This window comes from Amycolatopsis granulosa, assembly GCF_011758745.1.
GTDB classification, from domain to species: domain Bacteria; phylum Actinomycetota; class Actinomycetes; order Mycobacteriales; family Pseudonocardiaceae; genus Amycolatopsis_E; species Amycolatopsis_E granulosa.
The window spans coordinates 4833736-4889607 of the sequence record NZ_JAANOV010000001.1; the positions used below are offsets into that span (position 1 = coordinate 4833736).

A 55872-nucleotide genomic window follows, 5' to 3' on the forward strand; every position below is an offset into this window, starting at 1 on the left:
GGACGCTCTGCGCGAGGAGCAGGTCGCCGAGGGCGGTGACCCCGCCCATGACGGCCCGGACCACCGTGTTGCCCTGGGCCTTCGACATGGTCGAGCTGAGGTTGGTGGCGGTGTACCCGGGGTGGGCCGCGACGCTGAGCACGGCGTCACCGGCCGCGCGCAGCCGCCGGTCCAGTTCCAGCGCGAAGATCTGGTTGGCGAGCTTCGACTGCGCGTACGCCGCGGCCGGGTTGTAGCGGCGGTGCTCGAAGTTGGGGTCGTCGAAGTCGACCCGCCCGCCGGTGGCCGCCAGGCTGGACAGCGTCACCACGCGGGCGTGCGTGCCGCGCCGCAGGGCCGGCATGAGCAGCCACGTCAGTGCCGCGTGGCCGAGGTGGTTGGTGCCGAACTGCAGCTCGAAACCGTCCTTGGTGCGGGCCTTCGGCGCCGCCATCAACCCGGCGTTGTTGATCAGGACGTCGAGGACGCCGCCGGTCAGCTCGCGCACCCGGGCCACCGCGGCCCGGACCGACGTCAGGTCGGCCAGGTCGAGCGCGACCAGCTCGGGCGGGGCCGTCGCGGCCGCGGCGACCGTGTGCAGCGCCTGTTCGCCGCGTTCGGTGTTGCGGCAGGCGAGCAGTACGCGCGCGCCCTTGCCGGCGAGCACGAGCGCGGTGTGCAGACCCAGACCGGAGTTCGCGCCGGTGACCAGCACCGTGCGGCCCGTCTGGTCGGGGATGTCGGCCGCGGTCCACGTTTTCATGTCCGAGATGGTAAGGCGACGGCGCGTGTTCCGGGCCCTGACGAAGATCACGCGCTCGGGGCCAGCATCCGCCACAGGCGGTCGAACGGCCGCGCCGGCCGGACGCCGGGCCCCTCGGTCAGCAGTGCCTCGAACGCGGCGCCGACCTTGACGATGTCCGCCACCGGTTCGTCCGGCTCGGCCAGCCCGGCGGCCACCGCGAGCATCGCCTGCTCGGCGCGGTGCGCGGATTCGAGAGCGGGGTAGTCGTCGCGGTGCGCGGCGACGACCTGGTGGAGCGTGTGGTTGCGGCGGACCGTGGCGGTCCAGGCGCGCCGGACCGCGGCCACGTGGTCGTCGTCCTCCGCCTCCTCGGCGCGCAGGTGCCCGCTGAGCAGCTGGGTCCACTTGTGGTGGAGCGCGAGCATCAGGTTCTCGCGGCTGCCGAAGGTTTCCGCGGCCCCGGGGATCTCGTCGAAGGGCAGCGGGCCCCGCGGGTCGCGGGCCGCTGCGGTCAGGACGGCGTCCAGGATGTCGCGCCGCCGGTAGAAGTCGTTCCAGCTCATCGCAGACCGCCTACTGAGAGTTTGAAGCATACCGTCGGTATGGTGCCGACACGGTGAACATACCACGGGTATGGAAAGCGAAACCGGCGTAAGCTTGTGAGCGTGGTGACAATGCGGTCCAGGCGCCTCGACTATTCCGAGTCCACGCGGTCGGCCCTGGTGAGCAGTGCGGTCGAGCTGTTCACCAAACGGGGATACGCGAACACTTCACTCGACGAGGTCGCCAAGCGCGCGCGGGTCACCAAAGGGGCGCTGTACCACCATTTCAGCGGAAAGCAGGCGCTCTTCGAGGCCGCGTTCGCGAAGGTCGAGAGCCAGGTCCTCGGGCGGCTGGAAGAGATCATGGCCGGCGGCGGCGCCCCGTGGGAGCGGGCCCTGGCCGGGCTGCGCGGGTTCATCGCCAGCTGCCTCGACCCGTCCTACCAGCGCATCGCGATCCACGAGGCGCCGGTGGTGATGGGCTGGGAGCGCTGGCGTGAGGCCGAGGACAGGGCGAGCTTCGGGCTGATCCGGTCGAGCCTGGAGGACCTGATCGAGGCGGGCGAGGTCGACGACGTGCCGGTCGAGGTCACCGCACGGCTGCTGTTCGGCGCCCTGCACAGCGCGGCCACCGAGATCGCGAGCTCGCCGGACCCGAAGAAGGTCGGCGCACAGGTCGAGCAGGTGATCATGCAGTTGCTGCACCGGGTTCGCCGCACCAGCTGAGTCGTTAGGCTGACGGGGTGGACCTGAGGATCTTCACCGAACCGCAGCAGGGCGCGAGCTACGACGACCTCCTGCGCATCGCCAAGGCGACCGAGGACAACGGCTTCGACGCCTTCTTCCGTTCCGACCACTTCCTGAAGATGGGCTCGGCCTCCGGGCTGCCCGGACCGACCGACGCGTGGGTGACCCTGGGCGCGCTGGCCCGCGAGACCTCCCGCATCCGGCTGGGCACGCTCGTGACCGCCGCGACGTTCCGGCACCCGTCGGTGCTGGCGATCTCCGTCGCGCAGGTGGACCAGATGTCCGGCGGCCGCGTCGACTTCGGGCTGGGCTCGGGCTGGTACGACGCCGAGCACCACGCGTACGGCATTCCCATGCCGGAGATCAAGGAGCGCTTCGACCTCTACGCCGAGCAGCTGGAGATCATCACCGGGCTGTGGGAAACCCCGGAAGGTGAGACGTTCTCCTTCGCCGGCAAGCACTACCAGCTCACCGACGCGCCCGCGCTGCCGAAGCCGGCGCAGTCGCCGCGACCGCCGGTGATCATCGGCGGTGGCGGCAAGAAGCGCACCCCGGCGCTCGCCGCGCGCTTCGCGAACGAGTTCAACGTGGCGTTCGTGGACGCCGCCACCGGTGCCGCCCAGTTCGAGCGGGTCGACGCGGCCTGCCGCGAGATCGGCCGCGCCCCGGAGGACATCATCCGGTCGGCCGCGCAGGTGGTGGCCGTCGGCAAGGACGACGCCGAGTTCGCCCGCCGGGCCGCGGCGATCGGGCGGGAGACCGGCGAGATCAGGCAGAACGGTCTCGCCGGCACCGTCGCCGAGGTGGTGGACAGCATCGGCCGGTACCGGGAGGCCACCGGCATCACCCGGCTGTACCTGCAGGTGCTGGATCTGTCCGATCTGGACCACCTGGAGCTGATCGCGTCCGAGGTGGCTCCGCAGCTCTGATCGCCCCCGTCCTCCGGCCCGCGCTCAGGGCCGGAGGGCGAAGGTGACCCCGGGCGCGGACGGCGCGGTGTCCTCGCGGCGCAGCCACCGGTCCTCGGACACGGCGAGCTCCCCGTCCAGGGCGGCGAGCACGGCGTCGCGGGCCAGGGGGAGTGCCTCGGCGACCGGGACGTCGCGCTCCAGCTCCTGCGACAGCGACGTGGTGCCCGCGTCGCGGATCCCGCAGGGGATGATCTTGTCGAACGCCGACAGGTCGGCGTTGCAGTTGAGCTCGAACCCGTGCATCGTCACGCCGCGCTGCACGCGGATGCCGATCGCGGCGATCTTGCGCTCCGGGCCGCGCTCGTCGGCCGGTACCCACACGCCGCTGCGGCCCTCGACCCGTCCGGTGTACACGCCGAACTGGTCGCACACCCGGATCAGCGCCTCCTCCAGCCGCCGCACGTAGTGCACGACGTCGATCGGGTCGCCCAGCTTCACGATCGGGTACCCGACCAGCTGCCCCGGCCCGTGCCAGGTGATCTTCCCGCCGCGGTCGACGTCGATCACCGGCGTCCCGTCGGTGGGCCGGTCGGCCTCCTCGGTGCGCTTGCCCGCGGTGTAGACCGACGGGTGCTCCAGCAGCAGGAGCGTGTCCGGGGCGTCCGCGGAATCCGCCCGGGTGGTCACCAGCTCGCGCTGCAGGTCCCAGGCTTGCTGGTAGTCGATCAGCCCGATGTTCTTGACGCGGACGGGGGTGCTGGTGGCACGGCAGGACTGTGGACTCACGATGGGCACATTACGCCGACGGCGCAGCGGCCGGCACGGGCTGTGGCGGGAGCAACCGCACCGCCCACGCGGTGAGCAGCCCGACACCCAGCACGCCGAGCACCGCGCCCACCGTGTCGCTGAGCCAGTGCACCCCGAGCACCACCCGGCTCGCGGCGCACAGCACGGTCGCGACCGCGAAGAACGCCGCCACCCACCGGGTCAGCCTCGGCGCCAGCCACACGCACAGCAGCACCGCCGCGAGGCCGGTGCCGCAGATCGACACCACGTGCCCGCTCGGGTAGCTGAACTCCGGGTACGCGCGGGGCCGGGCGCGCACGAACAGCGGCTTGAACACCACGCTCACCAGCCGGGTCAGCGCGAGCACCCCCAGCACCCGCAGGCCGACGCCCGCGGGGCGGCGCAGCCCGCGCCACCAGCACAGCACGATCCCGAGGGCCAGCGCGACCGCGAACACCGCGGGCACCACCGGTCCGAACACGTCGCTGACCACCTGCGCGATCCGGCCCGGCGTTCCCCGCCACCAGCCCTGCACCCACCCGGCGACGGTCAGGTCGACCGCGGTCGGCGGCCCGGCGACGGCCACGCCCAGCCCGAGGAACAGGACGAGGAACACCCCGCCGAGTGCCGGCCACCTCCTCACAGGGCGACCGCCAGTGCGCCGACGAGATCGGTGTGCACGAACGTGAACCCGGCCTTCTCCAGCACCGCCGGCACCGCGCGCTGCGAGACCAGCGCCATCTCGTCGGCCACCTCACCGAGCGCCGCGCGCAACGCGAACCCCGGCACCCACCACGGTGCGGGACGCCGCAGCACGTGCGCGAGCGCCCGCGTGAACTCCGCGTTGGTGGCCGGTTCCGGCGCGCACAGGTTCACCGGGCCGGACACCGTTTCGTGCTCGAGGAGGAACCGGACCGCCGACACGTGGTCGCGCAGGCTGATCCAGGCCATGTACTGGCCGCCGTCGCCGAGCCGCCCGCCGAGCCCGAGCCAGAACAACGGCTTGAGGGGCCCGAGCAGGCCGCCCGGGCCGAGCACCAGGCCGGTGCGCAGGTTCACCACGCGCGATCCGGCCTCGGCCGCCGGGGCGGTCGCCGACTCCCACGCCTCGCACAGCTCGGCCAGGAAACCCTCGCCCCGGGGCGCGGACTCGGTCACCACCGTGTCCCCGGTGTCGCCGTAGAAGCCGATCGCCGAGGCGTTGACCAGGGCTGGGATGCGGTACTCGGCCACCGCCTCGGCGAGCACCTCGGTCGGCTCGATCCGGCTGTCCCGGATCATCTGCTTGCGTGCCGCGCTCCACCGCAGGCCCATCGGCGCGCCGCACAGGTTCACCACGGCGGTGACGTCCTCGAACGCGCGGTCGTCGATCCGGCCCGCCGGCGGATCCCACGAGTGCTCGTCCGCGGCCCGGGCCGTCCGCCGCACCAGCCGCCGCACGTCGTGGCCCGAGTCGCGCAGCGCGGCGACGAGCGCCGAGCCGAGGAGCCCGCTGGAACCGGCGATCAGTACACGCATACCCCGATCGTTGCTCACGCCGCCGGATCCCGCACGTCCCCCCGCCGCGGGCGGGCAACGAAAAACCCTCCTCCGCGGCGGGCGGAGGAGGGTTTTTCGCGGGTGGTGGTGTTACCGGCCCAGCTCGTCCTCGAAGTGGCCTTCTTCCAGGCGGTTCTTGACCGTCGTCAGGAACCGGCCGGCGTCGGCACCGTCGATCAGGCGGTGGTCGTAGGTCAGCGCCAGGTAGGCCATCGACCGGATGGCGATGGTGTCCTGCCCGTCGGCGTCGGTGACCACGACCGGACGCTTCACCACCGCGCCGACGCCCAGGATCCCGGACTGCGGCTGGTTGATGATCGGCGTGTCGAACAGGGCACCGTTGCTGCCCAGGTTCGTGATCGTGAAGGTGCCGCCCGACAGCTCGTCCGGCTTGATCTTGTTCGCGCGGGTGCGGGCCGCGACGTCCGCGATCGCCCGGGCGAGGCCGGCCAGGTTCAGCTCGCCCGCCTTGTGGATGACCGGGGAGAGCAGGCCGCGCTCGGTGTCCACCGCGACGGCGAGGTGCTCCTCGCCAAAGTAGGTGATCTCCTTGGTCTCCTCGTTGAGGTAGGCGTTGATGTTCGGGTGCTGCTTGAGCGCCTCGACCGTCGCCTTGGCGAAGAACGGCAGGAACGTGAGCTTCACGCCCTCGCGCTCCTGGAACGACGCCTTCGCCTGCTGGCGCAGCCGGGCGATCTTGGTGACGTCCACCTCGAACACCTGGGTGAGCTGTGCCGAGGTCTGCAGCGACTCGCGGGTGCGCTGCGCGATGACCTGGCGGATCCGGCTCGCCTTCTGCACGGTGCCGCGCAGTGCGGCCACCTCCGGCGAGGCCGCGGCCGGCGCCTTGGCGGCGGGTGCGCTCGGCGCCGCGGCCGGGGCCTGCGCGGCGGGTGCGCTCTGCTTCTGCTTGGCCTCGGCCGCCGCCAGCACGTCCTGCTTGCGGATGCGGCCGCCGACACCGCTGCCGGTCACGGTCGACAGGTCGATGCCGTGCTCGGAGGCCAGCTTGCGGACCAGCGGGGTGACGTACGGGCCGCTGCCGTCGCCGTCGCTGGCGGCCGGGGCGGCCTGCGGCTGCGGGGCAGGCTGCTGGGCCTGCGGCTGCGGGGCCTGCGGTTGCGGGGCGGCCTGCTGCGGAGCCGGGGCCTGCGCGGCCGGTTCCGGCTTGGGCTCGGGCCGCGGTTCCGGCTTGGGCTCGGCCTTGGGCTCCGGCGCCTTCTGCTGCTCCTGCTGCGGCGCGGGCGCGGCGTTCGCGTCACCGATGATCGCCAGCGTGCCGCCGACCTCGACGGTCTCGTCCTCGCCCACGCTGATCTCCAGCAGGGTGCCGGCGATCGGCGAGGGGACCTCGGTGTCGACCTTGTCGGTGGAGATCTCCAGCAGCGGCTCGTCCACCGCGACCTGGTCGCCGACCGACTTCAGCCAGCGGGTGACGGTGCCCTCGGTGACGCTCTCGCCGAGTTCCGGCAGGGTCACCGGGGTGCCCTGGGCGGACCCGCTCGGCGCCGGCTGCGCCTGCGGCGCCGCCTGCTCCTGCTGCGGCTCGGGCTGCTGCTCCGGCTCCGGCTGGGCCTGCTGCGCGGGCTCCTGCTCCTGGGCCGGGGCGGAGTCGCCGCCGGAACCGTCGTCGATCACCGCGAGCGTGCCGCCGACCTCGACGGTCTCGTCCTCCTGAGCGACGATCTTCTGCAGCGTGCCGGCGACCGGGGAGGGGACCTCGGTGTCGACCTTGTCGGTGGAGATCTCCAGCAGCGGCTCGTCGACCGCGACCGTGTCGCCCTCCTGCTTCAGCCAGCGGGTGACGGTGCCCTCGGTGACGCTCTCGCCGAGCTCCGGCAGTGTGACGGAGAAGGCCATCGTGAATTGACTCCCTTGAATCTTGTCGGCTGCGGTCCGGCTCAGCTGTGCACGTGCAGTGGCTTGCCGGCCAGGGCAAGGTGTGCTTCGCCGAGGGCCTCGGTCTGGGTCGGGTGGGCGTGGATCAGCGGAGCGACGTCCTCCGGGAACGCCTCCCAGTTGTAGATCAGCTGGGCTTCGCCGATCAGTTCGCCGACCCGGTCCCCGACCAGGTGCAGGCCGACGACCGGCCCGTCCGGCGCCTTGATCACCTTGATCGCGCCGGAAGTCTTGAGGATCTGGCTCTTGCCGTTGCCCGCGAGGTCGTAGGTGAGGGTCTGCACGCCGGAGCCGTAGCGCTCCTTGGCCGCCGCCTCGGTCAGGCCCACCGAGGCGACCTCGGGGTGGCTGTAGGTCACGCGCGGGATGCCGGCCTCGTCGATCGGCTTCGGCTGCAGCCCGGCGATCTCCTCGGCCACGAAGATGCCCTGGGCGAAGCCGCGGTGCGCGAGCTGCAGGCCGGGCACGATGTCGCCGACCGCGTAGACGTTCGGCAGGTTGGTGCGCAGCCGCTCGTCGGTGACGACGAACCCGCGCTCCATCGCGACCCCGGCCTCCTCGTAACCGTGGCCCGCGGTGTTCGGGCCGCGGCCGACGGCGACCAGCAGCAGGTCCGCCTCCAGCGTCTCACCGGACTCCAGCGACACGCTCACGCCGTTCTCGTCCTGCTTGGCGCCGGTGAACTTCACCCCGGTCTTGAAGCCGATCTTGCGCCGGCGGAACGCGCGCTCCAGCTGCTTGCTGGCGAACTCGTCCTCCGCCGGGACCAGCCGCGGCAACGCCTCGACGATGGTCACGTCCACGCCGAAGGAGGCCCACACGCTCGCGAACTCGACGCCGATGACGCCGCCGCCGAGCACGACCACCTTCTCCGGGATCCAGTCCAGGGTCAGCGCCTCGTCGCTGGCGATGATGCGCCCGCCCAGTTCGAGCCCGGGCAGCGTCCTGGAGTACGAGCCGGTGGCCAGGATCAGGTTCTTGCCCGTGTAGCGGGTGCCGTCCACCTCGACCGTGGTGCCGCCGACGAACGTGCCGGTGCCCTCGACGACGGTGACCTGATGGGCCTTCGCCAGGCCCTGCAGCCCCTTGTACAGGCGGCTGATGACCCCGTCCTTGTACTTGTGGACGCCGGCGATGTCGACGCCCTCCAAAGTGGTCTTCACACCGAACTGCTCGCCCTCACGGGCGGTGTCGGCGACCTCGGCTGCATGGAGCAGGGCCTTGGTCGGGATGCAGCCGCGATGCAGGCACGTCCCGCCCAGCTTGTCCTTCTCGATCAGGATGACGGACTGTCCCAGCTCCGCGGCGCGGAAAGCCGCCGCGTAGCCGCCGGATCCGCCACCGAGGATCACCAGGTCGGCGCCAGCGTCGCTCACGTCGTTTACTCCTCGTTTTACGTCCAAACCCTCATCATCTTGTCACTACGGAGTCGGGGGCTGCGAGGTAGCCGGGGTGTGTTAATCGGCGCACTTTGGATCAACGGGATAATGGCCGGGGAGGGCAGGCGGAGATGAGGTGGTCGAGGTGGGTCTGTTCGACGGTCTGAAGCGCCGGCGTGGTGCCGGAAAGGCAGGCACGCTGCGCCGCGCCACCGACGCGGACCTGCGCCACCTGGCGGCCTGGGCGGCCGCGCGGCGCGGCGTCGAGGCCTACGTCGAGCCCCGCACCACGGTCACCGAGACCACGGTCGTCCTCATCGCGCACGACGGCGAATGGACCCGGCGGCGCATCGGCAGCCTCGATGCCGCGCAGCAGTTCGGCCGCAAGCACGCGATCCCGGTCTACGAAGTCGCCAAGGTCGGTTACCCCCGGCGCATGCGTGAATACACCCAGCGGCGAAAGCGCGCGCAGAGCTGACCCGGACCGGCCGGGTGGCCCCGCACGGACGGGAGCCACCCGGCCGGCCGGGGTGATCGTCAGCCCTGTCCGGCGATGTCGGCGAGCACCGCGGCGATGGTCCGGACCGGCACGCCGGTGCCGCCCTTGCCGGTGTAGCCCCACGGCGCGCCGGTGTTGAACGCCGGGCCGGCGATGTCGATGTGCGCCCACGGCAGGCCCTCCGCGACGAACTCGCGCAGGAAGATGCCGGCGGCGAGCATGCCGCCCCAGCGGTGCCCGGTCACGTTCGCCAGGTCGGCCAGCCGCGAGTCCAGGTCGCCGCGCAGCTCCTCGGGCAGCGGCATCGGCCAGCCGCCCTCACCGGTGGCCTGCGCGATCGCCGCCACCCGGTCGCGGAACTCGTCGGAGCCCATGATCCCGGCGGTGCGGTTGCCGAGCGCGACCATCTGCGCGCCGGTCAGCGTCGAGGTCTCGATCAGGTAGTCCGGGTCGTCCTCGGCGGCGCGCACCATCGCGTCGGCCAGCACCAGGCGGCCCTCGGCGTCGGTGTTGAGGACCTCCACGGTCTTGCCGCCGTACATGCGCAGCACGTCGCCGGGGCGGTAGGAGGTGCCCGAGGGCAGGTTCTCCGCGAGCGGGATGCTGGCGGTGACCTCCAGCGGGTACTTCAGCCGGGCCGCGAGCACGACCGAGGCGAGCACCGCGGCGGCCCCGGACATGTCCGAGGTCATGTGGTCCATGTTCGCGGCCGGCTTGATCGAGATGCCGCCGGAGTCGAACGTGATGCCCTTGCCGACGAGCGCGACCTTCCTGGCCGCCTTCGGGCCCCGGTAGGACACCCGCACCAGCCGCGGCGGCCGGGCGGAGCCGCCGCCGACGCCGAGGATTCCGCCGAAGCCCTTGCGCTTGAGCTGCTTTTCGTCGAGGACCTCGAACTCGAGGTCCTCGGCTTCGGCCAGCTTGCGGGCCCGCTCCGCGAAGGACGCGGGGTACAGGTCGTTCGGCGGGGTGTTGATCAGGTCCCGGGCGATGGTGACGGCTTCCGCGATCGCGGTCGCGGCCTTCAGCGTCGCCGTGTGCGCCCGCTTGGTGCCTGCCTGCGGCGTGGTGAAGTCGGCCGCGGCCAGCGGCGCCTCACCCGGCTCGGACTTGTACTCGGTGAACCGGTAGGCGCCCAGTGCGGTGCCTTCGACCGCGGCCTGCAGGTCCACAGCGGACAGTGTGACGACCGCGCGCGCCGTCCCGGCCAGCGCGCGGCCGGCGGCACCGGCGGCGCGGCGCACCTGCTCGGCGGTCACGGTGCCGTCCTCGGCGGCGCGGCCCAGGCCGACGGCCAGCACCACCGCGGCTGGCAGCTTGCCCAGCGTCGGCACCTTCACGATCTCCTCGGCCTTGCCGGTGGCGCCGACGGTGGCCAGCACCTCGGCCAGCGCCCCGTCGAAGGCCGCGTCGACGGCCTCGGCGCCCGGCGCCAGGGTCACCGCCTTGCCACCCTGGAGCGTCCCGACCACCACGACCTCGGCGCGGCTCTTGCCGAGCGCGGCGCCGGTGTTCTCGATCAGGGCAAACTTCGGCACGGTCACTTGTGGCTCCTCGCGCATCTGTCGACGGTCGTGCCGGGTCGGCTACCCGGCGAGGTCGTGAGCCATGCTAATGAGGACGGAGCCCGGCGGGAGAGGCAGGTGGTGGGCGTGCGGCTGGCGGCGGGACTGCTGATCGCGCTGGCCGTGGGCGCGCGGGCGGGCGGCTGGTGGCTGCTCGGCGGCGCCGTGGTCGCGGCCCTGCTGGCGTGGTGCGTGCCGGAGGTACCCGCGGTCAAGGCGAACCCGGCCCGGCTGCTGTCCGCGGCGGGTCTGGTGTCGCGGCTGGCGCTGGTGCCGGTGTGCGCCTCGGTGTTCGCCGCCTACCTCGCGCCGGGGCAGCGGTGGGCCGCCGCGGTCTGCGCGCTGGTCGTCACCGCCGCGGGCGCCGCCGGGCTGCGGCTCGCGCGGTACGCGCGGGCGTGGCTGCTCGGCATCCTCCTGGTGGCGGGTGCCGGGTTCGTGGCGTTGTGCTTCGCGATCGAGCCGGCCCAGCCGGTCACCGCGCCGCGGTTGGCGACCGGCGGGCTGGTGGCGTCCGCCGCGGTGCTGTTCCCGTTGCTGCCCCGGCGGAAACCGGCGTGGCTCGCGGGCTCGGTGATCGCCGTGCTGGCGGTCGCCGCGGGCGCGCTGTACCAGCTCGGGCCGGTGCGGCTGGCGTTGTCCGGGGTGCCGGTGCGCGACGCGCTCGCCGCGGTGGACGGTCAGGCACTCGATCCGCTGCTCGTCGGGGTGGTCGTGCTGTCCACTGTGCCCGCCGCGCTGCTCGCGATCGGCGGTGTGCGGGAGGAACTGCCGTGGCGGTGGGCATCCGTCCCGTGTGGACTGATCGCGGCGGCGGCCGCGGCTCTGCTGGATCCGGAGCAGGCGTTGCTGCTCGCCGCGGCGGCGGCCCTGGCCGAGGTTCTGGTGACCGCGGTGCTGTCGATGACCACCGGGATCACCGCGCGGGCGGTGATCACCGCGGTACTGGCCGTGACACTGCTGGCCTGGCTGCCGCCGTTCGCTCTGCTCGAGACGGTCGTGGCGGTCGTGGCCGCCACGGCGGTCACGCGACGGTCAGGAACGCCAGCAGGGTGATGACGGCGGTCACCACCGCGAGGATCACCACCGACTTGACCGGCAGGTCGCGCGGGAAGGCGCGCTTGTCGTGGATGGTGCGCCACCACAGCACGCCGAAGAACGCGGCGACCACGCCGATGATCCCGCCGAACACGCCGAGCAGGGCGTAGCCGAGCAGCATCAGCTCGCCGGCGGCGAACGTGAGCAGGACGGCCGCGATGAAGGTACGGACGTCGGAGGCGGGGCCCGCGGACACCGAATTGTCGGTCGCGCGTCGCGGCATGTTGGTGGTCACGTGGGCCATGGTAAGGGAGTCGGCGATTCTCGGAGGTCCAACTAACAGCTATTCTGGGCCGATGACGACCACGATGCCCTTCACCCGTACCCCGCACCCGTCTCCCGCCTCGGCGGAGCGTGTAGCCGAGGTACTGGCGAAGCCCGGCTTCGGAACCGTCTTCACCGACCACATGGTGTCGATCCGCTACAGCAAGGACCGTGGCTGGTACGACGCCGGTGTCGGCCCCTACGAGCCGATCACGCTGGACCCGGCCACCTCGGTGCTGCACTACGCGCAGGCGATCTTCGAGGGCCTGAAGGCCTACCGGCAGCCGGACGGGTCGATCGCGACCTTCCGCCCGGAGGCAAACGCGGCCCGCTTCCGCCGGTCGGCGGCGCGGTTGGCCATGCCGGAGCTGCCCGACGAGCTGTTCCTCGGCTCGCTGCAGGAGCTGCTCGCGGCCGACGGCCGCTGGGTGCCCAGCAGGCAGGGCGACGCGCTGTACGTTCGGCCGTTCATGATCTCCACCTCGGTGGGGCTGGGCGTGAACTCGCCGGCCGACGACTACCGGTACCTGGTGATCGCGTCGCCGGCCGGCTCGTACTTCGCCGGCGGCGTCAAGCCGGTGAGCGTGTGGCTGTCCACCGAGTACGTGCGGGCGGCGCCGGGCGGCACCGGTGCGGCGAAGTTCGCGGGCAACTACGCGGCGTCCTTCGTGGCGCAGGCGCAGGCCGTCGAGCAGGGCTGCGACCAGGTGGTGTGGCTCGACGCGGTGGAGCGCCGCTACGTCGAGGAAATGGGCGGCATGAACCTGTTCTTCGTGTTCGGCTCGGGCTCCGGGGCCCGCGTCGTCACGCCGGAACTGTCCGGTTCGCTGCTGGCCGGCGTCACGCGCGACTCGCTGCTCCAGCTGGCCGCCGACCGCGGCCTGGCCGTCGAGGAGCGCCGCATCTCCACCGGGGAGTGGGAGAAGGCGGCGGCCTCGGGTGAGCTGACCGAGGTGTTCGCGTGCGGCACCGCGGCGGTCATCACGCCGGTCGGCCGGGTCAAGTACGCGGGCGGCGAGTTCACCATCGCCGGCGGCGAGCCCGGCGAGGTGACGATGCAGCTGCGGGCCGAGCTGACCGGCATCCAGGAGGGCACCCGCCCCGATCCGCACGGCTGGATGCGCAAGATGGCCTGATCCACCTGCGACGAGCAAGGCCCCCGCGCCGGTGGTTCCGGCGCGGGGGCCGCTGTTCGTCAGCCCTGGGTCGCCCGCCGGATGAAGTCGAGCTGCTCCGGCGAGGGACCACCGTGCTGGTGCTGGATCTCGGCCGAGTTCTCGGCCTGCATCCGGTACAGCGAGTCCCGCAGGCCCGGGTCGCCGCCGTGGAAGGCTTCCAGCAGCGACATCCACTCGCGGCCGAGTTCCCGGCCCTCCGCCGATGCCGGGTCGGTCCCGGTCTCGACGGCGCGCTGCACGCGCGGGATCAGGTCCTGCCACTTCCGCTGGACGTCTTCCTGGTCGCCGAGCCGCGAGCGGCGTTCCGCCAGCTCCGCCAGCTGTGTTTCGCTGAAGTACTGCCGCACCGTCTCGTCCACGGTGGTCACCTCCCTGATGAGAGCCAGGAAGTCGGTGACACCGGCCTGCTCGCCGACGGTCGAGAGCATGGTGGTGAGGTGCGCACGCAGGGTGCGCATCGCCACCAGCTGCCGGTCCAGGTGCTCCCGGTGCCGTTCGAGGAGTTCACCGAGACCGGACGTGCCCGCCAGTGCCGCGCCGATGTCCTCGAGCGGCAGGCCCAGCTGCCGCAGGGCCAGCACCTCGTACAACCGCCGGACGTCGGGCTCGTCGTAGAGCCGGTGCCCGGAGGCCGTGCGCCCGGACGGACGCACGAGCCCCACGTGGTCGTAGTGGTGCAGCGTCCGCACGGTGAGCCCGGTGGCCCTGGCCAGCTCGCCGACCTTGTAGAGCATGCCGTTTCACCCACTTCCACCTGCGCTTGTGCGCCGGTGTGCACGACGCTAAGACCTGACGTGACGTGAGGTTCAAGCGTTCGGCGGGGTGACCGCGGTCTCCTCGTGGGTGGGCAGGTCGGTCAGCAGCCGGGCGGCCGTGACGACCAGCGGGAGCGCCGTGGCGGCGCCGGTGCCGTCGCCGAGCCGGATGCCGAGGTCGACGATCGGTTTCAGGTCGAGGTGCTCCAGCACCATGCGGTGCGCCGGTTCGGCGTCGGCGTGCGCGGCCTGCCACCACGCCCGCGCCCCCGGCGCCAGCTCCTCGGCGACCAGCGCGGCCGCGCCCACGACCAGCCCGTCCAGCAGCACCGGGGTGCGCCGCACCGCGGCTTGCGCGAGGAACCCGGCGAGTGCGGCCAGGTCCGCCCCGCCGGCCGTGCGCAGCAGCGCGACCGGGTCCGGCAGCACGGCGCGCGCCCGCCGCAGGGCGTCGCGGACCGCGGTGGCCTTGCGCATCCAGGCGCGGTCGTCGATGCCGGAACCGCGGCCCACCACGGCGACCGGCTCGGCGCCGGTGAGCGCGGCGACGAGTACCGCGGCCGGGGTGGTCGCCCCGACCCCGATGCTGCCCGCGACCAGCAGGTCGCTGCCCTCGTCCACCTCGGCGTCGGCGATCGCCATGCCGGCGCGCAGGGCGGCGTGCACCTCGTCGCCGGTGAGGGCGTCCTCGACGTCGATCGACCCGGACCCGGCGCGGACCTTGAACTCGGCCACCGGCGTCTCCCCGTGCACCGAGAGATCGACCACGCGCAGCCCGGCGCCGGCCACGGCGGCCGCCACCGCCACCGGGCCGGAGCCCTTGAGCAGGGCGTGCACCAGCTGCGCGGTCACCTCCGGCCGGTAGGCGGAGACGCCCTTCGCGGCGATCCCGTGGTCCCCGGCGAACACCACGATCCGCGGCCGCTGGAAGCGGCGCGGTGGCACCTCGCCCTGGCAGGCCGCGACCCACGCGCCGAGCGCCTCCAGCTCACCCAGCGACGCGACCGGCTTGAGCAGCTCGGCGTGCCGGCGCAGCGCCCCGGCGCGGGCGGGCTCGTCGGGATGCGGGACTTCGGCAAACAACCCGTCGGTCACGCCGTCAACCTATCGTCAGCCCGCGCGGGCGGTGAGGCGTGGATCGTCCTCCACCACGCCCAGCAGCACCGAATCGATCTCGGTGAGCAGCTCGGCGTCCAGCTTCACCCCGGCCGCCTTGACGTTCTCGTGCACCTGCTCCGGGCGGGAGGCGCCGACGATCGCGGAGGAGACGTTCGGGTTCTGCAGCACCCAGGCGACCGCGAGCTGCGCCAGCGTCAGCCCGGCCCGCGCGGCCAGCGGCTCCAGCCGGGCCACCCGCTCCAGCACCTCGTCGCGGAGGAACCGCTGCACGAACCGCGAGCCGGTCTCGTCGGTGGCGCGCGAGCCGGCCGGCGGCGGCCGGCCCGGCTGGTACTTGCCGGTCAGCACGCCCTGCGCGATCGGCGACCACACGATCTGGCTGAGGCCCTCCCGCTCGCTCGCGGGCACGACCTGCGGCTCGATGACCCGCCACAGCATGTTGTACTGCGGCTGGTTGGACACGAACGGGATGCGCAGCTCCCGGGCGAGTGCCGCACCGCGGGTGATCTCCTCGGCGGTCCACTCGGACACCCCGATGTAGTGCACCTTGCCCTGGTGGACCAGGTCGGCGAACGCGGAGAACGTCTCCTCCAGCGGCACCGACGGGTCGAACCGGTGCGCCTGGTACAGGTCGATGTGGTCGGTCTGCAGGCGCTTCAGCGACGCGTGGCAGGACTCCATGATGTGCTTGCGGCCGAGGCCGCGGTCGTTCGGACCGCCCGGGCCGGTCGGCCAGAACACCTTGGTGCAGATCTCCAGGCTCTCCCGGCGCTGCCCGGCCAGGCCACGGCCGAGCACCGACTCGGCGGCGGTGTTGGCGTAGACGTCGGCGGTGTCGAACGTCGTGATCCCGGCGTCCAATGCGGCCCTGATGCACGCCTGGGCCTGCTCCTCCTCGATCTGGGAGCCGTGGGTGAGCCAGTTGCCGTAGGCGATCTCACTGACGGTCAGGCCGCTGCGGCCGAGACGGCGAAATTCCATGGTGGCGAGCCTACGCCGAACTGCTTCGCCTTGCTAACGACCTGGAGCGACTCCAGGTCAGGAGACCGTTTCGCCGACCTTGACCCGCGGCTTCGGCATCCGCAGCTTGCGGATCTGGCTGGCCCGGACGAACGCGTACCAGCCGATCGAGCGGCCGTTGACGGTCTCCTTCGGGAACTTCTGCCGGACCAGCCGGGTGATGCGGCGGCCGTTGAAGTAGCCCTCCACGGCCATCACGACCAGGGCGACCATGCACAGCAGAGTCACGTACTGCTGGATCACCGGGATCGGCACCAGCAGCACGATGAACACCAGGATCGCCAGCGGCATGAACGCGCCCAGGAAATGCCGGCGCGAGTCCACCAGGTCCCGCACGTACGCCTTGACCGGGCCCTTGTCCCGCGGCAGCAGGTAGCGGTCGTCACCGGCGGCCATCCGCTCCTGGCGCTCCTTGGCGAGCCGGCGGCGCTCTTCCTTGCTCGCCGGGTTCGCCTTGCGCAGCTCACGGTTGCGCTTCATCGCCTCCCGCATCGTGCGCGGCGGGGGAGCGACCGGGCCGCGGCGCTTGCCCTCGGCCTCCTTGCGCTTGGGCGTCGGCCTGCCCTTGCTCGGGGTGTAGCCCCGGGTGTGAGATTCGACGCTTTCGGCCACCTCGGCCGCCTCGATCTCGGGGCTGTCTGCGGTGGTCGCGCTGCCACGACGAAGAAACCTCACCCGACCAGCTTATTCCAGACCTCGGCGTCCGTGTTCAACCCCCTCGTGGATGTGCCACCATGGAGACGAGCGCCAAAGCGGGAACCAGCCCGGAACAGATCGGGTGTCCCCGGTGTTCCACCAGGGAGGAGCACCCCCCACCCGGTGCACGGCAAGACCCCGAGGGAGAGCTATGACTACCGCTGAGCAGACCGGCACGCAGGCCGAAGCTGGCGAGGCCACCCACGGCGTGACCTTGAGCGACGCCGCGGCCGGCAAGGCCAAGGCCCTGCTGGAGCAGGAAGGCCGCGACGACATGCACCTGCGCATCGCGGTCCAGCCCGGTGGCTGTGCGGGCCTGCGCTACCAGCTGTTCTTCGACGAGCGCACGCTCGACGGCGACCTGTTCCGCGACTTCGACGGCCTGCGCGTCGCGGTCGACCGGATGAGCGCGCCGTACGTCGAGGGCGCCGTGATCGACTTCGTCGACACGATCGAGAAGCAGGGCTTCACCATCGAGAACCCGAACGCCACGGGCTCCTGCGCCTGCGGCGACTCGTTCCACTGAGTCACACGTGCACAACGGGCGCCGGTCGGCTTCGACCGGCGCCCGTTGTCGTGTCCGCGTAACTAGTAGTCCTCCAGCCCGGCCACCTGGGCGTGGCAGGCGTCGTCGACGGCCCAGTTCCCCGGCGCCGGCGGGCGGGGAAGCGAGGCGCGTGCCACGCGCAGGTCGGCGGGGATGTCGGCGCAGTCGTCGATCAGCTCGGCGATGGTCTCCGGTTCGGTCATCGTGCTCACGCACCCGACGCTAGGTCGAGCCGGGCGCGCCGGACAGGTCTACCAGCTAGTAGTGTCGGTCGGCGGGTGAGTTTTACTCCGACGGGGTATTTCCCGCCGGTAACTCGAGTTCGGGAGCCAGGGAGAACCGGTGGGAATCAACGCCCGCATCGCCGTGTCCGGCAGCATCGCAACCGACCACCTCATGCACTTCCCCGGCCGGTTCGCCGAGCAACTGGTCGCCGACCAGCTGCACCGCGTCTCGCTGAGCTTCCTGGCCGACGACCTGGTCGTCCGCCGCGGCGGCATCGGTGCCAACATCGCCTTCGGCCTGGGCGTGCTCGGGGCGAGCCCGGTGCTGGTGGGCGCCGCGGGGGCGGACTTCGCCGACTACCGGTCCTGGCTGGAGCGCCACGGCGTGGACACGGCCGGCGTGCTGATCTCGGAGCTGGCGCACACCGCGCGGTTCGTGTGCACCACCGACGACGACCTCAACCAGATCGCCACCTTCTACGCCGGGGCGATGGCCGAGGCCCGCAACATCGAGCTCGGCCCGATCGCCGGCCGCGTCGGCGGGATCGGGCTGATGCTGATCGGCCCGGACGACCCGGAGGGCATGCTGCGGCACGCGGAGGAGTGCCGGCAGCGCGGCATCCCCTTCGCGGTCGACCCGTCGCAGCAGCTCGCGCGCATGGACGGCGAGCAGGCGCGCCGGTTCCTCGCCGGCGCCCGCTACCTGTTCACCAATGGCTACGAGTGGGAGCTGCTGCTCCAGAAGACCCGCTGGTCCGAGTCGGACGTGCTGGACCACGTCGGCATCCGGATCACCACGCTGGGCGAGAAGGGCGTGGAGATCGTCGGCCGGGACGGGCTGGCCCTCGAGGTCGGCGCCGTGCCCGAGCTGACCAAGGCCGACCCGACGGGCGTCGGCGACGGCTTCCGCGCCGGGTTCCTGGCCGGCCTGAACGCGGACCTGGATCTGGAGCGCTCGGCCCAGCTGGGGTCGATGATCGCCGTGCTGGTGCTGGAGACGATCGGGACCCAGGAGTGGACGCTGGACCGCGCCTCCGCTCTCGCCCGCATCGGGGACGCGTTCGGTCCGGACGCCGCCGCCGAGATCGCGCCCGCGCTGCCTGCCTGAGCCCGGCGCCACCGCTCGCGGGACGGACGGACCGCGGCCGGCCGGCGGCCCCGGTCCGTCCCCAACCGCGGCCGGGTCAGATCCGCACCGGGTAGACCGGCTCCGGGATCTCGGGCTTGATGCGGTGCTCGACGAAGATCCCGTGCCAGATCATGAACACCAGCAGCGCCCAGATCCGCCGGCTGTGGTCGAGCGTGCTGGCCTTGTGCTCGTCCAGCAGGCGCTGCACGGCGCGCTTGTCGAGCAGCTCGTCCGTGCGCGAGTCGGCGATGATGCCACGCGCCCAGTCGTACATCTCGTCGCGCAGCCACAGCCGGATCGGCACCGGGAAGCCCAGCTTGCGGCGGTTCAGCACGTGCGCGGGCACGATGCCCTCCAGCGCGCGGCGCAGCGCGTACTTCGTGGTCTCCTTGGTGATCTTCTGGTCCAGCGGGATGCCGGCCGCGACCTTGAAGACCTCGGCGTCCAGGAACGGCACCCGCAGCTCCAGCGAGTTCGCCATGGTCATCTTGTCGGCCTTGACCAGGATGTCACCCCGCAGCCAGGTGAACAGGTCGACGTGCTGCATGCGGGCGACCGGGTCCCAGTTCGCCGACGTGCGGTAGTGCTCGGCCGTCACATCGCGGTGGCCGACGCCCTCCCGGAAGGTCTTGAGCACGCCGCGCAACTGGTCGTCGCGGAAGATGCGGGCGTTGCCGTAGTAGCGCTCCTCCAGCGGCAGCGCGCCGCGGCGCAGCAGGTCCTTGCCGCGGGTGCCCTCCGGGATCCGCTCGGACACCTTGCCGAGCACCCGGCGCACGCTGCCGGGCACCTTCTCGAACGGCGCCAGCGACAACGGCTCGTTGTAGATGGTGTAGCCGCCGAACAGCTCGTCCGAGCCCTCGCCGGACAGCACGGCCTTGACGTGCTTGCGCGCCTCCCGCGCGATGAACCACAAGGGGACGAGCGCCGGGTCGGCCACCGGATCGTCGAGGTACCAGACGATGAGCGGCAGCGCGTCCATCATCTCGTCGGCCGACACCGTGCGGATGACGTGTTTCACCCCGATCGCGGCCGCCGACTCGGCCGCCACGTCGACCTCGGAGTAGCCCTCGCGCTCGAACCCGGTGGTGAACGCGATCAGGTTCGGGTTGCGCTCCTTCGCCAGCGCCGCGATCGCCGTGGAGTCGATCCCGCCGGAGAGGAACGTGCCGACGGTGATGTCCGGGTCGGCGATCATGTGCTTGCCGACCGAGTCACGCATCACGTCGCGGATGCGCTCGTGCAGGATCTTCGCCTCGGCCTCGCCGCGCACCGGCTTCGCGGCGAACTCCGGGAAGAAGTACCGCTCGACCCGCGGCGTCCCGCCGGGGGAGACGGTGAACGACGTGCCGGACTCGATGCGGCGGATCCCCGTGTGCAGCGATTCGGGCTCGGGCACGTACTGCAGGGTCAGGTAGTGCTGGAGCGCCGTCCGGTCCAGCTCCTGGGTGATCCCGAGCACGCCGGAAAGCTCCAGCAGCGATTTCTTCTCGCTGGAGAACGCCGTGCCGCCCGGGCCGGAGGCGTAGAACAGCGGCTTGATGCCGAACGGATCACGTGCGCCGAAGATCACCTTTTCGTCCGCGTCCCAGATCAGGAACGCGAACATGCCGCGCAGTTTCGCCACCGCGGCGCGGCCCCAGTAGTGGTAGGCGGCGACGATCGCCTCGCCGTCGCCCTCTGTGGCGAACTTCGCACCGTGCTCGGCGGTCAGCTGCTCGCGCAGCTGCCGGTAGTTGTAGATCTCGCCGTTGAAGTTGAGCGTGTAGCGGTTCGGCGATTCCGGAGGACCCCAGGTCAGGGGCTGGTGGGCGTGCTCGACGTCGATGAACGCGAGCCGGTTGAAGCCGTAGACGACCTCGGCGTCGGTCCAGGTGTCGCGCTCGTCGGGACCGCGGTGCCGCTGGCACCGCATGGCCTCGCCGACGGCTTCGCGCGCCTTCGCCGCGTCGTTCTCACTGGCACACACCAGTCCAAGCAGGCCGCACACGGATATTCACACCTCGAGGTCGTGGCCGGATGTCGAGCGCCCAGTATGCCCGCAGCCCCCGCCACCAACCGTCACCCCTTGGACTGCGGATCGGGGGAACTCGGCTAGGCTCCCGCTGGTAAGCCAGAAATCGTCAAGGAGGCCTGGGTTGAAAGGGCGCTGCGCAGTGGGCAGGGATGAGCGCACTCCGGCATCACGTTCGGCGAAAGTCGGTAAGGTCGCCGCGCTGGCCGGGCTCGTCGCGCTCCTGGCGACCGGGTGCTCCGGTGACGAGGTGCTGCGGTTCGGCTGGCCCGTCGGCGTGACCAAGGAGTCGGAGGACATGCGTGTCCTGTGGACCTGGTCGGTCATCGCCGCGCTCGCCGTCGGTGTCGTCGTGTGGGGCCTGATCTTCTGGTCGGTCGCCTTCCACCGCAAGAAGAAGAGCGACCAGCCGGGCGACCTGCCGCGGCAGTTCCAGTACAACGTGCCGCTCGAGCTGTTCTGCGTCGTGCTGCCGCTGGTGATGGTCTGCGTGCTGTTCTTCTTCACCGCGACCACCGAGAGCAAGGTGCTGGCCAAGGAGCCGAACCCCGACGTCACGGTCGACGTGACCGCGTTCCAGTGGAACTGGGAGTTCGACTACCCGAGCGCGCCGAAGGACGCCAACGGCCAGCTCATCAGGACCGTCGGCAGCTCGAGCGAGATCCCGATCCTGGTCCTGCCCGCCGGCAAGCGCATCCAGTACAACCTGCGCTCCGCCGACGTCATCCACTCCTTCTGGGTGCCGGAGTTCCACTTCAAGCGGGACGTGTTCCCGGACCCGGAGAAGAACAACCAGGACTCGTCGTTCCAGAACACGATCGACCGGACGGGCGCCTTCGTGGGCCGGTGTGCCGAGCTGTGCGGCACCTACCACTCGGGGATGAACTTCGAGGTCCGCGCGCTGCCGGCCGACCAGTTCGACCGCTACATCCAGCTGCGGACCCAGATCAACCCGGCCACCGGGCAGCCGAACACGACCGCCGAGGCGCTGGCCGCGCTGAACTGCGGCGAGCTGTGCGCGCCGCAGGCGACCACGACGAAGCCGTTCAACACCGACCGCACGCTGCGGACGCAGTCCGGCTGAGCCGGTTGGTTCCCGTGGGTGTTGGAAGCATGAGCACAGTGAGGACAGCGTCATGAAGGTCGAAGCCCGGATTTTCGACTTGGTCACCGCTTTCGCGTTCTTCATCGCGATCGTCTACGGCGTGTGGACCGGGCTGGGCAGTGGCCACGGCGTCGAGCCGGTCGGCCTGGTCGCGCTCATCCTGACCGGCGGGCTGTCCCTGCTGGCGGGCAGCTACATGCGGTTCGTCGGCCGCCGGATCGAGCCGCGGCCGGAAGACCGTGACGACGCCGAGATCAGCGACGGTGCGGGCGAGATGGGCTTCTTCAGCCCGGGCAGCTACTGGCCGATCGGGCTGGCCGGCGCCGCCGCGTTCATGGGGCTCGGCCTGGCGTTCTTCCACGTGTGGATGCTGATCGTCGGCGGCATCCTGATCCTCCTCGCCGTGGGCGGTCTGGTGTTCGAGTACCACACCGGCCCGAACCACGAGTAAGCGTTCGCGCAGCGCCGCTTCCGAGCTGTACGAAGAGGGCCCACCGGGTGGTCGTCCACCGGTGGGCCCTCTTCGCTGTGCGCTGTTGCGATGCCCGCGGATGCCCCGCACCCCTGTGCGGAACCGATCAGCGGAACGCGGCCCACCGCGCCAGCAGATCGGCCGCTGCGCCGGTGTCGATCGCCTCGGCTGCGCGCACCAAACCGGCGGACAGATCGGCCACCAGCGACCCGCTGAAACCGGTGTCCGCGGCCAGCGCACCGGCCGCGTTCAGCAGCACCGCGTCCCGCACCGGCCCCGGTTTGCCCGCCACCAGCTCGCGGACCACTTCGGCGTTGGCCGCGGGGTCGCCGCCGCGCAGATCCTCCGCCGTGGCGCGCGGGATGCCCAGCTCGGCCGGGTCCAGGCGCTCGGCCCGCACCGCCCCGTCCGTCACGACCCACACCGAGCTGGTCGTGGTGGTGGTCAGCTCGTCCAGACCGTCGTCCCCGCGGACGACCAGCGTCGTGGTGCCCCGGCGGGCGAACACCCGCGCCAGCACCTCCGTCTTGTCCGCGAACGCGCACCCGATCAGGCCCGCCCGGGGCTGCGCCGGGTTGGTCAGCGGCCCCAGCAGGTTGAACGCCGTCGGCACCCCCAGCTCCCGCCTGGGCGCACCCGCGTGGCGGAACCCGGGGTGGAACACGGGCGCGAAGCAGAACCCGATGCCCAGCTCGTTCACGCACCGCCGGACACCCTCCGGCGGCAGGTCGATCGCGACCCCCAGCGCCTCCAGCACGTCGGCGGTGCCGGCCTTCGACGACGCCGCCCGGTTGCCGTGCTTGACCACCGCCACGCCGGCGGCCGCGGTGACCAGCGAGGCCATCGTGGAGATGTTCACCGACCCGGACCGGTCACCACCGGTGCCCACGATGTCCACCGCCGGCCGGTCGATCTCCACCCGCCTGGCGTGCGCGAGCATCGCGTCGGCCAGCCCGATGACCTCCGCGGGGGTCTCGCCCTTCGCGCGCAGCGCGACCAGGAAGGCGCCCACCTGGGCGGGGGTGGCCTCCCCGGACATCACCTGGTCCATCGCCCACGCGGTGTCCTCCGCGGACAGGTCGGCGCCGGCGATCAGCTGGTTGAACAGCGCGGGCCAGTTCTGCGTGCCCATGGTCACCTTTCTGCGGCCGGGAACCGGCCGGTCTCTTCGCGGCGCCTCAGCCCCGGACGACCGGGACCCGGTGGGCCCGCAGCACGTCCGCGACCGTCTCCGCCGCGGTCAGCGGGTCGAGCGGATGGACCAGGACGGCGTCGGCCCGGGACCAGGTGGCCAGCCAGCGGTCGTCCTTGCGCCGCACGGCGACGACGATCGGCGGGCAGTCGTCGATCTCGTTCTTCAACTGCCGGCACAACCCGATGCCGCCGGTCGGCTGGGCCTCGCCGTCCAGGATCGCCAGATCGACCGTGCCCTCGTCCATCTCGGCCAGCACGTCGGCGACGCCGGCGGCCTCGACGTAGTCGACCCGGCCCAGGTCGGTGGCGGGCCGGCGACCGACCGCCGTGATGATCGACTCCCGCACCTGCGGTCGGTGGCTGAACACCAGGATCCGTGTGGACTGTTCGGACAAGTCGACCCTCCGGCTTCGTCGCTGTACTGGTCGTGTCGATGCTAGCCGTCCCGTCCGGTTCCACCCAGGCCCATCGGCTGCAACGCGTCCCAGCCGAGCCAGTCGCCGTCCAGCCGCTGCGCCAGCCCGGCCATCCGGGCGCGCTCCTGCGCGCAGTGCAGCGCGTCGAGCTTCTGCACCCGCAGCGCGTGCACCCGGACGGGCCCGCCGGCGCCGGGCTCGCCGGCGCCGGGCTCGGGGCGCAGCTCCCACCCGTCCTGCGCCAGGACCGCGGCGGCCTCGGTGACGCGGTCCGGCGGCAGGACGAGGTGGTGGCGCAGAATCGCCGGTTCCGCCGCCCGCCATCGATGTGATCTCGCCAGCACCGCGGAGTCCGCCTCGGCGACGTCGAACGCCTCGGCCACGACCGCGACGTCCTCGTCGTTCACGGTCAGAACCGGCTCGTCGCGCTTTCGCAGCAGGTCACGCACCCGATCGAAGAAACTCACGCCCTGATCCTCACCCTCCGCGTCCGCCGGTGTGACCGACACCCCGGGCGCGGCGTGCCGGACCCGAGCAAGCAGGTCGCCGCGCAGGGAGACATAATGCGACCCGTGACAACGGCAGCTCCCACCATCAGCCAGCGGGTGCACTCGCTGAACCGGCCGAACATGGTCAGCGTCGGCACGATCGTGTGGCTCTCCAGCGAGCTCATGTTCTTCGCCGGGCTGTTCGCGATGTTCTTCACGGTCAAGGCGCAGAACGCCACGGGGGTCTGGCCGCCGATCAACACGGCGACCGGCGAGCCCATCCACCTGGACATCCCGTACGCGCTGCCCTTCACGATCATCCTGGTGGCGTCGTCGTTCACCTGCCAGCTCGGCGTGTTCGCCGCCGAGCGCGGTGACGTCTACGGGCTGCGCCGCTGGTACGTCATCACCCTGATCATGGGCGCGATCTTCGTCGCCGGTCAGGCCGGTGAGTACGTCTCGCTGATCGATGAGGGCGTGACCATCCCGTCCGGGCCGTTCGGCACCGTGTTCTTCCTGGCGACCGGGTTCCACGGTCTGCACGTGATCGGTGGTCTCGTCGCCTTCGTCTTCCTGCTCATCCGCACGAAGCTGAGCAAGTTCACCCCCGCGCAGGCGACCTCGGCGATCGTCGTGTCGTACTACTGGCACTTCGTCGACATCGTGTGGATCGGCCTGTTCGCGGTCATCTACATCATCCCGTGACCGCGCCCGCCACCCGTGGACCGGCCTGAACTGACAGCAAGGGTTGCCGAAGAATGACCACCAGCAAGAACTCCTCCAGGCGCCGCTTCGGCGCCCGCACCAAGCTGCGCCGCCGCCTCGCCGGTGCGCTCGCGCTGGGCGTGGCGCTGGTCGGCGTGGGTCTCGGTTACGCCATCCTGGTGCCGCAGCCGCAGACCGCGCAGGCGCAGGGCGACCCGGCGCAGCTGCGCCTGGGTCAGCAGGTCTACAACAACAGCTGCATCACCTGCCACGGCGCGAACCTGCAGGGCGTGGAGGACCGCGGGCCGAGCCTGATCGGCGTCGGTGACGCGGCTGTGTACTTCCAGACTTCGTCCGGCCGCATGCCGGCGGTCCGGCAGGAGGCGCAGGCGGAGCGGAAGCCGCCGAAGCTGACGCCGGAGGAGATCGACGCGGTCGGCGCCTACGTCCAGGCCAACGGCGGCGGCCCGGAGCGGCCCGCCCAGACCGGCGCGGCGCTGCGCGGGGACAACCCGGCGCGCGGTGGCGAGCTGTTCCGCCTCAACTGCGCGTCGTGCCACAACTTCACCGGCCAGGGTGGTGCCCTGTCGGCCGGCAAGTTCGCGCCGGAGCTCGGCCCGGCCACCGAGGACCAGATCTACACCGCGATGCTGACTGGTCCGCAGAACATGCCGAAGTTCTCCGACCGCCAGCTCACCCCGGACGAGAAGAAGGACATCGTCGCCTACGTCAAGTCCGTGTCCGACGGGAACAACAACCCGGGCGGTTTCGGTCTGGGCGGTCTGGGGCCGGCTCCCGAGGCGCTCGTCGCGTGGATCGTCGGTATCGGCGCCATCCTCGGCGTGACTCTGTGGATTGGATCGAGGGCATGACTAGCATGGAAGACCACCCGGGCGCGGGGCGCGAGCCGGGTGTTCCCCAGCCTTCCGAGGCCGAACTGGCCGAGATGGACCGCGACCAGCTGGTCAAGCTGGGCACCAAGCTCGACGGCGTCGAGATGGTCGACTACCCGGACCCGTGGCCGGTCAAGGGCACCCGTGCGGAGAAGCGCGCGGAGCGTGTCATCGCGCTGTGGTTCACCATCGCGGCGCTGGCCGGTCTCGGCTTCCTGGTGACCCTGTGCTGGCCGCAGTGGTGGGAGTACCGGGCGCCGGACACCGGCCAGTACGAGAAGTACGCGCTGTACACCCCGGTGCTGGGCGCCACGCTGGGCATCTCCATCCTCGCGCTGGGCATCGGCGTGCTGCTGTACACGAAGCGGTTCATCCCGAGCGAGCTCGCGGTGCAGGAACGGCACGACGGCGACGGCAAGGGCTCGGCCGAGATCGACCGCAAGACGATCGTCGCCCAGCTCGCCGACGCGGGTAGCCGCAGCACGATCGGCCGCCGTTCGCTGGTCAAGCGCACCGCCGGCCTGGGTGCCGGCGTGATGGGCCTCGGTCTGGTCGGCCTGCCGGTCGCGTCGTTCATCAAGAGCCCGTGGAAGGGCGAGCCGCAGGACACCCTGTGGCACACCGGCTGGTTGCCGCAGCACCCCGGTGAGGTCGTCTACATGCGCCGCTTCACCGGCAAGTCGGACGAGATCGTGCTGGTCCGCCCGGAGGACCTGGATGCGGGCGCGATGGAGACCGTGTACCCGTTCCGCGAGTCGGAGCGGGGCAACCACGAGGCGCTGTCCGCGGCGTTCATGCGCTCCGACAACCCGGTCATGCTGATCCGCCTGCGCCCGGAGGACGCGAACCGCGTCATCAAGCGCAAGGGCCAGGAGGACTTCAACTTCGGCGAGTACTACGCCTACACGAAGGTCTGCAGCCACGTCGGGTGCCCGACCTCCCTGTACGAGCAGCGGACCAACCGGATCCTGTGCCCGTGCCACCAGTCGCAGTTCGACGCGCTGGAGTACGGCAAGCCCATCTTCGGCCCGGCGACCCGTGCACTTGCGCAGCTGCCCATCACCGTCAACGATGAGGGGTACTTCGTGGCGCGGGGCGACTTCATCGAACCCGTCGGCCCCGCCTTTTGGGAGCGCAAGTCATGAGTTCACTCACCACGCCGACCCGGGGCTCGAGCATGCTGGAACGGCATGCGGGCGAGGCCGCGAACAACATGGACCAGCGGTACCGGCTGGCCAAGGGCCTGCGGCACCAGATGAACAAGGTCTTCCCGACCCACTGGTCCTTCCTGCTCGGCGAGGTCGCGCTCTACAGCTTCATCGTCGTGATCATCACGGGTGTCTACCTGACCCTGTTCTTCGATCCGTCGATGGCCGAGGTCACCTACAACGGGCCGTTCAGGAACCTGCAGGGCGTCGAGATGTCCCGCGCGTTCCAGACGACCCTGCAGATCTCGTTCGAGGTGCGCGGCGGCCTGTTCGTCCGCCAGCTGCACCACTGGGGCGCGCTCGTCTTCGTCGCGGCCATGATGGTGCACATGTTCCGGATCTTCTTCACCGGAGCGTTCCGCCGGCCGCGTGAGGCCAACTGGGTGATCGGCGCACTGCTGCTGATCCTGGGCATGTTCGAGGGCTTCTTCGGCTACTCGCTGCCCGACGACCTGCTGTCGGGCACCGGTGTCCGCGCCACCATGTCGGGCATCGTGCTCTCGGTGCCGGTCATCGGTACCTGGCTGCACTGGGCGCTGTTCGGCGGTGAGTTCCCCGGCGACGTGATCGTGCCGCGGCTGTACGCGGTGCACATCCTGCTGCTGCCGGGCATCATGCTCGCGCTGGTCGGCGTGCACCTCGCGCTGGTCTGGTACCAGAAGCACACCCAGTTCCCGGGCGTGCGGCGCAAGGAGACGAACGTCGTCGGCGTGCGGATCATGCCGGTGTTCGCGCTCAAGGCCGGTGCGTTCTTCGTCATCGTCACCGGCGTGATGGCGATCATGGCCGGAGTGTTCCAGATCAACCCGATCTGGAACCTGGGTCCGTACAACCCGTCGCAGGTGTCCGCAGGCTCGCAGCCGGACTGGTACCTGGCCTGGGCCGACGGCATGCTGCGCGTGTTCCCCGCGTGGGAGCTCTACCTGGGCAACTACACGGTCCCGGCGGTGTTCTTCGCGGGCGCGATCTGGATGCCCGTCCTGATCGTGCTGCTGCTCGCATACCCGTTCATCGAGCGGAAGCTGACCGGCGACACCGCGCACCACAACCTGCTGCAGCGTCCGCGGGACGCACCGGTCCGCACCAGCATCGGCATGATGGCGCTGTCGTTCTTCATGGTGCTGGAGCTGTCCGGCTTCAACGACATCATCGCGGACAAGTTCGACATCTCGCTGAACGCGACCACGTGGGCCGGCCGGATCGGGTTGCTGGTGTTGCCGCCGCTGGCGTACTTCATCACCTACCGGATCTGCCTGGGTCTGCAGCGGTCCGACCGTGAGGTGCTCGAGCACGGCATCGAGACCGGCATCATCAAGCGCCTGCCGCACGGTGAGTTCATCGAGATCCACCAGCCGCTGGGCGGTGTGGACGGCCACGGCCACGCCATCCCGCTGGAGTACCAGGGCGCGTCGGTGCCGAAGAAGATGAACAAGCTCGGCGCGGCCGGGCGTGCGGTGCCGGGCAACCTGCTGGCCCCGGACCCGGTCGAGGAGACCGCGGCGCTGGACCGGGCCCGCGGCAACGGCCACGGCAACGGCGAGATGCCGGAGCAGGGCGAGGTCCCGGCCGGCTGGCACACGCCGGACCACTAGAGCCCGCACGAACTGGGCCCCGGGTCGCGTACCCGGGGCCCAGTTCGTGCGTGTGCGTCAGTCGGCGTCCTCGACGCCGATGGCGAAGGCGGACTCGGTGTCGGCGGTGGAGTAGGACCGGAACGCGATGTGCGTGTCGGTGTCGATCACCCCGGGCACCTTGCCGATCTTCGCCGGGATGAGGTCGGCGAGCTCTTCGTGGGCGTGCACGCGCACGATCGCGATCAGGTCCACGTCGCCGGCGCACGAGTACACCTCCGCCACGCCGTCGATGTCGGCGATCGCCTGCGCGGTCTCCGGGATGCTGTCCGCCACGGCGTGAATCAGCACGATCGCGGTGATCACTCGCGTCCTCCTCGTCAATTGGGTAGCGCGGCGATCGTAGCTCCCCGCGGCGTCACCCGGCCTGCTCCAGCGACACGGCCGTGGTGACCCGTTCCAGCCAGCCCCGCCACGGCCCGGCGCCGTACGCGGGCTCGGACCACGGCACGGCGGTGCGCACCAGCCGCACGCCGGGTCGGGTGAGCCAGCGCAGCAGGATCGACGTCTCCTCGGCGGGCGCGCCGAACAGCGGGCCGGCGCCGGGTTCGACCGTCTCGGCGGCGGCGACGAGCTGCTCGACCACCGGCATCGGTGGCACGCCCCGGCGCGCCACGCCGGCGGAGGCGAGCCTGCCGTGCCGGATCACCGCGAACTCCCAGCCGCGGTTGCCGTCCGGGGCGGCGGCGACCAGTTCCGGGACGGCGGCCAGCGAGGACAGCCGGTGCGCCCAGTCCACCGCCCGCACCAGCACGGCGAGCTCGTCCCGCCGCCGTGCGGCCTGTTCGAAGTGCTCGGCTCCGGCCAGCTCGTCGAGCTGGCGTCGCGCGGAGTCCAACGGCCGGGTGCCCCGGCCGGCCACCAGGTCGGCGATCGCGTGCACGCCGGGGGAGTACTCCTCGACGGTCTGCCGCCCGGCGCAGGGCGCCCCGCAGCGGCCCAGTTCGGCCAGCGCGCACGGCCGGCCGGCGGGCGAGTGCGCGGAGATCCGCTGGGTGCAGGTGCGCAGGCCCACCGCGCTCGCCAGCGCGTCCGCCGCGATCTTCGCCGTCAGCTGCGACGAGAACGGTCCGAGCGCGCCGTCCTTGGGCAGCCGCACCACCGACAGGCGCGGGAACGCCTCGTCGGTCAGCACGATCCACCACGACTTGCGCGGGTTCTTCGAGCGCCGGTTGTAGGACGGGCGGTGCGCGGCGAGCAGCCTCAGCTCCCGCACCTGGGCTTCCAGCGCGTGACTGCATTCGATCCCGTCGACCCGCTCGGCGAGCGCGACCATCTCGCGGATCCGGCCGCGGCTCTCCGACCCGGTGAAGTACTGGCGCACCCGGCGCCGCAGGTTGCGCGCCGTGCCCACGTACAGCACTTCGTCGCCGGGTCCACGGAACAGGTAGACACCCGGGCGTTCCGGCAGGTGGGCCGCCATGCCGCGCTTGCGGCGCTGGGCCGGCGTCACCTCCGGCAGGTAGTCGAGCAGCTCCTCCAGCGAGTGCACTCCGACGTTGCCGACCCGTTCCAGCAGCGCGTGCAGCACGTGCACGGTGGCGCGGGCGTCCTCCAGCGCGCGGTGGTTCGGGGTGACCGGCGAGCCGAACAACGCCGCCAGGGCGGACAGCCGGAAACTCGGACTGTCCTGCCGGGTGAGCACCCGGCGCGCGAGCCGCACCGTGCACACCACCGCCGGCCTGGGCCAGGGGTAGCCGTGGTGCAGGCAGGCCGCGCGCAGGAACGACGTGTCGAACGGTGCGTTGTGCGCGACGAGCACGGCGCCGCTCGCGAACTCCAGGAACGCGGGCAGCACCCGTTCGATCCGCGGCGCGTCGTGCACCATCGCCGACGTGATGCCGGTCAGCGCGACGATCTGCGGCGGGATGGGCGTGCCCGGGTCGACGAGGGTGGCGAACTCGCCCAGCACCTCGCCACCGCGGACCTTCACCGCGCCGATCTCGGTGATGCCGTCGGGCCCCGGCTTGGTGCCAGTGGTCTCCAGGTCGACCACGACGAACGTGGTGTCCCGCAGCGGCGTGCCGAGTTCGTCGAAGGTCAGTTGCGCGCCGTCGGCCAGTTGCATGATCGGCACCCTAAGGAGGGGGACCGACAATCCGGATCACGCCGAGAGGGGTGATCGTTACCGAAGCGGACTACCCTGAACGGATGTTTCCCTCAGTGCACGCCGAAGAACCCGAAGACCCCGGTCTCCGGGCCACCTCGGCGAGCGCGCGCCCGGAGCCGGACGGCAAGTCGGTGAGCTGGCGCGATCTGCCCGAGCCGGTCCGCGGACGGCTCGCCGAGCTCGCCGCCGAGGCACTGGGGAAGATCCCGCGCATCGACATCCCGCAGCAGCTGCGCCCGGTGGCGAAGTTCGCGCCGGCGAAGCGGGCGAAGCTGGGCGCCGCGGCGTTGCTCACCACCCTGGAGGACTCGACGGCCTTCCGCACCGCCGTCCTGGAGTGGGTGCGCGAGTACCGCCCGGACGTGCTCGACCCGAACGACCCGGACCCGGTGGCCGCGGCCGTGGCGGCCGTCCTGCTGGGCGAGGCCAGCGCGGCGACCCGGGTGCGGCTGGTGGTCAAGAACGCGGCGGAGACGGCGTTGCGGGCCGAGCGCGACGCCGCCGTGGCACGCAGCCAGCGCGTGGAGGCCGAGCTCGCGCGGGTGCGCGACGAGCTGGCGGCGGCCCTGGCCGCGGTCGACGGGGCGCGCCGGGAGCGGGAGGAGGAGCTGACCAGGCTCCGCAACCGGCTGCGCGCCCAGGGCACCCAGCTGCGGCAGGCCCGGGACGCCGCGGAGGAGGCACGTGAGCTGCTGGCACAGGCCGACGCGCGCCGGGAGCAGGAGGTGGCCGCGGTGACCGCTCAGCTGGAGCGTGAGCGCCAGCGCGTGGCGGCCGAGCGGGCCCGGGCGGACCGCGCGGCGGCCGACGCGGAGATCGCGCGCCAGTCCGCGAAGGAGGCCCGTGCCGCGGACGAGGTGCGGCTGTCCCTCCTGGTGGAGACCCTGCACGGCGCGGTGGCGGGGCTGCGCCGGGAGCTCGCGCTGGACACCAGCTCGCGCCGGCCCGCGGACGCCGTCGCCGGCGCTACACCGGGCACCGGCGCGGGGCGGCAGGTGCGGGACCCGGTGGTGCTGGACCGGTTGCTCGCGCTGCCCGCCGTCCACCTGATCGTCGACGGGTACAACGTCACCAAGACCGGCTACCCGGAGCTCGCGCTGGCCGATCAGCGCAACCGGCTGGTGCAGCAGCTGGGCGCGCTGGCGGCGCGCACGGGCGCGGAGGTGACGGTGGTGTTCGACGGCGCCGAGGTGCTGTCCGTGCCGACGGTGAGCGCTCGCGGCGTCCGCGTCCTGTTCTCGGACCCGGGCGTGATCGCGGACGACGTGATCCGCTCGCTGGTCTCCGCCGAGCCCCAGGGCCGGCCGCTGGTCGTCGCCTCCAGCGACCGTGCCGTGGCCGATTCCGTCCGCCGATCGGGCGCGCACCCGGTCGCGTCGGCGGTGCTGCTGGCCCGGCTGGGGCGGGTCTGAGGAGTTTTTTTCCGCTACGTTTTGCCTGGTCAGCCGATTTTCTGCGCACGGTTGGTCCATTCGTTCGATACGCGGTCCCGAAATTGTCGGTGGTCGCTCGTAACGTGCATCCCAGCAAGACTCGAGGAGGCTGGGAATGACCGACAACACCGTGATCATCGACTGCAACCGGTGCACCCTGCGGGGCCGCGCGTGCGGGGAGTGCGTGCTGAGCGTCCTGGTCGACGCACCGCCGGTCGTCGAACTGGACAGCGAGGAGCTGGCCGCGGTCCAGCTGCTGAGCGAGGCCGGGCTGGTCCCGCCACCGCGGGTGATCTCGCGGGGGCGCCGCCCGCACGTCCGGCTGCCGGAACGCCGGGCGGGCTGAGGACCATCGCGTGCGGCCCGCGCCCGTTCCGGTTCCCGGAGGCGGCGATGCCGTCGCCAGGGCGGTTCGTGGCACTCGGTCGGCCCCCCAACCTCGGTCGGTGCGGCGGGTGCGGACCGCCGCGGCATGGTCCTGGAGCTCGTTCACGCGGGTGCGACGAGTGCTGGGCCGGGGACGTGGCGCTGCCCGCGGATCAGGCCGGTGCGTGCGGGCCCCTTCCACCCGCCGGCCGCTGGTTGTCCACGACGCGCTCCGAGCCGGGTTCGGGGGTGACCCCGGCGCCTCCTCCAGCGCCACCGGCGGCCGATGCCGGCGTCCGGGTCGCGGTGCGAGGGGCCGTGGTGCGAGGGGCCGTGGTGCGAGGGGCCGTGGTGGCGCTCCCGTCGCGTTCTCGGCGATCTCCGTCGTGCGGGTCCCGGACGGCACGACCGGGACTCCCGCGACTACCCGGACCCACCGGTGCTCGGCCGAAGGCGCGGCCGGACCGGCGTGGGCGAGCAGCCACGGCGCTGAGGCGTCCGCCAGCGGGTTGCGGGGCGGGTGGCTCAGGCTCCGGCCGCCGACACGGCCGAAGGCGACAAACGGTCGATTCCGTCGATAAACGGTAAGTAGTCGTGACATGGGCGACTATGGCGTTGGTCACACTCACCGGGGAACTGCTGGTCCGAACGAGGAAGGAGACGGTTACGCAAAGTTTTTACCTGGTGCCTGGTGGACGCGAAGGCGACTGTTTCGTAACCTGGCCGAGATCTCGCGCCCGGTAGCCGTCGCGCCCGCGGCGGCGACGCGAGATTGTCGCCGAAGCAGCTTGTCGGGGAGCTGCGCCGGACCCGCGTACGGACCCAGATGCGCTACCCCCTGCGTCTGGAACCTGACGGGATACCGCCGTGAACCGGCTCGGGTGTGTGTGTCCACCCGGATCCGGTGCGGGGTGGAGGATTCCCCGGCCTCCCCGCGGTGGCCGGCGGCGACATGAGTGCAAAGGAGACACGCGCGGCGTGCAGTCGCAACCCATCAAGCGCGTGGTCGCAGGAGCCCTCGCCGCCGCCGCGGTACTCGCGGTCGGTGGCTTCCCCACGGCTCCGGCCGGCGCGGTCCCCCTCCCGGCCCCGCAGCAGCCCACCAACTCGGCGGACGCCCTCGCGCAGTACCGGCAGCTCGCCACCCAGGCCGAGCAGCTGAACCAGGAGGCACTGCAGGCGCAGGCCGACCTGGACGCCAAGCAAGCGGACCTGAACCGCGCCAACGCCGACCTCGCGGCCGCCAACACCGCAGGCCAGCAAGCGCTGGCCGCCAAGAACCGCTACCAGGGCGTGGTCGACCAGTTCGCGGACGCCTCGTTCGTCGGCGGGGTCCAGTTCAACAAGTTGTCCGCCCTGCTGAACGGCACCTCGGCGCAGGACTTCCTGGAGCGCTCCTCGGCTCTGGAGGTGCTCGCCGACGAGAAGAACAAGGCGCTCGCCGACTACAACGCGGCGATCCAGGCGGCCGCGGCGGCGCAGGCCGCGGCGGCCGATGCCCAGACTCGCTCGCAGACGGCCAAGGACGCCGCGGCGGCGCTGCTCAACGACCTGCACGCGCGGCAGGCCGCGCTGCAGACCCAGCTCGACCAGCTGAACCAGGTGCGGCAGCGGCTCACCGCGTCCGAGCGCGCGTCGCAGAAGGACGTCGGTGGCAGTGCGCCGACCTTGCCTGCGCCAACGCAGGCCGCGCAGACCGCCATCAACGTCGCGCTGAGCAAGCTCGGCAGCGACTACGTGTGGGGCGCCACCGGGCCCACCACGTTCGATTGCTCGGGTCTGACGCTCTACGCCTACGGCAAGGCCGGCGTCACGCTGCCGCGTACCAGCCAGTCCCAGGCGACCGTCGGCATGGCCGTTTCCCGGTCCCAGCTGCAGCCCGGTGACCTGGTGTTCTTCGGCTCGCCGATCCACCACGTCGGGATCTACCTGGGCGACGGCAAGATGGTGCACGCCCCCGAAACCGGGGACGTCGTCAAGGTCTCGCCCCTGCAGAACGACTACGTCGGGGCCCGGCGCGTGGCTGTGCACTGAGTCCGCGCAGCACTTTTCGGGGGCGGTACCGGCCGACAGCTGGTACCGCCCCCGACTTTTCCGCCCTAGTAGTCTCCAGCCGTGCTACGGACCCTGCTGGTGACCAACGACTTCCCGCCGCGGCCCGGGGGGATCCAGAACTACCTGAACTCCTTCGCGCGCCTGCTGCCGGCGGACCAGCTCGTCGTCTACGCGCCCTCCTGGGACAAGCCGTCCGGTTCCCACCCCGAGTTCGACGCCGCCGCGCCCTTCGAGGTGGTCCGGCACCCCACCTCGCTGATGCTGCCCACCCCCGACGTGCTGCGCCGCGCCAAGGAGATCCTGCGGGCACACGACTGCCAGGCCGTCTGGTTCGGCGCCGCCGCCCCACTGGCCCTGCTCGCCCAGCCGCTGCGGTCGGCCGGTGCGGAGTGGGTCGTCGCCAGCACCCACGGGCACGAGGTGGGCTGGTCGATGTTGCCGCTGGCCCGCCAGGCACTGCGCCGCATCGGCGACACGACCGACGTGATCACCTACGTCAGCAAGTACACCCGCGGCCGGTTCGCCTCCGCGTTCGGCCCGTCGGCCGGGCTGGAGCTGTTGCCGCCCGGCGTGGACCCGGACGTGTTCAAGCCGGACGACGCAGCTCGCGCCGAGATCCGCGCCCGGCACGGACTCGGCGACCGGCCCACCGTCGTGTGCGTGTCCCGTCTGGTGCCGCGGAAGGGACAGGACATGCTCATCCGCGCTCTGCCCGAGCTGCGCCGACGGGTCCCGGACGTCGCACTGCTGCTGGTCGGCGGCGGCCCGTACCGGAAGTCCCTGGCGCGGCTCGCGGACGAGCTCGGCGTCGGTGCCGACGTCATCCTCACCGGCTCGGTGCCCTGGCCGGAGCTGCCCGCGCACTACGCCGCCGGTGACGTCTTCGCGATGCCCGCCCGCACCCGGGGCAAGGGACTGGACGTCGAGGGTCTGGGGATCGTCTACCTGGAGGCGTCGGCAACCGGGCTGCCGGTCGTGGCGGGCAACTCGGGCGGCGCGCCCGAGACGGTGCTCGACGAGGTCACCGGCCACGTCGTCGACGGCCGGGACGTGCACCAGCTGGTCGAGACGCTGACGCCCCTGCTCACCGACCCGTCCCGCGCCCGCACGATGGGTGCCGCCGGGCGAGCGTGGGTGACCGGGCACTGGCGGTGGGACCTGCTGGGCGCCCGGCTGCGGTCGTTCCTCGCCGGGGAGCCGGTCACCGCCTCCTGATCGTGCCCGGCGGCGCGGCTCCACCAGGGAGCTATCCGGACTGGGAACGTTCGAGGATGGCGGGGTGCCGGGGATCGTCGGCCCGCACCACGACGTCCGCGATCTCGGCGGGCCGCACCTCCTCCGCGTAGCGTTCGAACGCCGGCAGCGCCCACCGTTCATCCTCCGGCAGACGGCGCCGCAACGCCCCTGGCGACAGTTGCAGGTGCACCGTCAGCTCGAACGGCAGTCCGCGCCCGAGCAGCATCTCGCCGTCCGCGATCAGCACACCCGGGGCCGGCAGCCGCACCCGCGCCAGTCGGGTCGCCCGGTCGCGCGCCGCGTCCCACAAGGCGGGCAGCACCATCCCGCTTCCGTTGCTACTCAACGGATCGAGCACCTCGCGCCGCAACGCTCCCTCGTCGAGCCACGACCAGTACCGGGAGTCCGGGTTCTCCTTGCCGTATTCGAACCGCAGCGACGCCGGCCGTAGAAAATCCACAGTGGACACCCGCTGCACCGCGCGTCCGCGCACCCGCAGCGGGTCGACCAGCGCGTCGGCGAGGTCACCGGTGCCGGCCGGTCCGTCCACGGCGACCCGCACCCACGAAGCGTCCAGCGCGAGCACCCGCTCGGTGAGCTCACCGGCGAGACGTTCGAGGGTGATGGGCCGATACCGCACGATCCACCATCGTGCCCCATCGCCGCGCCGGAAATGTCGGTGCCTCCTGCCATCATGACCTCATGACCAACGAAGTGGGCCGGACGGCCGGCGCCGGGTGGCAGATCGGCGTGTCCCGGACTCTGCCGCACCCGGCGAGCGCGGTCTGGGCGTTCCTCACCAGCGCGGAGGGCGCCGCGATCTGGCTCGGCACGGCCGTCCCCGACCGCCCGGGTGAACGGTACGAGACGGCCGGCGGCACCGCGGGCGAGCTGCGCAGCTTCCGCGAGCTCGACCGGATCCGCCTCACCTGGCGGCCCCGCGACTGGGATCACGAGTCGACGGTGCAGGTGACGGTGTCCGGCTCGGGAGACCGGAGCGTGCTCCGCTTCCACCAGGAATGGCTGGCGAACGCGGAGGAGCGCGCGCGGCAGCGGGAGCATTGGAAGGGGGTGATCGACCGGATCGCCGACGCGCTGGGCGGCTGACCGCGCTGGGTGCTGACCGCGCTGGATGCTGACCGCGCTGGGTCCGGGCGCCGGGGCACGATTCGCCGGCACCGTCCGTTGACGACGTGCCGGAGCACCGACGTCACTGGGAGGACCGCGCATGCCCGTGGTGGACGAACCCGTCAGACTGGGCGACGACATCATCCAGGATCCGCACGCGCTGTACCGCGTGCTGCGGGCGGAACGGCCCGTCCGGCCCGCGATCGCGCGGCACGGGCTGCGGATGTGGCTGGTGTCGGGCTACGCGGAGGCCAAGGCCCTGCTCGCGGACCCACGGCTGCGCAAGGACGCGGACCGGGCCCACGCGCTGTTCGAGAAGCGCCTGGCCGCCGCGGGCGGGAGCGCCGGGCCGGATCCGTCGGGCTCCCTGCTGCGCCGCCACCTGCTCAACACCGACCCGCCGGACCACACCCGGTTGCGCAAGCTGGTCGGCAAGGCCTTCACCGCGCGCACCGTCGCCCGGCTGCGGCCGCGGATCGAGCGGATCACCGACGAGCTCCTGGACGCGATGGCGGTGCAGGCCCGGGTCGACCTGCTGGACGCGTTCGCCTACCCGCTGCCGATCACCGTGATCTGTGAGTTGCTCGGAATCCCCGAGCAGGAGCGCGGCGAGTTCCGCGAGTGGTCCGCCACGTTGCTCAACTCGGGTTCGGACGAGAGCCTCCACCAGGCCGCCGGTGCGATGGCCGGGTACCTCACCGGCCTGATCGAGGCGAAGCGGGCGGTGCCCACCCAGGACCTGCTGTCCGACCTGGTGCACGTGTCGGCGGAGGGTGACCAGCTCTCGCACCAGGAACTGGTGGCCATGGCGTTCCTGCTGCTGGTCGCCGGGCACGAGACGACGGTCAACCTCATCGCCAACAGCGTGCTGTCGTTGCTGCGGCACCCGGACCAGCTCAGGCTCCTGCGGTCGGACCCGTCGCTGCTGCCCGGCGCGATCGAGGAGTTCCTCCGGTTCGACGGTCCGATCAACATCGCGACGCTGCGGTTCACCGCCGAGCCGGTCCGGATCGGTGACGCCGAGATCCCGGCAGGCGAGTTCGTGATGATCTCGCTGATCGGGGCCAACCGCGACGGTTTGCGGTTCGCCGACCCGGACCGCCTCGACGTGACGCGCCCGGCCGGCGGCCACCTCGCGTTCGGCCACGGCATCCACTACTGCGTGGGTGCACCGCTGGCGCGGCTGGAGGCGGAGGTGGCGCTGGGACGCCTGCTCGGCCGCTTCCCCGGGATCGGGCTCGACGGAGACCCGGGAGAGCTGCGCTGGCGGGAGAGCACGCTGGTGCACGGCCTGGACACGCTGCCGGTCGTGCTGGGCTGAGCAGCCCTTCCGGGGTGTCCGTGGACAGCGCCGCCGTCCGTAAATGGGAAGCTAAACTACCCATGCGGATATGCCCACAGGGAGGGAACGCCGGATGCGGATGGCGGAGCTGAGCCGGGAATCGGGCGTCCCGGTCGCGACCATCAAGTACTACCAGCGCGAGGGCCTGCTGCCGCCGGGCGAGCTGACCAGTCCCAACCAGGCCCGCTACGACGCGGCGCACGTCCGGCGGCTCAAGCTGGTCCGGGCCCTGGTGGAGATCGGCGGGCTGTCCGTAGCCGCGGTGGGGGAGGTGCTGGCGGCCATCGACGACCCGGCCACCTCGACGCACAAGGTCCTCGGGCTGGCGCAGCACGGTCTGCCGATGCCCACCCGGGAGGTGACCGCGGAGGATCGCGCCTGGGCGATGGGCCGGATCGAGGAGATCGCCGGGCCGCGGGGCTGGGTGGTGCACCCGGAGCTGCCGGTGGTGGAGTCGCTGGTCGGCGTGCTGTGCGCGTTGCGCCAGGTCGGGCACGAGTGGGTGCTGGACGCGCTGGACCGCTACGCGGACGCCGCGGCGTCCCTCGCCGACGCCGACGTGACGGCCTTGGGCCGCCTGGACGCGACCGAAGCGGTCGTCGAGGGCTCCGTGGTGGGCACGGTGCTCGGCGACGCGCTGTTCGCCGCGCTCCGGCGCATGGCGCACGCCGAAGTGTCGCGGCGCCAGTTCTCCGCCTAGGGCCACCGGCGGCCGGGCACCGCAGAACTGGCAACCCGCCGGTCCGGCGGTGGTGGGTGTCCGAACAGGACGGTCCCGGTGGACCGGCGAAACCAGGCGGCGGCCCACGCGGGTATTTCACCCGATCCGGCGCGCCCGGTCCCGCTGCCACTCTCGCCCGGCTACTGCCGGTCACAGTCGCCGCTGGGTGCCGATCATCCCGGTGACAGCGATCAGTCGCGCCTGCCACCCGGACGCACCGGACCGTCACGCGGTAGTCGTGGCCGGACGAGAACGGGAGTGGACATACCGGACATCTCCGGCGGCTTTCGGTATCTCTGGTGCTACCGACGTCGCCGACGACGGTCTGCGTCCGCTACTTCAACTCCGGAGCCGTGCATGATCGACAACTCTGCCCAGGAGCGTGAGCACGCCCCGCCCCGCTCGTGGCGGTCCGCCCTGGACTCCCTCCGCCACGACATCCCGGCCTCGCTGGTTGTCTTCCTGGTCGCGATCCCACTGTCGCTGGGCATCGCGCTGGCCTCCGGCGCGCCGATCGTCGCGGGCCTGATCGCCGCGATCGCCGGCGGCCTCGTGGCCGGTGCGCTCGGGGGCGCGCCGCTGCAGGTCAGCGGTCCCGCGGCCGGGCTCACCGTGATCGTGGCGGGCACGATCGAGGAGTTCGGCTGGGCCGCCGCCTGCGCCATCACCGTGCTGGCCGGTGCGCTGCAGATCCTGCTCGGGCTGAGCCGGGTCGCCCGCGCCGCGCTGTCCCTGTCCCCGGCCATCGTGCACGGCATGCTCGCCGGTATCGGCGTCACGATCGTGCTGTCGCAGCTTCCCCTCGTCTTCGGTGGCACCGCCCAGACTTCGCCCCTCGGCAACCTGCTGCGGCTGCCGTCCCTGGTCCTCGATCCGAACGGTGCCGCCACCCTGACCGGCCTGGTGGCCCTGGCCATCGTCCTCGGGTGGGGCAAGCTGCCCGCGGCGGTCCGCAAGGTGCCCGGACCGCTGGCGGCGATCCTGGCCGCCACCGCACTGTCCCTCGTCGCCGGCCTGGACGTGTCCCGTGTGGACGTTCCGGGCGACGTGCTCGACCTCGGTTTCGTGCCGGAGTTCCCGGACGGCGGGTGGGTCGACTTCGGCGTCGCCGTCGTGACCATCGCCCTGGTCACGAGCGTCGCGACCCTGCTGTCCGCGGTGGCCGTGGACAAGATGCACGCCGGCCCGCGGGCGAACCTCAACCGCGAGCTGATCGGCCAGGGCGCCGCGAACGTGGTGTCCGGGACGTTCGGCGGGCTGCCGGTTGCCGGGGTGATCGTGCGCAGCTCGACCAACGTGCACAGCGGCGCCCGCACGCGGATGTCCGCGATCCTGCACGGCGTCTGGATCCTGCTGTTCGTCGCGGTCCTCGCCGGGGCGCTGCGCAGCATCCCGCTCGCCGCCCTCGCCGCGCTGCTGGTCCACGTCGGCGCGAAGCTCGTCAACCCGGCCCAGATCCGGGAGCTGCGCCGCCACGGCGACCTGCCGGTCTACCTGGTCACGCTGGTCGGCGTCGTCGCCCTCGACCTGCTCACCGGTGTGCTGATCGGCGTCGCCGTGGCCGCGCTGACCATGCTGCACCGCCTGCTGTGGGCGCGCATCCACACCGAAGGCGACGGCGGCCAGTGGCGCGTCGTCGTCGAGGGAGCGTTGTCCGCGCTGTCGATCCCGCGCCTGACCGCGGTGCTGAGCACCGTTCCGCGCGGTGCGGCGGTGACGCTCGAACTCGTCGTCGACTACCTCGACCACGCCGCGTTCGACACGCTGTCGGACTGGCAGCGCTCCCACGAGGAGGCCGGTGGCCACGTGGTCGTGGACGAGATCGGGCACCCGTGGTTCGCTCGCGGCAAGGCCGGTGAACCCACCGTGCACAAGGCCAAGGCGCAGCGGATCGCGCCGCGCTGGTTCGCGCCCTGGTCGGAATGGCAGAGTGCGCAGCAGGGGGAGCCCCTCCCGGTTCCGGAGCAGCGCGGCCCGCGGGGGAGCTCCATGCGGCGCGGCATGGTCGAGTTCGAGCGGCGCACCGCGCAGCTGGTCCGCCCGATCCTGGGCCGGCTCGCCGACACCCAGAACCCGGAGACGTTGTTCATCACCTGCGGCGACGCGCGGATCGTGCCGAACCTGATCACCAGCAGCGGGCCCGGCGACCTGTTCACGGTGCGCAACATCGGCAACCTGGTACCCGGCCGCGCGGAGGGCGCGGACGCCTCGGTCGGTGCCGCCGTCGAGTACGCGGTCGGGGTGCTCGGGGTGCGGGAGATCGTGGTGTGCGGGCACTCGTCGTGCGGGGCCATGACGGCGTTGCTGGGCGGCGTGCCGGCAGACGCGCCCGGGCTGCGGTCCTGGCTCGCGCACGGCGAGCCCAGCCTGGCGCGGGCCAGGACCCAGCCGCCGATCCGGGTGGCCGGCTCGCTGCCCGGTTCCGCGGCCGACCAGCTGGCCCTGCACAACGTCCTGCAGCAGCTGGACCGGTTGCGGGAGTACCCGGCGGTCGCGGCCGCCTCCCGGTGCGGCGAGCTCGACCTGATCGGGATGTACTTCGAGGTCGGGACCGCCCGGGTGCACCTGTACGACCCGGAGTCCGGGGCGTTCACCTCCGCCGCCGCGGCGGGCAGCGGACAGAACCGGATGGTCACCGGTTAGCCGCGGACCGGGCACCGCCCGGCCCGGTGCCGGTACTACTGTCGGATCCCGTGAGCGTGCTGGTTGTGACCGGGACTGGAACGGGCGTCGGCAAGACCGTGGTGACCGCGGCCCTCGCTGCTCTCGCGCATGCCGGGGGCCGCCGGGTTGCCGTGCTCAAACCCGCGCAGACCGGAGTCGGCCCGGACGAACCGGGAGACGTCGACGAGGTGACCCGCCTGGCCGGCGGCGTGACGACGCGCGAGTTGCGGCGCTATCCCGATCCGCTGGCCCCGGAGCGGGCGGCCCAGCGGAGCGGGATCGCGGTGGTGCGGCCCGCGGAGGCCGCGCAGGCGGCCGGCGAGCTCGCCGAGACCCACGACCTCGTGCTGATCGAGGGCGCGGGCGGGCTGCTGGTCCGCTTCGACGGCGACGGCGCCACCCTGGCCGACCTGGCGTGGGCGCTGTCCGCCCCGCTGCTGGTGGTCGCGCAGGCCGGGCTCGGCACCCTCAACGCGACGGCGCTGACCGCCGAGGTGGCCCTCGCGCGCGGCCTGAACGTGCTGGGCGTGGTCATCGGCTCCTGGCCCGCCCGGCCGGATCTCGCCGCGCTGTGCAACGTCACCGACCTGCCGGTGGCCGCCGGGGCGCCACTGCTCGGTGCTCTCCCGGAGGGGGCGGGCGAGCTGGACCGGGCGACCTTCCTGACGGCCGCCCGTGCCGGGCTGTCGCCCTGGTTCGGTGGCGACTTCGACGCGGAACGGTTCCACAAGGGCCTGTCCACTTGAGACCCACCAGGCGACGCAACCGACACGGTGCGTACACGGCCGGGGCGACCGGCTAGTCTCGGTCCGGCGGAACACGCGGGAACGGAAGGGGTGCGGTGGCCGACTCGTCGCCGGTGCAGGCCAGGCCGGGAGGCCCCGGCCCGGAGTTGCCTGTGCTGTTCACCCGCAGGCCGGCCCGGCCGCGGGTCGTCGTCAAGGCCGACCTGCTGCCCGCGGTCAGCCTGCTGTCGTTGATCGGGATCGCCGGCATTCCGCTGGGCTGGGTGTGGTCGCTGCTCGCGCCGCCCGAACGCGTACGTGTCTTCGACGGCGGGCAGCTGGTCCCGCTGCAGCTGGAGAGCTGGCACCGCTTCGACGGCCTGGCGGTCTTCGCGCTGCTCGGGCTCGCCGCCGGGGTGGTCACGGGGGTCGCCGTGTGGATGCTGCGGGAACGCCGCGGGCCGGTGATCATGATCGCCGCGGTGCTCGGCGGGCTGCTCGCCGCCTGGCTCGGCGCCCAGATGGGAGTCGCGTTCGCCAACGGCACCTACGCGGTCACCACCACGCCGGCTGTCGGGGATGTGATCGAGCGCGCCCCGCGCCTGGAGTCGATGTGGGTGCTGGTCGCCCAGCCGCTGGCGACCGCCCTGGTCTACGGCCTGCTCGCCGGCTGGAACGGCCGCGACGACCTCGGCCGCAGGCTGGGCTAGAAACACACCACGGCCGGGACCCCTCGGGGGATCCCGGCCGTGGGCGTGTCTCAGGCGGCCTCGGCGCGGCGGCGCGAGCGGATGAGGCTCCGCCGCTCCTGCTCGGTGGTGCCGCCGAAGATGCCGTTGTCGAGACCGGCGTCCAGTGCGTAGGCCAGGCATTCGGCGCGCACCGGACAGCTTGCGCACACCGCCTTGGCCCGTGCGACCTGCCGGGCGCCCGGGCCCATTTCGGACACGGGGAAGAACAGCTCAGGGTCCTCGTCCCGGCAGGCGGCACTCGTACGCCAGTCGATCACGTCGCGGCTCATGGCGTGCCGCCTCCTTTCGTTGCGTTGCGTTTCAGCTGGCGCTCCAGGCACCAGCAAGGGCGATGAGCACAGGAAAAAGCCCATCTTGTTCTTGCCGCGGTATCTGGGTTGCCACGCCGGGCTCGGATCAATCACCTTGATCCGGCGGGCCGGTGGCAGAGGGCTGTTGCCAGCGCCGAAGGTCCAACGGTACCAGGAAGATCGTTGTTCCCCACGGCCCGCGAAAAGTTTCCCCGCTGCTGTGACCGGATTCACGTTTTGCCGCACGCGCGGTGCCGGTGATCGTCCAGGGCACCCCGGCCGCGCACCGCGCTGCCGTTGCGTCAGTTCAGGCTGGCGGGCAGCCCCAGCTGGATCAGCTCGGGCGGGGGAGCGGGCACGGCCCGCAGCTTGGACAGGAAGCCGGCCTCGCGCCGCAGCATCCGGCTCACCAGGCGCAACCGCCGCAGCGGGTGGGTCTCCTCGAGCAGCTCCTGCCGGTCGGCCAGCGGGAGCAGGCAGTCGGCCGCCAGCAGGTAGGACAGTGCTCCGGAGTCGATGCCCGGTTCGGGCTTCGCCCATGTGTCCCGGTGCCAGGCGGCCGCGCAGTAGGCGGCGTGCGCGGCGAGCGCCGCGCCCCGCAGGCCGTGTACGGCGTGGGCCGCGGCGGGCGGCAACGGCGCGTCGTCGACCCACTCGATCCTGCCGACCAGGTACGGCGCGCGGCTGATGTCGATCTCCAGGACGCGGAACCGGCGTTCCCCGCGGGTGATGATGTCGAAGCGGCCGTCGGGCAGCCGTTCACTCTCCCCGAGCAGGGCCGCGCAGCCGATGCCGTGGACGTGCTCGACGTGCTCGACCTCGCGGACGGCGGAGGTGCGGATCGCCACGATCCCGAACCGCCGGTCCGGCACCGCGCCGGTCAGCAGGTCGACCGCGAGCTGCCGGTAACGCGGTTCGAACAGGTGCAGCGGCAGGGTGGCGCCGGGCAGCAGAACGGTTTGCAGCGGGAACAGGGGGATGGTCTCTGTCGCTCTTTCCTGCCGCTCCGCATCCACGGCTACACGGTACGTCGATCCCGTGGTTCTCGCTCAACGTCGGGGCGGCGGACGGAACACCGCGAACGGGTCTGTCACTTGGATGCCCTTCCCGGTGAACGAGAACAGCGCGGCCGGCCGCCCCCCGCTGCGGCCGGGCGGCGCGGTGTGCCCGGTGGGGGAGAGCAGGCCGCGGCGGGACAGCACGCGCTGCAGGTTGGTGGCGTCGACCTTGTAACCCAGCGCCGCCGAGTACAGCTCGCGCAGGGCCGAGATGGTGAACTCGCGCGGCGCCAGTGCGAAGCCGACGTTGGTGTAGGACAGCTTGGAGCGCAACCGGTCGCGGGCGCGCAGCACGATGTCGCGGTGGTCGAACGCGGTGCGCGGCAGATCGTCCACCGGGTGCCAGCGGGTGTCCTCGGGGACCTCCGGGTCGACGCCGCACGGGACCAGGCCGAGGAACGCGGTGGCGACCACCCGTGGGCCGGGCACCCGGTCCGGGGCGCTGAACACCGCGAGCTGCTCGACGTGGGTCAGCTGCCGGACGTCCACCTTCTCCGCGAGCTGCCGGCGCACGGAGGTCTCCACGTCCTCGTCCGGCCGCAGCCGGCCGCCGGGCAGCGACCAGCGCCCGACGTGCGGATCCAGCGCGCGCCGCCACAGCAGGACCTGCAGTGTGGCGCAACGCACTTGCAATACCGCCGCCAAAACCTCGTGTGCCAGGGGGGCGCTGTTGTTAATATGGCTCCGCACGGTTTTCGATTGTAAGGCGAAAACCAGCGACTGGTCCAGGAGGGCCGATGACTGCAGCGAGTGTGGATCTCACCCCGTATGGCGGCGTGGAGCCGGACGAGGCATGGGCGGAAGAGGTGCGCAAGCTGGCGCGCGAGCGGGATGCCGTGCTGCTGGCGCACAACTACCAGGCGCCGGCGATCCAGGACATCGCCGACCACACCGGGGACTCCCTCGCGCTGTCCCGGATCGCCGCCGCGAGCGACGCGTCGACCATCGTCTTCTGCGGTGTGCACTTCATGGCCGAGACCGCGAAGATCCTGTCGCCGGACAAGACGGTGCTGATCCCGGACGCGCGGGCCGGCTGCTCGCTCGCCGATTCCATCGACGCCGCCCAGCTGCGCGCGTGGAAGGCCGAGCACCCCGGCGCGGTCGTGGTGTCCTATGTGAACACCACGGCGGAGGTCAAGGCGGAGACGGACATCTGCTGCACCTCGTCCAACGCGGTCGACGTGGTGGCCTCGATCCCGGCCGACCGCGAGGTGCTGTTCTGCCCGGACCAGTTCCTCGGCGCGCACGTCAAGCGCAAGACCGGGCGCGACAACCTGCACATCTGGGCCGGTGAGTGCCACGTGCACGCCGGCATCAACGGTCCCGAGCTGGCGCAGCGCGCGGCCGACAACCCGGATGCGGACCTGTTCATCCACCCCGAGTGCGGCTGCGCGACCTCGGCGCTGTACCTGGCCGGTGAGGGCACGGTGCCCGCGGACAAGGTGAAGATCCTCTCCACCGGCGACATGGTGCAGGAGGCCCGTGCCACCAAGGCGAAGTCGGTGCTGGTGGCCACCGAGGTGGGCATGCTGCACCAGTTGCGCAAGGCCGCGCCGGGCGTGGACTTCCGTGCGGTGAACGACCGCGCGTCGTGCGCCTACATGAAGATGATCACCCCGGCGGCGTTGCTGCGTGCGCTGCGGGAGGGCGCCGACGAGGTGCACGTCGACCCGGACGTGGCGGCGCGCGCCCGCGCCTCGGTGCAGCGGATGATCGAGATCGGGCAGCCCGGCGGCGGCGAATGACCGGCCCGGTTACCGACGGCGGGTCGAAAACCGCGTGCTGGGAGGCGCGCGCGGATCTGGTCGTGCTCGGCACCGGGGTGGCCGGGCTGACCGCCGCGATCCGCGCGCAGGAGCTCGGGCTGCGGGTGCTGGTCGTCACCAAGGCGGCGGTCGCCGACGGCAACACCCGGTGGGCCCAGGGCGGTGTCGCCGTGGTCCTGGAGGACCAGCACGACGAGGGCGACTCCGTCGCGCGGCACGTCGAGGACACGCTGGTCGCCGGCGCCGGCCTGTGCGACACCGACGCGGTCGCGGCGATCCTGGCCGGCGGTCCGCGCGCGGTGTCCTGGCTCCGGTCGGTGGGCGCGCGGTTCGACCCGGGCGCGGCCGGCCTGCTGGCCCGTACCCGGGAAGGCGGGCACAGCGCGTTCCGCGTCATCCACGCCGGTGGGGACGCGACCGGGGCCGAGGTCGAGCGGACGCTCGTCGCCGAGGCCACCGGGCGGCGGTTGCCCGTCCTGGAGCGGCACATCGCGGTCGATGCGCTGCGCACCCCGCGTGGGGACGTGGCGGGCGTGACGGTGCTCGACCCGGAGGGCAGGCCCGGCGTGCTGCGGGCGCCCGCGGTGCTGGTCGCGACCGGCGGGACGGGGCAGCTGTACCAGGCCACGTCCAACCCGGAGATCGCCACCGGCGACGGGGTCGCACTCGGGTTGCGGGCCGGGGCGGCGGCCGCCGACCTGGAGTTCGTGCAGTTCCACCCGACCGTGCTGTTCACGCCGGGCGCGCGTGGCCGGTGCCCGCTGGTCACCGAGGCCGTGCGCGGCGAGGGTGCGGTCCTGGTCGACGGCGCGGGCGCGTCCGTGATGCAGGGCGTGCACCCGCTGGCCGATCTGGCTCCGCGGGACGTGGTGTCCGGCGCGATCATCCGCCGGCTCGCGTCCGCGCCGGGCGGGATCGACGACCACGTGTTCCTCGACGCCACCGGCCTGTCCGGGTTCGCCGGGCGGTTCCCGACGGTCTTCGCGGCCTGCCGCGCGATCGGCGTGGACCCGGCGCACGACCCGATCCCGGTGACCCCGGCGGCGCACTTCGCGTGCGGCGGGCTGGTGGCCGGTACGGACGGCCGGACCGGGGTGCCCGGCCTGTACGCGGCCGGGGAGGTCGCGCGGACCGGGTTGCACGGGGCGAACCGGCTGGCGTCCAACAGCCTGCTGGAAGGGCTGGTCACCGGCACCGCGGCCGCGCAGGCCGTCGCCGCGGACCTCGCCGCGGGGGTGCTGGCCGACCCGAAGCAGGCGATGACACCGGTGCCCGCTCCGGTGCGCATCGCCCAGCGGGACGCGCTCCAGCGCGCGATGAGCCGGTACGCGGCGATCGGGCGGGACGCCGAGGGGCTGGCCGTGGCCGGTTCCGTCCTCGACCTGTCGACTTCGGACGGTCTACTGCGGACGCACGCGGACGTCGAGGACGCGGCGCTCACCCTGGTCGCCCAGGCATTGCTGGCCGCGGCGGCCCGGCGCACCGAGTCCCGCGGCTGTCACGTGCGCACCGACCACCCGGCGCGGGACGACCTGCGGTGGCAGCGCAGTCAGCACATCCGCCTCACCCCGTCCGGCCAGCCGGTGCTGGCCGACCCCGTCTGCTCGGAGGAAGTGGCATGACCCTGGACCAGGACGACGTCCGCCGCGTCGTGGAGACCGCGCTGGCCGAGGACCTGCGGTACGGACCGGACGCGACCACCGCGGCGACGGTGCCCGCCGGGGCCACCGCCACCGCGGAGATCACCCCGCGCGTGGACGGCACGCTCGCCGGTGTGCCGGTCGCGCTGGCCGTGTTCGACGCCGTGCTCGGCTCCGGGTACGCCGTGCTCGACCGGACCGAGGACGGCATCCGGCTCGTCGCCGGCACACCGGCGCTCGTCGTGCGCGGCCCGGTGCGCGGGCTGCTCACCGCTGAGCGGACGGCGCTGAACCTGTTGTGCCACCTGTCCGGGGTGGCGACCGCCACCGCCGCGTGGGTGTCCGCAGTGGACGGTACCGGGTGCGGGATCCGCGACTCCCGCAAGACGTTGCCCGGCCTGCGGCTGCTGCAGAAGTACGCGGTGCGCTGCGGCGGCGGGGTGAACCACCGGATGGGCCTCGGGGACGCGGTGCTGATCAAGGACAACCACGTCGTCGCGGCAGGCTCGGTGACCGCGGCGCTGGCCGCGGCCCGCGAGCACGCCCCGGAGTTGCCGTGCGAGGTCGAGGTGGACACCCTCGAGCAGCTCGACGAGGCGCTCGCCGCCGGTGCCGACGAGATCCTGCTGGACAACTTCACCCCGGACCAGTGCGCGGAAGCCGTGCGGCGCAAGGACGAGCTGTCGCCGAAGACCCGGCTGGAGGCATCCGGCGGGCTGCGGCTGGCCAACGCGCGCCCGTACGCCGAGACCGGGGTGGACTACCTGTCGGTCGGCGGGCTGACCCACTCCTCGCCCGCGCTCGACCTCGGGATGGATCTCCGCTGACCGGACGCGGTCAGGTGCCGAACGGCAGGTGCGCGTTCGTCTCCTTGACGAGTCCGGCCAGGTCCGGCAGTTCGCGCACCTCGCGGCCGGCCGCGCGCAGCGTTTCCGCGCCCACGCAGTCCACGAACAGGTCCGGCTCGCGCCAGGCGAACACCACCCGCGGGATGCCGGAGTCCAGGATCCGCTGCGTGCACGACACCGGCCGGGAGGCGCGCGCACTGCACGGTTCCAGCGAGGAGTAGATCGTCGCGCTCGCCAGCCGCGGGTCGTCGCCCAGTTTGGCGAGCGCGACCTCCTCCGCGTGGTCGTGCGGATCGGTCTCGCCCGAGTACCCGGTGGCCAGCACCCGGTCGGCCGCGTCGGTGACGATCGCACCGACGCGGAACGTCGCCGACGGCGGGCAGTTCGCGGCCAGCGCGATCGCCTCCCGCAGCCGCCGGTGGTCGAGCGCCGCCCGACCCAGGTGGTACCGCATGAACACCACGTCACCGATCCGCCGGGTCTCGGTCAGCTGCAACCGCCCCGGCGGGAACCGGCCCGGGCCCACGAACCGCGGCGCGGCCGCCTCGCCCACGAACACCGGCGCGATCGCCAGGTGCAGCTCGTCGACCACGCCCGCGGTGAGGAACTGGGTGTGGACCGCGCCGCCGCCCTCGACCATCAGCCGCCCGACGCCGCGCGCGGCCAGATCGGCGAGCACGCGCCGCAGGTCCAGCGGGCTGCCGCCGTCGACCACCGTCGCCACCGCACCGAGGCGGCCCCGCACCTGCGCCGGTGACGAGGTGTAGACGAGTTTGTCGACGTCGCCGGTGGTGAAGAAGTTCGCCGCCGGGTCGAGGTCGCCGCTGCCGGTGATCGTGACCTTCGCCGGGTTCGCGCGCCCGGACCGCACCAGCAAGCGGGGATTGTCGGTGCGGATCGTGCCCGCCCCGACCAGGATCGCGTCCACCCCGGCCCGCACCTCGTCGACCCGCGCGAAGTCCTCCTCGTTGGACAACAGGAGCCGGTGGTCGCTGGTGTCGTCGAGGTAGCCGTCCAGGGACACCGCCGCGGAGGCGATGACGTACGGGCGCGTGCTCACGTCCGGTGAGTCTGCCATCCCGGATCCCGGGCCGCGTTGACACCGGACGCTCCGGGCAGTTTCGTGCAGGATGGAAGGAAATCATCGTCCGCTGGGGGTGCGCAGTGTCGAACGCCGCCGCGGTGCTCGGCGCTATCCGGCGCGAGGGCCCGCTGTCGCGCGCCGCGATCGCCGAGCTGACGTCGCTGAGCATGCCGACGGTCAGCCGCCAGGTCGCCGCGCTCGCCGAGGCGCGGCTGGTGCGGGACGTGCCGGACCTGGCGCGGCCGGGCGCGGTCGGCAGGCCACGGGTGCCGGTGGACATCGATGACACGGTGCTCGCGGCCTGCGGCGTGCACATCGGGGTCCGCACCACCACGTTCGGCCTCGTCGACCTGCGGGGGCGGCTGGTCGCCAGCGAGAAGATCCCGACCCCGCGGGGCAGCGCGGAGGACGGGCTGGCGTTCCTCGCCGCGAAGGTCCGCGCGTTCCTGCGCCGCCGCCGGGAGCGGCGGGTGGTCGGCCTCGGGCTCGCCACCGGCGGGCAGGTCGACACCGGCCGCGGACTGATCAGCCACGACCGGCTGGGCTGGCACCGCGCTCCGGCGCGGGCCGTGCTGTCGCGCGGCACCGGGCTGCCGGTGCACGTGGACGGCCACGTGCCCGCGATGGCGCACGCCGAGCTGCTGTTCGGCGAGGGCAAGCAGTACCCGAGCCTGCTCTACTTCTACGCCCGGCAGGTCGTCGGTGCGGCGATCGTGGTCGACGGGGTCCTGCACCGCGGCCCCGGCCAGGCCGGGTCGGTGGCGCACCTGCCCGTCGGCGGCGACGTGCGCTGCGGGTGCGGCCGGACGGGGTGCCTCGAGGCGACGATCAACGACCAGACCGACCGGGGTGCACTGGCCGACCGTGCCGCGACGATGGGGCGTGCGGTCGCGTTGCTGCGCGACATCGTGAACCCGGACCAGGTCGTCCTGGGCGGCCAGAACATCACCGACGCCCCCGAGCACCTCGCCACCCTGCTGCACGCCTTCGCCGCCACGACCGCGCTGCCCGGGACCGACCTGGTGACGGTCACCCGGTTCGGTCCCGACGTCCAGGCCGTCGCCGCGTGTACCGGTGTTCTCGCCGGTGTCTACGCCGACCCGGGACCGCTGATGGCGTAGCGGTCAGCGGGGCAGTGCGAGCGGGAGCGTGCGGCGGACCGCGGCGGCGTGGCGGCCGTAGAGCGGGACGACCGGCAGGTCCAGGTCCCGCGGCCGCGGTGGGCGCCGTGCGTGACCGTAGCGGGCCAGCCGCAGCGTGACGTCCTCGGTGAGCCGCCCGGCACGAGTGCGCCGCAGGGTGCACGCCGCCACCGTCAGTGCCGCCCCGCGGGCCGCCGAGGTCAGCAGTACGGGCAGGTCGGCCCGGGTCAGCGGTGCGAACCCGGCCTGGGTCGCCCGCCCGGCCGACCACGAACGCCACCGGTCGGTCACCGTGCCGCGCGGCGGGAGGTCCGTGCCCAGCGTGGCGCGCAGCTCGGCGGCCAGCTCGCCGGCTTCGAGCAGCGTGCTGCCGTACCCGGCGCGGGCGAGCGCGCCCATCAGCGTCAGCGCCGCACGCGTCGTCGCCCGCAGCTCGCCGGCCTCCCCGCCGCCGCGGGCCAGTGCCGCCAGGGGCGCCTCGTCCGGCCGGTACCGCACCGCGACCAGGAACGTTCGTTCGCGCAAGCCGGTGCGCACCACCAGTTGCGCGCTGGACAACGGGATCTCCGGGTTGTCGCAGGCGGCCCGCAGGAGATCCAGCACCTTCGCCACGTCCGGCTCGATGCCCTCGCGCAGCCGGATCACCGCGGTCCAGCCGTCCCCGATACCGGCGACGCCGAACCGGTTCCCGGCGCGGTCGGCGTGCTGCCGCAGGCGGAAGTCGTGGGCGAGCACCCGCAGCGGATCCGCGGCCTGGCGGCGTTCGTCGTGCTGGAGCAGCCGGTAGGACACCCACGTGCCCGCCCACCCGGCGAGGTGACGCCGCGCGAACCGGACGGACGTGGCCCCGATGACCAGGACCGCGAGCACGATCACCACCGGGGCGGCCGGCAGCACGCCCTGGACGGCGAGCAGCACGGCGATCAGGGCGGATTCCCAGACCGCGACCTGGGCGAAGGAGATGGGCAGCACGGACGGTGCCAGGGTGAACCGGCGGGGTCGGGTGGTGTGGGGTGCCGTTCCGCCACCGGCGGAGACCCCCGCGTCGGCAGCGGTCAACTCGCTTCTCCTTGCTCCTGGTACAGAATAAACGGAAATGCCGTGTCCGCTGCCGGGAAAAATGCCCACAGGGAGTGAGGTCCGATGACCGCGAGCGAGGGCGGGCCCATCCGGGCCGGCGTCATCGAGGACCACCCGCTGTACCGGTACGCGGTCGCGAACGTGCTGTCCGGGGCCCGCGACGTCGAACTGGGCCCGGTCGCGGAGTCGGTCGCCGCGTTCGCCGCCGCCGGGGAACCGGCCGGCTGTGTCGTCGTGCTGGACCTGAAACTGCGCGGGGTCACCGGCACGCAGGCGGTGCACGAGGTCGTGCGGATGGGCCATCAGGTGCTGGTGGTGTCCGCGCACGCGGGGCAGGACGAGGTGCTGGGCGCGGTCTCCGCCGGTGCCCGCGGCTACCTGTCCAAAGACGCCGACGGCGACGACATCCTGCGCGCCTTCCGCGAGATCGCCGCCGGGAACTCCTACGTCTCCCCGACGCTGGCGTCCTACCTGCTGGACTCCACCCGCCCGCGGGCCGGGTCCCGCGGCCTGCTGTCCGACCGGGAACGGCAGGTGCTGTCGCTGCTCGCGGCGGGGGAGCGGGACGCCGACATCGCCGCGGCGATGGAGATCAGCGTCCGCACCGTCCGCTCCTACCTCGACCGCATCCGCGACAAGACGGGCCGCCGCAGGCGCCCCGAACTGGCCCGGCTCGCGATCGAGGAGGGGATGGTCTAGAGCCGCCGGTTGGCGAGCGCTCCGGTGGCGTTGCGGGCCCGGACGGTGACCTCCGGGTCGATGTCCACGACGACCGAGCCGGGGCCCGCGCCGAGCCGGGCGTGCACGCGGCCGAAGCCGTCGGCAACCGTCGAGTGGCCGATGCCGGTCGGCGCCTTCGGGTTCACCTCGACGCCGGCGGCGGCCGGGTCGGCCTGTCCGCAGCCGAGCACCCAGCAGCCGGAGTCCAGCGCGCGCGCCCGCACCAGCACCTCCCACTGGTCCAGCTTGCCCTCGCCGGCCCCCCACGACGTGGGCAGCACGACCGCGGAGGCGCCCCGGTCGGCCAGCGCGCGGAACAGCTCCGGGAACCGCACGTCGTAGCAGGTGGCGAAGCCCAGGGTCACGTCGTCGACCTCGACCGTGACCGGCTCGCCGCCGGGCGCGACCGTGTCGGACTCGCGGAACCCGAACGCGTCGTAGAGGTGGATCTTGTGGTAGCCCAGGTGGTGCCCGAGGCCCGTGATGAGCAGCGTGTTCCGCACCCGCCCGTCGTCGTTCGGCGTGAACATGCCGGCCACCACGAGCACCCCGTGCTCGTCGGCGATCGACGCCACCGACTTCGCCCACGGCCCGTCCAGCGGCTCCGCGACCGGACCGAGCGGCACGCCGAACCGCGCCATCGTGGCTTCCGGGAACACCACGACCCGCGCCCCGTCGCCCGCCGCACGCGCCACGCCCTCCCGGATCGCGGTGACGTTCTCCGCGGGCTCGGCACTCGATGTGAGCTGGCACAAGCCGATCCGGAGCACGGGCTACCTCCCTGGTCGTCGTCCACGTTCCAACTCGTACCCTAGACCCATGTTGAACCGCATCGACCTGCGTGGACGCGTGCCGTCCGCCACGGAACTCCGAGCCACGCTCCCGCGTGCCGAGATCGACGTGGACGCGGCGCTGCATCAGGTCCGCCCGGTGGTCGAGGCGGTCCGCGCCCGCGGGGTCGAGGCGGTGCTGGAGTACACCGAGCGGTTCGACCGGGTGCGCCCGGAGAGTGTCCGCGTGCCGCGGCCGGAGATCGAGGCCGCGCTGACCACGCTGGACCCGGCGGTGCGGGCCGCGCTGGAGGAGGCGATCGAGCGCGCCCGCAAGGTGCACGCCGACCAGCGCCGCACCGACGTGACCACGACGGTCGTCGACGGTGGCACGGTCACCGAGCGCTGGGTGCCCGTCGAGCGGGTCGGCCTCTACGCCCCCGGCGGGCTGGCCGTGTACCCGTCGAGCGTGGTGATGAACGTGGTGCCGGCGCAGGTCGCGGGCGTCGGCTCGCTGGTGCTGTGCTCGCCGCCGCAGGCGGAGTTCGGCGGCCGCCCGCACCCGGCGATCCTGGCCGCGGCGGCACTGCTGGGCGTCGAGGAGGTGTGGGCGGTCGGCGGTGCGCAGGCCGTCGCGCTGCTGGCCTACGGCGGCACCGACACCGACGGCGCCGAGCTGGTCCCGGTCGACCTGGTCACCGGTCCCGGCAACATCTACCTGACCGCCGCCAAGCGTCTGCTGCGCGGCCTGATCGGCATCGATTCCGAGGCCGGCCCGACGGAGATCGCCATCCTGGCCGACGACACCGCCGACCCGGTGCACGTGGCGGCCGACCTGGTCAGCCAGGCCGAGCACGACCCGCTCGCCGCGAGCGTGCTGGTCACCACCTCGGCGGAGCTGGCGGATGCCGTGGACCGGGAGCTCGCCGGCCGGGTCGCGGCCACCAAGCACACCGAGCGCATCGGGGAGGCGCTGCGCGGCAAGCAGTCCGGCGTCGTCCTGGTGTCCACTGTGGAAGACGGCCTGCGGGTGGTGGACGCCTACGCGGCCGAGCACCTGGAGATCCAGACGGCCGACGCGCGTGCCGTCGCGGCCCGCGTGCGCAACGCGGGCGCGGTGTTCGTCGGCCCGTACGCGCCGGTGTCGCTCGGCGACTACTGCGCGGGGTCCAACCACGTGCTGCCCACCGGCGGCTACGCCCGGCATTCGTCGGGGCTGTCCGTGCAGAGCTTCCTGCGCGGCATGCACGTCGTCGACTACAGCGAACAGGCGTTGCGCGAGGTGGCCGGCAAGGTCGTCGCGCTCGCGAACGCCGAGGACCTGCCCGCACACGGGGAAGCGGTCACCGCGCGCTTCCCGGGAGGAGTTCAGTGACTTCCGACGAGGTCCGCCTGGAGGACCTGCCGCTGCGCGAGGACCTGCGGGGCCGCAGCCCCTACGGCGCGCCGCAGCTGGACGTCCCGGTCCGGCTCAACACCAACGAAAACCCGTACCCGCCGCCGCAGGCACTGGTCGACGACGTCACCGAGGCGGTCCGCGAGGTGGCCGTGAACCTGCACCGGTACCCGGACCGTGACGCGATCGCCCTGCGCCAGGACCTCGCCGCGTACCTGTCCGGTGCCACCGGCGTGCCGCTGACCGAGCGGAACCTGTGGGCCGCCAACGGGTCCAACGAGGTGCTGCAGCAGATCCTGCAGGCGTTCGGCGGTCCCGGCCGCAGCGCGCTGGGTTTCGAGCCGTCCTACTCGATGCACCCGATCATCGCGGCGGGCACCCGCACCGACTGGGTCCCGGCACCGCGCCGGGACGACTTCACGCTCGACACCGAGACCGCGGCGCGGATCGTCGGCGAGCGCAAGCCCGACATCGTGTTCGTGACCAGCCCGAACAACCCGACCGGCGGCTCGATCCCGTTCGCCGAGCTGGAGCTGGTGCTGCGGGCCGCACCGGGCATCGTCGTGGTGGACGAGGCGTACGCGGAGTTCTCGTCGCAGCGCAGCGCCGTCGAGCTGATCGGGTCCTACCCGGCGCAGCTGATCGTGTCGCGCACGATGAGCAAGGCGTTCGCCTTCGCCGGTGGCCGGCTGGGCTACCTGGCCGCCGCCCCCGCGGTGATCGACGCGCTGCAGCTGGTGCGGCTGCCCTACCACCTGTCGCTGCTGACGCAGGCGGCCGCGCGCGCGGCGCTCCGGCA

Annotated in this window: 57 protein-coding genes (2 of these 57 cut by a window edge); 30 read left to right on the top strand and 27 right to left on the bottom strand. The window is 72.5% G+C overall.

What is annotated here, in order from left to right; genetic code table 11:
* Positions 1-742, bottom strand: the 5' portion of a protein-coding gene (locus FHX45_RS23715; protein ID WP_167106078.1) for an oxidoreductase. Its footprint begins 203 nt before the window's first position; 742 of the gene's 945 nt are visible here — the first part of the coding sequence; it begins with the start codon at positions 740-742; its stop codon lies off the left edge, out of view.
* A 47-nt stretch (positions 743-789) separates the two neighbouring features.
* Positions 790-1287, bottom strand: a complete 498-nt coding sequence (locus FHX45_RS23720) for a hypothetical protein (RefSeq protein ID WP_167106081.1) — start codon at positions 1285-1287, stop codon at positions 790-792.
* A gap of 111 nt (positions 1288-1398) precedes the next feature.
* Between FHX45_RS23720 and FHX45_RS23725 the strand changes: the two genes are divergently transcribed.
* Positions 1399-1992, top strand: coding sequence for a TetR/AcrR family transcriptional regulator (locus tag FHX45_RS23725; RefSeq protein WP_167106084.1), 594 nt, complete (start codon positions 1399-1401; stop codon positions 1990-1992).
* 17 nt (positions 1993-2009) lie between these two features.
* Positions 2010-2942 carry a TIGR03560 family F420-dependent LLM class oxidoreductase gene (locus FHX45_RS23730; protein WP_167106086.1) on the top strand — a complete coding sequence of 311 codons (933 nt, stop codon included), beginning with the start codon at positions 2010-2012 and terminating at the stop codon, positions 2940-2942.
* Positions 2943-2966: 24 nt separating this feature from the next.
* Here FHX45_RS23730 and lipB read toward each other — a convergent pair whose 3' ends face one another.
* The 5 genes from lipB to lpdA form a co-directional block, all read right to left on the bottom strand.
* Positions 2967-3710 (bottom strand): lipoyl(octanoyl) transferase LipB, encoded by a 744-nt coding sequence (gene lipB, locus FHX45_RS23735; protein WP_424923820.1) that lies wholly within the window; start codon positions 3708-3710, stop codon positions 2967-2969.
* Between the two features lie 10 nt (positions 3711-3720).
* The gene (locus FHX45_RS23740) at positions 3721-4353 is read right to left on the bottom strand and encodes a phosphatase PAP2 family protein (RefSeq protein ID WP_167106092.1); all 633 of its coding nucleotides are present in this window, start codon (positions 4351-4353) and stop codon (positions 3721-3723) included.
* A complete protein-coding gene (locus FHX45_RS23745; protein WP_167106095.1) occupies positions 4350-5228 on the bottom strand; it encodes a TIGR01777 family oxidoreductase in 879 nt (292 codons plus the stop codon). The genes FHX45_RS23740 and FHX45_RS23745 overlap by 4 nt, the downstream gene beginning before the upstream one ends.
* Positions 5229-5339: 111 nt before the next feature.
* Positions 5340-7109, bottom strand: a complete 1770-nt coding sequence (sucB, locus tag FHX45_RS23750; RefSeq protein WP_167106098.1) for a 2-oxoglutarate dehydrogenase, E2 component, dihydrolipoamide succinyltransferase — start codon at positions 7107-7109, stop codon at positions 5340-5342.
* A 41-nt stretch (positions 7110-7150) separates the two neighbouring features.
* Entirely contained in the window at positions 7151-8524 is a 1374-nt protein-coding gene (gene lpdA / locus FHX45_RS23755; RefSeq protein WP_167106101.1) for a dihydrolipoyl dehydrogenase, read from the bottom strand.
* 139 nt (positions 8525-8663) lie between these two features.
* Here lpdA and FHX45_RS23760 point away from each other — a divergent pair, with 139 nt between their 5' ends.
* Positions 8664-9005, top strand: coding sequence for an oxidoreductase (locus FHX45_RS23760; protein ID WP_167106104.1), 342 nt, complete (start codon positions 8664-8666; stop codon positions 9003-9005).
* Between the two features lie 59 nt (positions 9006-9064).
* Here FHX45_RS23760 and FHX45_RS23765 read toward each other — a convergent pair whose 3' ends face one another.
* Positions 9065-10570 carry a leucyl aminopeptidase gene (locus FHX45_RS23765; RefSeq protein WP_167106107.1) on the bottom strand — a complete coding sequence of 502 codons (1506 nt, stop codon included), beginning with the start codon at positions 10568-10570 and terminating at the stop codon, positions 9065-9067.
* A 99-nt stretch (positions 10571-10669) separates the two neighbouring features.
* Between FHX45_RS23765 and FHX45_RS23770 the strand changes: the two genes are divergently transcribed.
* Positions 10670-11647: a hypothetical protein gene (locus FHX45_RS23770; protein WP_167106110.1), complete on the top strand. Its 978-nt coding sequence runs from the start codon at positions 10670-10672 to the stop codon at positions 11645-11647.
* Here the strand turns inward: FHX45_RS23770 and FHX45_RS23775 are convergent.
* Positions 11616-11933 (bottom strand): hypothetical protein, encoded by a 318-nt coding sequence (locus FHX45_RS23775; RefSeq protein ID WP_243869207.1) that lies wholly within the window; start codon positions 11931-11933, stop codon positions 11616-11618. The genes FHX45_RS23770 and FHX45_RS23775 overlap by 32 nt on opposite strands.
* 52 nt (positions 11934-11985) lie before the next feature.
* Here FHX45_RS23775 and FHX45_RS23780 point away from each other — a divergent pair, with 52 nt between their 5' ends.
* Positions 11986-13089 (top strand): branched-chain amino acid aminotransferase, encoded by a 1104-nt coding sequence (locus tag FHX45_RS23780; protein ID WP_167106113.1) that lies wholly within the window; start codon positions 11986-11988, stop codon positions 13087-13089.
* 59 nt (positions 13090-13148) lie between these two features.
* Here the strand turns inward: FHX45_RS23780 and FHX45_RS23785 are convergent, their stop codons facing one another.
* From FHX45_RS23785 to FHX45_RS23800, 4 genes are all read right to left on the bottom strand, one after another.
* Positions 13149-13865: a MerR family transcriptional regulator gene (locus FHX45_RS23785; RefSeq protein ID WP_167106116.1), complete on the bottom strand. Its 717-nt coding sequence runs from the start codon at positions 13863-13865 to the stop codon at positions 13149-13151.
* A gap of 72 nt (positions 13866-13937) precedes the next feature.
* On the bottom strand, positions 13938-14981 hold the full coding sequence (gene cobT, locus FHX45_RS23790; protein WP_167106119.1) for a nicotinate-nucleotide--dimethylbenzimidazole phosphoribosyltransferase: 1044 nt from the start codon (positions 14979-14981) through the stop codon (positions 13938-13940).
* Positions 14982-14996: 15 nt separating this feature from the next.
* The gene (locus tag FHX45_RS23795) at positions 14997-15986 is read right to left on the bottom strand and encodes an aldo/keto reductase family protein (RefSeq protein WP_167106123.1); all 990 of its coding nucleotides are present in this window, start codon (positions 15984-15986) and stop codon (positions 14997-14999) included.
* 57 nt (positions 15987-16043) lie between these two features.
* The gene (locus FHX45_RS23800) at positions 16044-16700 is read right to left on the bottom strand and encodes a DUF3043 domain-containing protein (protein ID WP_167106125.1); all 657 of its coding nucleotides are present in this window, start codon (positions 16698-16700) and stop codon (positions 16044-16046) included.
* Positions 16701-16872: 172 nt separating this feature from the next.
* On the opposite strand from FHX45_RS23800, the gene FHX45_RS23805 reads away from it, so the two are divergent.
* On the top strand, positions 16873-17247 hold the full coding sequence (locus FHX45_RS23805; protein ID WP_167106128.1) for a HesB/IscA family protein: 375 nt from the start codon (positions 16873-16875) through the stop codon (positions 17245-17247).
* A gap of 62 nt (positions 17248-17309) precedes the next feature.
* On the opposite strand, the gene FHX45_RS23810 is transcribed toward FHX45_RS23805, so the two are convergent.
* Positions 17310-17480 (bottom strand): hypothetical protein, encoded by a 171-nt coding sequence (locus FHX45_RS23810; RefSeq protein ID WP_167106131.1) that lies wholly within the window; start codon positions 17478-17480, stop codon positions 17310-17312.
* 130 nt (positions 17481-17610) lie between these two features.
* Here FHX45_RS23810 and FHX45_RS23815 point away from each other — a divergent pair, with 130 nt between their 5' ends.
* Entirely contained in the window at positions 17611-18600 is a 990-nt protein-coding gene (locus tag FHX45_RS23815) for a carbohydrate kinase family protein (protein ID WP_341771592.1), read from the top strand.
* Between the two features lie 76 nt (positions 18601-18676).
* On the opposite strand, the gene asnB is transcribed toward FHX45_RS23815, so the two are convergent.
* Positions 18677-20611: an asparagine synthase (glutamine-hydrolyzing) gene (gene asnB, locus FHX45_RS23820; protein WP_167106134.1), complete on the bottom strand. Its 1935-nt coding sequence runs from the start codon at positions 20609-20611 to the stop codon at positions 18677-18679.
* A 166-nt stretch (positions 20612-20777) separates the two neighbouring features.
* Here asnB and ctaC point away from each other — a divergent pair, with 166 nt between their 5' ends.
* Positions 20778-21719, top strand: coding sequence for an aa3-type cytochrome oxidase subunit II (ctaC, locus tag FHX45_RS23825; protein ID WP_167106137.1), 942 nt, complete (start codon positions 20778-20780; stop codon positions 21717-21719).
* Between the two features lie 52 nt (positions 21720-21771).
* Positions 21772-22191: a cytochrome c oxidase subunit 4 gene (locus tag FHX45_RS23830; protein ID WP_167106140.1), complete on the top strand. Its 420-nt coding sequence runs from the start codon at positions 21772-21774 to the stop codon at positions 22189-22191.
* A 127-nt stretch (positions 22192-22318) separates the two neighbouring features.
* Here FHX45_RS23830 and trpD read toward each other — a convergent pair whose 3' ends face one another.
* The 3 genes from trpD to FHX45_RS23845 are packed head-to-tail and all read right to left on the bottom strand — an operon-like array spanning position 22319 to position 24289.
* Positions 22319-23344 (bottom strand): anthranilate phosphoribosyltransferase, encoded by a 1026-nt coding sequence (gene trpD, locus FHX45_RS23835; protein ID WP_167106143.1) that lies wholly within the window; start codon positions 23342-23344, stop codon positions 22319-22321.
* A 46-nt stretch (positions 23345-23390) separates the two neighbouring features.
* Positions 23391-23801 (bottom strand): response regulator, encoded by a 411-nt coding sequence (locus tag FHX45_RS23840; RefSeq protein ID WP_167106146.1) that lies wholly within the window; start codon positions 23799-23801, stop codon positions 23391-23393.
* Between the two features lie 41 nt (positions 23802-23842).
* Positions 23843-24289 carry a hypothetical protein gene (locus FHX45_RS23845; RefSeq protein WP_167106149.1) on the bottom strand — a complete coding sequence of 149 codons (447 nt, stop codon included), beginning with the start codon at positions 24287-24289 and terminating at the stop codon, positions 23843-23845.
* Positions 24290-24385: 96 nt separating this feature from the next.
* On the opposite strand from FHX45_RS23845, the gene ctaE reads away from it, so the two are divergent.
* Genes ctaE through qcrB form a run of 4 tightly spaced genes read left to right on the top strand, consistent with a single transcriptional unit; the run spans position 24386 to position 28708 of the window.
* On the top strand, positions 24386-25015 hold the full coding sequence (ctaE, locus tag FHX45_RS23850) for an aa3-type cytochrome oxidase subunit III (RefSeq protein ID WP_167106152.1): 630 nt from the start codon (positions 24386-24388) through the stop codon (positions 25013-25015).
* Between the two features lie 53 nt (positions 25016-25068).
* Entirely contained in the window at positions 25069-25887 is an 819-nt protein-coding gene (gene qcrC / locus FHX45_RS23855) for a cytochrome bc1 complex diheme cytochrome c subunit (RefSeq protein ID WP_167106155.1), read from the top strand.
* Between the two features lie 5 nt (positions 25888-25892).
* Positions 25893-27053, top strand: a complete 1161-nt coding sequence (gene qcrA, locus FHX45_RS23860; protein ID WP_167109389.1) for a cytochrome bc1 complex Rieske iron-sulfur subunit — start codon at positions 25893-25895, stop codon at positions 27051-27053.
* On the top strand, positions 27050-28708 hold the full coding sequence (gene qcrB, locus FHX45_RS23865; protein WP_167106158.1) for a cytochrome bc1 complex cytochrome b subunit: 1659 nt from the start codon (positions 27050-27052) through the stop codon (positions 28706-28708). The genes qcrA and qcrB overlap by 4 nt, the downstream gene beginning before the upstream one ends.
* Positions 28709-28765: 57 nt before the next feature.
* Here the strand turns inward: qcrB and FHX45_RS23870 are convergent, their stop codons facing one another.
* Together FHX45_RS23870 and FHX45_RS23875 are read right to left on the bottom strand one after the other, a co-directional pair.
* Positions 28766-29053, bottom strand: coding sequence for an Lrp/AsnC family transcriptional regulator (locus FHX45_RS23870; RefSeq protein WP_020421862.1), 288 nt, complete (start codon positions 29051-29053; stop codon positions 28766-28768).
* 52 nt (positions 29054-29105) lie between these two features.
* On the bottom strand, positions 29106-30815 hold the full coding sequence (locus tag FHX45_RS23875; protein ID WP_167106161.1) for a DEDD exonuclease domain-containing protein: 1710 nt from the start codon (positions 30813-30815) through the stop codon (positions 29106-29108).
* Positions 30816-30898: 83 nt separating this feature from the next.
* Between FHX45_RS23875 and FHX45_RS23880 the strand changes: the two genes are divergently transcribed.
* From FHX45_RS23880 to FHX45_RS23895, 4 genes are all read left to right on the top strand, one after another.
* On the top strand, positions 30899-32269 hold the full coding sequence (locus FHX45_RS23880) for an NYN domain-containing protein (protein WP_208406073.1): 1371 nt from the start codon (positions 30899-30901) through the stop codon (positions 32267-32269).
* 136 nt (positions 32270-32405) lie between these two features.
* Entirely contained in the window at positions 32406-32636 is a 231-nt protein-coding gene (locus tag FHX45_RS23885) for a hypothetical protein (RefSeq protein WP_167106164.1), read from the top strand.
* Positions 32637-33634: 998 nt separating this feature from the next.
* Positions 33635-34690, top strand: coding sequence for an NlpC/P60 family protein (locus FHX45_RS23890; protein WP_167106167.1), 1056 nt, complete (start codon positions 33635-33637; stop codon positions 34688-34690).
* Between the two features lie 81 nt (positions 34691-34771).
* Positions 34772-35926 carry a glycosyltransferase family 4 protein gene (locus FHX45_RS23895; RefSeq protein ID WP_341771593.1) on the top strand — a complete coding sequence of 385 codons (1155 nt, stop codon included), beginning with the start codon at positions 34772-34774 and terminating at the stop codon, positions 35924-35926.
* A 31-nt stretch (positions 35927-35957) separates the two neighbouring features.
* Here FHX45_RS23895 and FHX45_RS23900 read toward each other — a convergent pair whose 3' ends face one another.
* Entirely contained in the window at positions 35958-36587 is a 630-nt protein-coding gene (locus tag FHX45_RS23900) for a nucleoside/nucleotide kinase family protein (RefSeq protein WP_167106170.1), read from the bottom strand.
* A gap of 62 nt (positions 36588-36649) precedes the next feature.
* On the opposite strand from FHX45_RS23900, the gene FHX45_RS23905 reads away from it, so the two are divergent.
* From FHX45_RS23905 to FHX45_RS23930, 6 genes are all read left to right on the top strand, one after another.
* The gene (locus FHX45_RS23905) at positions 36650-37054 is read left to right on the top strand and encodes an SRPBCC family protein (protein WP_167106173.1); all 405 of its coding nucleotides are present in this window, start codon (positions 36650-36652) and stop codon (positions 37052-37054) included.
* 121 nt (positions 37055-37175) lie between these two features.
* Complete coding sequence (locus FHX45_RS23910) at positions 37176-38396, top strand: cytochrome P450 family protein (protein ID WP_167106175.1); 1221 nt, start codon at positions 37176-37178, stop codon at positions 38394-38396.
* Between the two features lie 94 nt (positions 38397-38490).
* A complete protein-coding gene (locus FHX45_RS23915; protein WP_167109395.1) occupies positions 38491-39117 on the top strand; it encodes a MerR family transcriptional regulator in 627 nt (208 codons plus the stop codon).
* Positions 39118-39495: 378 nt separating this feature from the next.
* A complete protein-coding gene (locus FHX45_RS23920) occupies positions 39496-41781 on the top strand; it encodes a SulP family inorganic anion transporter (RefSeq protein WP_167106178.1) in 2286 nt (761 codons plus the stop codon).
* A gap of 50 nt (positions 41782-41831) precedes the next feature.
* A complete protein-coding gene (bioD, locus tag FHX45_RS23925; protein WP_167106181.1) occupies positions 41832-42548 on the top strand; it encodes a dethiobiotin synthase in 717 nt (238 codons plus the stop codon).
* A 95-nt stretch (positions 42549-42643) separates the two neighbouring features.
* The gene (locus tag FHX45_RS23930) at positions 42644-43237 is read left to right on the top strand and encodes a DUF2567 domain-containing protein (RefSeq protein ID WP_167106184.1); all 594 of its coding nucleotides are present in this window, start codon (positions 42644-42646) and stop codon (positions 43235-43237) included.
* A 50-nt stretch (positions 43238-43287) separates the two neighbouring features.
* On the opposite strand, the gene FHX45_RS23935 is transcribed toward FHX45_RS23930, so the two are convergent.
* From FHX45_RS23935 to FHX45_RS23945, 3 genes are all read right to left on the bottom strand, one after another.
* Positions 43288-43548 carry a WhiB family transcriptional regulator gene (locus tag FHX45_RS23935; RefSeq protein ID WP_167106187.1) on the bottom strand — a complete coding sequence of 87 codons (261 nt, stop codon included), beginning with the start codon at positions 43546-43548 and terminating at the stop codon, positions 43288-43290.
* Positions 43549-43871: 323 nt separating this feature from the next.
* Positions 43872-44585, bottom strand: coding sequence for an LON peptidase substrate-binding domain-containing protein (locus FHX45_RS23940; RefSeq protein WP_167106190.1), 714 nt, complete (start codon positions 44583-44585; stop codon positions 43872-43874).
* 33 nt (positions 44586-44618) lie between these two features.
* Entirely contained in the window at positions 44619-45254 is a 636-nt protein-coding gene (locus tag FHX45_RS23945) for an NUDIX hydrolase (RefSeq protein WP_341771594.1), read from the bottom strand.
* Positions 45255-45364: 110 nt separating this feature from the next.
* Between FHX45_RS23945 and nadA the strand changes: the two genes are divergently transcribed.
* From nadA to nadC, 3 genes are read left to right on the top strand one after another with little or no spacing between them, the layout of a single operon-like run.
* Positions 45365-46372, top strand: a complete 1008-nt coding sequence (nadA, locus tag FHX45_RS23950; protein ID WP_167106195.1) for a quinolinate synthase NadA — start codon at positions 45365-45367, stop codon at positions 46370-46372.
* Positions 46369-48015 carry an L-aspartate oxidase gene (locus FHX45_RS23955; protein WP_167106198.1) on the top strand — a complete coding sequence of 549 codons (1647 nt, stop codon included), beginning with the start codon at positions 46369-46371 and terminating at the stop codon, positions 48013-48015. Before nadA ends, FHX45_RS23955 begins: the two co-directional genes overlap by 4 nt.
* Positions 48012-48860 (top strand): carboxylating nicotinate-nucleotide diphosphorylase, encoded by an 849-nt coding sequence (gene nadC, locus FHX45_RS23960; protein ID WP_167106201.1) that lies wholly within the window; start codon positions 48012-48014, stop codon positions 48858-48860. The genes FHX45_RS23955 and nadC overlap by 4 nt, the downstream gene beginning before the upstream one ends.
* 10 nt (positions 48861-48870) lie before the next feature.
* Here nadC and FHX45_RS23965 read toward each other — a convergent pair whose 3' ends face one another.
* Positions 48871-49941: a dihydrofolate reductase family protein gene (locus FHX45_RS23965; protein ID WP_167106204.1), complete on the bottom strand. Its 1071-nt coding sequence runs from the start codon at positions 49939-49941 to the stop codon at positions 48871-48873.
* A gap of 104 nt (positions 49942-50045) precedes the next feature.
* Here FHX45_RS23965 and FHX45_RS23970 point away from each other — a divergent pair, with 104 nt between their 5' ends.
* The gene (locus FHX45_RS23970; RefSeq protein ID WP_167106207.1) at positions 50046-51086 is read left to right on the top strand and encodes an ROK family protein; all 1041 of its coding nucleotides are present in this window, start codon (positions 50046-50048) and stop codon (positions 51084-51086) included.
* 3 nt (positions 51087-51089) lie between these two features.
* Here the strand turns inward: FHX45_RS23970 and FHX45_RS23975 are convergent, their stop codons facing one another.
* Positions 51090-52166: a type VII secretion protein EccE gene (locus FHX45_RS23975; protein ID WP_167106210.1), complete on the bottom strand. Its 1077-nt coding sequence runs from the start codon at positions 52164-52166 to the stop codon at positions 51090-51092.
* 84 nt (positions 52167-52250) lie between these two features.
* Between FHX45_RS23975 and FHX45_RS23980 the strand changes: the two genes are divergently transcribed.
* Complete coding sequence (locus FHX45_RS23980) at positions 52251-52886, top strand: LuxR C-terminal-related transcriptional regulator (protein ID WP_167106213.1); 636 nt, start codon at positions 52251-52253, stop codon at positions 52884-52886.
* Here the strand turns inward: FHX45_RS23980 and FHX45_RS23985 are convergent.
* Positions 52883-53677, bottom strand: a complete 795-nt coding sequence (locus FHX45_RS23985; protein ID WP_167106216.1) for a nitrilase-related carbon-nitrogen hydrolase — start codon at positions 53675-53677, stop codon at positions 52883-52885. The genes FHX45_RS23980 and FHX45_RS23985 overlap by 4 nt on opposite strands.
* 49 nt (positions 53678-53726) lie before the next feature.
* Here FHX45_RS23985 and hisD point away from each other — a divergent pair, with 49 nt between their 5' ends.
* Both hisD and FHX45_RS23995 read left to right on the top strand, forming a co-directional pair.
* Positions 53727-55052, top strand: a complete 1326-nt coding sequence (hisD, locus tag FHX45_RS23990; RefSeq protein WP_167106219.1) for a histidinol dehydrogenase — start codon at positions 53727-53729, stop codon at positions 55050-55052.
* Positions 55049-55872, top strand: partial view of a histidinol-phosphate transaminase gene (locus FHX45_RS23995; protein WP_167106222.1) — the 5' portion only. Its footprint extends 274 nt past the window's final position; the window shows 824 of its 1098 coding nt (coding positions 1-824); the start codon lies at positions 55049-55051; its stop codon lies beyond the right edge, outside the window. The genes hisD and FHX45_RS23995 overlap by 4 nt, the downstream gene beginning before the upstream one ends.

Excerpts from the sequence above, each read along its gene's own strand:
- FHX45_RS23720 (WP_167106081.1), bottom strand. The coding sequence starts at position 1,287 with ATGAGCTGGAACGACTTCTACCGGCGGCGCGACATCCTGGACGCCGTC.
- FHX45_RS23725 (WP_167106084.1), top strand. The coding sequence starts at position 1,399 with ATGCGGTCCAGGCGCCTCGACTATTCCGAGTCCACGCGGTCGGCCCTG.
- FHX45_RS23745 (WP_167106095.1), bottom strand. The coding sequence starts at position 5,228 with ATGCGTGTACTGATCGCCGGTTCCAGCGGGCTCCTCGGCTCGGCGCTC.
- sucB (WP_167106098.1), bottom strand. The coding sequence starts at position 7,109 with ATGGCCTTCTCCGTCACACTGCCGGAGCTCGGCGAGAGCGTCACCGAG.
- FHX45_RS23775 (WP_243869207.1), bottom strand. The coding sequence starts at position 11,933 with ATGGCCCACGTGACCACCAACATGCCGCGACGCGCGACCGACAATTCG.
- FHX45_RS23780 (WP_167106113.1), top strand. The coding sequence starts at position 11,986 with ATGACGACCACGATGCCCTTCACCCGTACCCCGCACCCGTCTCCCGCC.
- FHX45_RS23785 (WP_167106116.1), bottom strand. The coding sequence starts at position 13,865 with ATGCTCTACAAGGTCGGCGAGCTGGCCAGGGCCACCGGGCTCACCGTG.
- FHX45_RS23795 (WP_167106123.1), bottom strand. The coding sequence starts at position 15,986 with ATGGAATTTCGCCGTCTCGGCCGCAGCGGCCTGACCGTCAGTGAGATC.
- FHX45_RS23805 (WP_167106128.1), top strand. The coding sequence starts at position 16,873 with ATGACTACCGCTGAGCAGACCGGCACGCAGGCCGAAGCTGGCGAGGCC.
- FHX45_RS23830 (WP_167106140.1), top strand. The coding sequence starts at position 21,772 with ATGAAGGTCGAAGCCCGGATTTTCGACTTGGTCACCGCTTTCGCGTTC.
- trpD (WP_167106143.1), bottom strand. The coding sequence starts at position 23,344 with ATGGGCACGCAGAACTGGCCCGCGCTGTTCAACCAGCTGATCGCCGGC.
- ctaE (WP_167106152.1), top strand. The coding sequence starts at position 24,386 with ATGCGACCCGTGACAACGGCAGCTCCCACCATCAGCCAGCGGGTGCAC.
- qcrC (WP_167106155.1), top strand. The coding sequence starts at position 25,069 with ATGACCACCAGCAAGAACTCCTCCAGGCGCCGCTTCGGCGCCCGCACC.
- qcrA (WP_167109389.1), top strand. The coding sequence starts at position 25,893 with ATGGAAGACCACCCGGGCGCGGGGCGCGAGCCGGGTGTTCCCCAGCCT.
- qcrB (WP_167106158.1), top strand. The coding sequence starts at position 27,050 with ATGAGTTCACTCACCACGCCGACCCGGGGCTCGAGCATGCTGGAACGG.
- FHX45_RS23875 (WP_167106161.1), bottom strand. The coding sequence starts at position 30,815 with ATGCAACTGGCCGACGGCGCGCAACTGACCTTCGACGAACTCGGCACG.
- FHX45_RS23880 (WP_208406073.1), top strand. The coding sequence starts at position 30,899 with ATGTTTCCCTCAGTGCACGCCGAAGAACCCGAAGACCCCGGTCTCCGG.
- FHX45_RS23885 (WP_167106164.1), top strand. The coding sequence starts at position 32,406 with ATGACCGACAACACCGTGATCATCGACTGCAACCGGTGCACCCTGCGG.
- FHX45_RS23905 (WP_167106173.1), top strand. The coding sequence starts at position 36,650 with ATGACCAACGAAGTGGGCCGGACGGCCGGCGCCGGGTGGCAGATCGGC.
- FHX45_RS23910 (WP_167106175.1), top strand. The coding sequence starts at position 37,176 with ATGCCCGTGGTGGACGAACCCGTCAGACTGGGCGACGACATCATCCAG.
- FHX45_RS23915 (WP_167109395.1), top strand. The coding sequence starts at position 38,491 with ATGCGGATGGCGGAGCTGAGCCGGGAATCGGGCGTCCCGGTCGCGACC.
- FHX45_RS23920 (WP_167106178.1), top strand. The coding sequence starts at position 39,496 with ATGATCGACAACTCTGCCCAGGAGCGTGAGCACGCCCCGCCCCGCTCG.
- FHX45_RS23935 (WP_167106187.1), bottom strand. The coding sequence starts at position 43,548 with ATGAGCCGCGACGTGATCGACTGGCGTACGAGTGCCGCCTGCCGGGAC.
- nadA (WP_167106195.1), top strand. The coding sequence starts at position 45,365 with ATGACTGCAGCGAGTGTGGATCTCACCCCGTATGGCGGCGTGGAGCCG.
- FHX45_RS23955 (WP_167106198.1), top strand. The coding sequence starts at position 46,369 with ATGACCGGCCCGGTTACCGACGGCGGGTCGAAAACCGCGTGCTGGGAG.
- nadC (WP_167106201.1), top strand. The coding sequence starts at position 48,012 with ATGACCCTGGACCAGGACGACGTCCGCCGCGTCGTGGAGACCGCGCTG.
- FHX45_RS23980 (WP_167106213.1), top strand. The coding sequence starts at position 52,251 with ATGACCGCGAGCGAGGGCGGGCCCATCCGGGCCGGCGTCATCGAGGAC.
- hisD (WP_167106219.1), top strand. The coding sequence starts at position 53,727 with ATGTTGAACCGCATCGACCTGCGTGGACGCGTGCCGTCCGCCACGGAA.